Below are 57,671 nucleotides of genomic sequence, written 5' to 3'. Positions count from 1 at the left end.
AGCGCATTTATTCACCCAGGGTGACAGTGGAAATCACGCATTCATCGTATTCCGGTGATTAGCGTCACACGTTCGTACGCTTGCTTTGCGATCTCCTTCGCCTAGGTTAGTTAACCGACGCAGGAATATCGCGTCAGGGCCGGTCGGCGAGGGTGCCGACCGGAAGTGATCGGCGTAGGTGTTGCGGCCTTGAGCGTTTCTCGGCTGCCCACGCCGGTACGGGCGTTGCCTTTTTTCGCAGTGGCGACCCGACACGGCCACGAGACGAGCTCGGGGCACGGATTTGCGCGGCCCCGAGTTCTGCGGTGGCGCATGACCAACGTGAGTGGTGGGAGTGAAGAATGGCGAAGAGCGTGGACGATCTTGCTTCGAGTGAGCAGCCCGGATCTCAGGACACCGCTGGTCTGGTGGCGCGCGAGGAGCAGGTGTTCGGCGAGAACCCGTTGGAAGTGCGCGAATCTGACCACTACACGTACGAGTACGTCGGCGGTTTCGTCGAGAAGTGGGACGAGCTGATCGACTGGAAGAAGCGCTACCAGAGCGAGGGCTCGTTCTTCATCGACCAGCTCAAGGCCCGTGGCGTCCGCTCGGTGCTCGACGTCGCCACCGGCACCGGCTTCCACTCCGTGCGGCTGCTGGAGGAGGGCTTCGACGCGGTCAGCGCCGACGGCAGCCCGCAGATGCTGGCCAAGGCGTTCAGCAACGGACTGACCTACGGCGGCCACATCCTCCGCGTGGTGCACGCCGACTGGCGCTGGCTGAATCGTGACGTCCACGGCGAGTACGACGCGATCATCTGCCTCGGCAACTCCTTCACGCACCTGTTCTCCGAACGAGATCGGCGCAAAGCCCTCGCCGAGTTCTACGCGATGCTCAAGCACGACGGCGTGCTGATCATCGATCAACGAAATTACGACTCGATTCTGGACAACGGATTCTCGTCGAAGCACACCTACTACTACGCCGGCGAGGACGTTTCCGCGGAGCCCGATTACGTCGACGAGGGCCTGGCGCGCTTCAAGTACACGTTCCCGGACAAATCTGAATTCTTCTTGAACATGTACCCGCTGCGGAAGAACTACACGCGGCGGCTCATGCGCGAAGTCGGCTTCCAGCGGATCGACACCTACGGCGATTTCCAGGAGACCTACCACGACGCCGAACCCGACTTCTTCATCCACGTGGCGGAGAAGAAGTACCGGCCGGACGAAGAGCTCTCCGACGTGTACTCGACCGCGGTGCACACCGCGCGGGATTACTACAATTCCGAGGACGCGGACAACTTCTACTACCACGTCTGGGGCGGCAACGACATTCACGTCGGCATCTACCAGACCCCGGACGAGGACATCGACAGCGCCTCACGCCGCACCGTGGAGCGGATGGCCGACAAGGTCGAGATCACCCCGGACACCCGCATCCTGGACATCGGCTCCGGCTACGGCGGCGCGGCCCGCCACCTCGCCGAGACCTACGGCTGCAAGGTGTCCTGCCTGAACCTCAGCGAGGTCGAGAACGCCCGGAACCTCGAGTTCACCCGGGCCGCGGGGCTGGACGAGCTGATCGAGGTCAAGGACGGTTCCTTCGAGGACATCCCGTTCCAGGACAACGCCTTCGACATCGTCTGGTCGCAGGACGCGATCCTGCACAGCGGCGACCGGGAGCGGGTCCTGGAGGAGGTGTCCCGGGTGCTCAAGGGCGGCGGCTCCTTCATCTTCACCGACCCGATGGCCGCGGACGGCGCAAAGTCGAAGGACCTCGGGCCGATCCTGGACCGGCTGAACCTGGAGACGATGGGCTCGCCCGGCTTCTACCGCCGCGAGCTGGCCCGCCTCGGCCTGCAGAACTTCGACTTCGAGGACCTGACCGAGTTCCTAGCCGTGCACTATGGGCGCGTTCTAGACGTACTCGAGAGCCGGGAAGCGGAGCTGGCGGACCGGATCAGCGACGAATACCGCGCCAAGATGAAGACGGGTCTGAAGAACTGGGTCGCAGGTGGCAAGGCGGGCAACCTCTCCTGGGGCATCATCCACGCCCGCGCCTGAGAACGATGCCGGAGATGGGATTGGTCGTTGTCCTTGAAGCGGCGCAGCCGCTTAGCCCACGCACGCCACTGGCACCGCCGCGGGTTCTCAGACGTCGTCTGGCGAGGACAGCCCGGACGCCGTGTATTGGTCATACACAAGTCGGGGATCCCGGAGTCCAGGCGGCGTGTGAGGTTCCGCTACCGGCACCGCCACGCAAGACGAGTCTGGAAACAGTCAGCTGAGACCCCCTCTGGAAAACGTCACTACCGTACGCAAGGATCAGTGCTGCATCAGCTGTGAGGTGAGGAGCAGTCGTGAGTGAGATCAACCGCAGGTTGTTCACCAGTGAGTCGGTGACCGAGGGGCACCCGGACAAGATCTGCGATGCGATCAGCGACGCTGTGTTGGACGCGTTGTTGTCCCAGGACCCGCGGTCGCGGGTGGCGGTGGAGACGCTGGTGACCACCGGCCAGGTGCACGTGGCCGGTGAGGTGACCACCGACGCTTACGCGGACATCCCGACGATCGTGCGGGAGAAGATCCTGGAGATCGGCTACGACTCCTCCGCCAAGGGCTTCGACGGTGCCTCCTGCGGTGTGAACGTCGCCATCGGCTCCCAGTCGCCGGACATCGCGCAGGGCGTCGACGACGCGCACGAGTCCCGCGTCGAGGGCGTCATCGACGAGATCGCCAAGCAGGGCGCCGGCGACCAGGGCCTGATGTTCGGCTACGCCTGCACCGACACCGACGAGCTGATGCCGCTGCCGATCGCGCTGGCGCACCGGTTGTCGCGGCGGCTGACCCGGGTCCGCAAGGACGGGGTGTTGCCGTACCTGCGGCCGGACGGCAAGACGCAGGTGACCATCGAGTACGCCGGTGACCAGCCGGTGCGCCTGGACACCGTGGTGCTGTCCACGCAGCACGCCGCCGACATCGACCTCGAGGGCATGCTGGCGGGCGACATCAAGGCGAAGGTCATCGACCCGGAGATCGAGCGGGTCGGCCTGGACTCCGGCGACACCCGGCTGCTGGTGAACCCGACCGGCCGGTTCGTGGTGGGTGGCCCGATGGGCGACGCGGGCCTGACCGGCCGGAAGATCATCGTCGACACCTACGGCGGCATGGCCCGCCACGGCGGCGGCGCCTTCTCCGGCAAGGACCCGTCGAAGGTGGACCGCTCGGCTGCCTACGCGATGCGCTGGGTGGCCAAGAACGCCATCGCCGCGGGCCTGGCCAGCCGCATCGAGGTGCAGGTCGCCTACGCGATCGGCAAGGCCGCGCCGGTGGGCCTGTTCGTCGAGACCTTCGGCACCGAGAACGTCGACCCGGTGAAGATCCAGGCCGCGATCAACGAGGTCTTCGACCTGCGGCCCGCCGCCATCGTGCGTGACCTGGACCTCTTGCGGCCGATCTACGCCCAGACGGCAGCGTACGGTCACTTCGGGCGCAGTGACGTCGACCTGCCCTGGGAGCGCACCGACCGGGCTGAGGCGCTGAAGAGCGCCGCCGGTATCTGACGTCGACCTTCGAGAGTCGTGGCGGCAGACTGCGGGGCGCGCCGATCGCGCCCCGCGGTCCGGTGTGAGCGGCGACGGGGTCCAATGGAGCTTCAAAGGTCGGCGCCGCAGCGGCGGCCGGCCCTGGTGAAGGAGTAGAGCAGTGCGGATTGCGGTGACCGGTTCGATCGCCACCGACCACCTGATGTCCTATCCCGGTAGGTTCACCGATCAGCTCGTCGCGGATCGGCTCCACCAGGTGTCGTTGTCGTTCCTGGTCGACGACCTGGAGGTGCGGCGCGGCGGCATCGCGGCCAACATCACCTTCGGCCTCGGCCAGCTGGGCGTCGGCTCGGCCCTCGTCGGCGCCGTCGGCCAGGACTTCGACGAGTACCGCGGGTGGCTGGAGCGCCACGGGGTGGACACCTCGTCGGTGTACGTCTCCGACACCAAGCACACCGCGCGGTTCATCTGCACCACCGACACCGACCACAACCAGATCGCGTCCTTCTACGCCGGGGCGATGGCCGAGGCCCGCGAGATCGAGCTCAAGCCGGTCGCCGACCGGCTGGGCGGCCTCGACGTGGTGGTGATCTCGCCCAACGACCCGGCGGCGATGGTGCGGCACACCGAGGAGTGCCGGGACCGCGGCTACCGGTTCGTCGCCGACCCGGGCCAGCAGCTGGCCCGGATGGAGGGCGAGGAGATCCGCCGGCTCGTCGAGGGCGCGGAATACCTCTTCACCAACGAGTACGAGCACGGCCTGCTGCTGCAGAGCACCGGCTGGACGCACGCCGACGTGCTGGAACGCGTCGGCCTCTGGGCGACCTCGCTGGGCCCGAAGGGCGTGCAGGTGGAGTCCAAGTCGGAGCCGACCATCGAGGTCGCGCCGCCGAAGGAGAAGCAGAAGGGCGACCCGACCGGCGTCGGCGACGCGCTGCGCAGCGGGTTCCTCGCGGGGCTGTACCACGACCTCGACCTGGAGCGTTCGCTGCAGCTGGGCTGCACGTTGGCGACCGTCTCGCTGGAGACCGACGGTCCGCAGGAGTACCAGGTGGAGCGCGACTCGTTCGTCGCGCGCATCGCCGAGGCGTACGGTGACGCCGCCGCGGCCGAGGTCCAGTCGAAGCTCGGCTGAGAACGGGGAGTAGCAGGGGATGGCAGACCGGCAGAACGATCCGAGCGGGTTCCTGACCGCCCTCGGCGAGCGGGTCCTCGTCGCCGATGGCGGCATGGGTACCGCGCTGCAGGCGTTCGACCTGACGTTGGACGACTTCGCCAACCTGGAGGGCTGCAACGAGATCCTGAACGTCACGCGGCCCGACGTGGTGTCCTCGATCTACCGGGGCTACCTGGAGGCGGGCTCGGACGCGATCGAGACCAACACCTTCGGCGCGAACCTGGCGAACCTCGGCGAGTACGACATCCCGGAGCGGATCCGGGAGCTGGCGGAGACGGGCTCGGCGCTGGCCCGCGAAGCCGCCGACGAGTACTCGACGCCGGAACGGCCGCGGTTCGTGCTCGGTTCGGTCGGCCCGGGCACGAAGCTGCCGACGCTGGGCCACGCGCCTTACTCCGTGCTGCGCGACGCCTACGTCGAGCAGGTGCTGGGCATGCTCGACGGCGGCATCGACGTGGTGCTGGTGGAGACCTCCCAGGACCTGTTGCAGACCAAGGCCGCGATCGTGGCGGCGAAGCGGGCGATGGCCCAGACCGGCCGGTGGCTGCCGATCATCGCGCAGGTCACGGTGGAGACCACCGGCACGATGCTGGTCGGCTCGGAGATCGGCGCAGCGCTGACCGCGCTGGAGCCGCTGGGCATCGACCTGATCGGGATGAACTGCGCGACCGGCCCGGCGGAGATGAGCGAGCACCTGCGGGTGCTGGCGCAGAACTCCCGGATCCCGATCTCGGTGATGCCCAACGCTGGTCTGCCCCAGCTCGGCCCCAACGGCGCGGTGTACCCGCTGCAGCCCGACGAGCTGGCCGAGGCGCTGGTCGGGTTCGTCAACGACTTCGGCGCCCGGCTGGTCGGCGGCTGCTGCGGCACCACCACCGAGCACGTGCGCGCCGTGGCCGAGGCGGTCGCGCCGCTGGCGCCGAAGGTGCGCGAGCCGGAGCACATCCCGTCGATCTCGTCGGTGTACCAGGCGGTGCCGTTCGAACAGGACGCGTCGATCCTCAACATCGGCGAGCGCACGAACACCAACGGTTCCAAGGCGTTCCGCGAGGCGATGCTGGAAGGCCGTTACGACGACTGCGTGGAGATCGCCAAGTCCCAGACGCGCGAAGGCGCCCACATGCTGGACCTGTGCGTGGACTACGTCGGCCGCGACGGCACGGTCGACATGCGGGAGCTGGCGTCGCGCCTGGCCACCTCCTCGACCCTGCCGATCATGGTGGACTCCACGGAGCCGGACGTGATCGAGGCCGGCCTGGATCACCTGGGCGGCCGGTGCGCGGTCAACTCGGTGAACTACGAGGACGGTCACGAACCGGGCTCGCGGTACGAGCGCGTGATGAAGCTCGTCGTCGAACACGGTGCCACCGTGGTGGTGACCTGCATCGACGAGGAAGGCCAGGCGCGCACCGCCGAGTGGAAGCTGCGGGTCGCCGAACGGCTGATCGAGGACATGACCACCAACTGGGGTCTGGAGAAGTCCGCGATCATCATCGACTGCCTGGTCTTCCCGATCACCACCGGCCAGGAAGAGGTCCGCAAGGACGCCATCGAGACGATCAACGCGATCCGGGAGCTCAAGAAGCGCCATCCGGACGTCCAGACCACGCTCGGCCTGTCCAACGTCTCGTTCGGGCTCAACCCGGCGGCACGGCAGGTGCTGAACTCGGTGTTCCTCAACGAATGCCGGGAAGCGGGCCTGGACACCGCGATCCTGAACGCTTCGAAGATCCTGCCGATGAACAAGATCCAGGACGAGCAGCGGGAGGTCGCGCTCGACCTGGTCTACGACCGGCGCCGCGAGGGCTACGACCCGCTGCAGAAGCTGATGGAGCTCTTCGAAGGCAAGACCGCGAAGTCCAGCAGCGCTTCGCGTGCCGAGGAACTGGCGAAGCTGCCGCTGTTCGAGCGGCTGGAGCGGCGGATCGTCGATGGCGAGCGCAACGGCCTGGAGGCGGACCTCGACGAGGCGATGAAGGAGAAGAAGCCGCTCGACATCGTCAACGAGAACCTGCTGGCCGGCATGAAGGTCGTCGGTGAGCTGTTCGGCTCCGGGCAGATGCAGCTGCCGTTCGTGCTGCAGTCCGCCGAGGTCATGAAGGCCGCTGTCGCCTGCCTCGAACCGCACATGGAGAAGGACGACTCCGGCGGCAAGGGCAAGCTGCTGCTGGCCACGGTCAAGGGCGATGTGCACGACATCGGCAAGAACCTCGTCGACATCATCGTGTCCAACAACGGCTACGACGTGGTCAACATCGGCATCAAACAGCCGATCAACGCCATCCTGGACGCTGCCGAGGAGCACAAGGTCGACGCCATCGGCATGTCCGGCCTGCTGGTGAAGTCGACCGTGATCATGAAGGAGAACCTGGAGGAGCTCAACTCCAGGGGAATGTCCGAGAAGTACCCGGTGATGCTGGGTGGGGCGGCGCTCACCAGGTCCTATGTGGAGAACGACCTGGACGAGGTCTACCAGGGCGATGTGCGTTATGCGAAGGACGCCTTCGAAGGCCTGCACCTGATGGACCGCATCATGTCCGTCAAGCGCGGTGACGCGCCTGCCGAAGACGCGGCCGAGCAGGCGAAGAAAGCCGAGCGCAAGGCTCGCCGCGAGCGGTCGATGCGCATCGCCGAGAAGCGCAAGGCGGAGCAGGGACCCGAGCCGGAGTACACCGACACCACGCGGTCCGATGTGGACGCCGAAGCGCCGGTGCCGACGCCGCCGTTCTGGGGCTCGAAGGTGGTCAAGGGCGTCGCGGTCGCCGACTACCTGGCGCTGCTGGACGAGCGGGCCACGTTCTTCGGCCAGTGGGGCCTGCGCGGCGCGAAGAAGGGCGAGGGGCCGTCCTACGAGGAACTCGTCGAATCCGAGGGCCGGCCGCGGCTGCGCCACTGGATCGACGAGCTTTCCACCGCGGGCATCCTGCAGCACGCCGCCGTCGTCTACGGCTACTTCCCTTGCGTGACCGAGGGAAACCACCTCGTGGTGCTGGACAAGGACGAGCCGGACGCCCAGGAGCGGCACCGGTTCTTCTTCCCGCGGCAGAAGCGCGACCGGCGGCTGTGCCTGGCGGACTTCTTCCGGACGCGCGAGCAGGCCGAGAGGACCGGCCAGGTGGACGTGCTGCCGGTGCAGCTGGTCACCATGGGCCAGCCGATCGCCGACTACGCCAACGAGCTGTTCGCCAAGAACGCCTACCGGGACTACCTGGAGGTGCACGGCATGGGCGTGCAGCTCACCGAGGCGCTGGCCGAGTACTGGCACCGCCGCGTCCGGCGGGAGCTCCTCTGGGCCGCCGGCGGTTCGGTGGCCGAGGAGGACCCGGCCGACGTGCAGGAGTTCTTCAAGCTCGGCTACCGCGGCGCGCGGTACTCCTTCGGCTACGGCGCCTGCCCGGACATCGAGGACCGGGCCAAGATCGTCGACCTGCTGGAGGCCGAGCGCATCGGCGTGGTGCTCTCGGAGGAGTTCCAGCTGCACCCCGAGCAGTCCACCGACGCGATCATCGCCCACCACCCCGAGGCGAAGTACTTCAACACCTGATCCACCCGCAAGACACCGCAACCGCATGGGAAATCGAGAAGGGAAACCATGAGCGTCAAGTTGCAGAAGGCAGGCGGCCTTGAGTTCGCTGTCCGGGATTTGTCGTTGGCCGAGGCCGGGCGGCATCAGATCCGGTTGGCCGAGCACGAGATGCCGGGCCTGATGGCGACTCGCGAGGAGTACGCGGATTCGCAGCCGTTGAAGGGTGCGCGGGTTGCGGGTTCGTTGCACATGACGGTGCAGACGGCTGTGTTGATCGAGACCTTGGTCGCGTTGGGCGCGGAGGTCCGGTGGGTGTCGTGCAACATTTTCTCGACGCAGGATGAGGCTGCGGCGGCGGTCGTGGTGGGCCCGAACGGGACGCCGGAGGCGCCTGCGGGTGTGCCGGTGTTCGCGTGGAAGGGTGAGTCGCTGGAGGAGTACTGGTGGTGCACCGACCAGTTGTTCCAGTTCGGTGATGGCCAGGGTCCGAACATGATCCTCGACGATGGTGGCGACGCCACGTTGTTGGTGCACAAGGGCGTCGAGTTCGAGGCCGCGGGCGCGGTGCCGCAGCCGGGCGAGGACGACCCGGAGGAGTACAAGGTCATCCTGGAGACCCTGCGCGCCAGCATCGCCCGGAACGGCCAGCGGTTCACCAAGATCGCCGGTGAGATCAAGGGCGTCACCGAGGAGACCACCACCGGCGTGCACCGCCTGTACGAGCTGGCCAAGACCGGGGACCTGCTGTTCCCCGCGATCAACGTCAACGACTCGGTCACCAAGTCGAAGTTCGACAACAAGTACGGTTGCCGGCACTCGTTGATCGACGGCATCAACCGGGCCACCGACGTGCTCATCGGCGGCAAGGTCGCGGTCGTCTGCGGCTACGGCGACGTCGGCAAGGGCTCGGCGGAATCGCTGCGCGGCCAGGGCGCCCGGGTGATCGTCACCGAGGTCGACCCGATCTGCGCGCTGCAGGCGGCGATGGACGGCTACCAGGTCACCACCCTGGAAGACGTCGTGGAGACCGCGGACATCTTCGTCACCACCACCGGCAACTTCAACATCATCACCGCCGAGCACATGACGCGGATGAAGCACCAGGCGATCGTGGGCAACATCGGTCACTTCGACAACGAGATCGACATGGCGGGCCTGGAGAAGGTGCCGGGCGTCCGCAAGCAGGAGATCAAGCCGCAGGTCCACGAGTACGTGTTCGAGGATGGGCACTCGATCATCGTGCTGTCGGAGGGCCGTCTGCTGAACCTGGGCAACGCGACCGGGCACCCGAGCTTCGTGATGTCGAACTCCTTCACCAACCAGACGATCGCCCAGATCGAGCTGTTCACCAAGCCGGGCGAGTACGAGAAGCAGGTGTACGTGCTGCCGAAGCACCTGGACGAGAAGGTCGCGCGGCTGCACCTGGATGCGCTGGGCGTGAAGCTGACCAAGCTCACCAAGGAGCAGGCCGCCTACATCGGCGTCGACGTCAACGGCCCGTACAAGCCCGACCACTACCGCTACTGATCGATTTCTCGGCTGAGAAGGAGACCAGGCCATGACTCGGGTCATAGACCGGCTGCGCCCCGGCAAGACGGTGTTCTCGGTGGAGTTCTTCCCCGCGAAGACCGACGAGGAGGAACGCCAGCTGTGGCGGGCCATCCGGGAACTGGAGCCGCTGGACCCCGCGTACGTGTCGGTGACCTACGGGGCCGGCGGGTCCAGCCGGGACCGCACCGTGCGCACCACCGGCCGGATCGCGGGCGACACCACCCTGCTGCCGGTGGCGCACCTGACCGGCGTGAACCACTCGATCGCCGAACTGCGGCACGTCATCGGCTCGTACGCGGCCGAGGGCATCACCAACGTGCTGGCGATCCGCGGCGACCCGCCGGGCGACCCGATGGGCGAGTGGATCCCGCACCCGGAGGGCATCACCTACGCCGACGAGCTCGTGCGGCTGGTGCGCGAGTGCGGTGACTTCAGCGTGGGCGTCGCGGCGTTCCCGCACCTGCACCCGCGCTCGGTGGACCTGGAGTCCGACACCCGGCACATGGTCAACAAGCTGCGGGCCGGGGCGGACTTCTCGGTGGCGCAGATGTTCCTGGAGCCGGAGTACTTCCTGCGGCTGCGGGACCGGCTGGCGCAGCACGGCTGCGACCAGCCGCTGCTGCCGGGGATCATGCCGATCACCACGCCGCGGGTGCTGGGCATGACCACGCAGCTGAGCAACATGACGATCCCGGACGAGGTGTCGGCGGCGCTGGACCCGCTGCGCGACGACGCGGCCGGCTTCCGGGCGGCCGGGCTGGAGATCACCACCCGGCTGTGCGAGAAGCTGATCGCCGAAGGCGTGCCGGCGCTGCACTTCTACAGCCTCAACCGGGCCAAGGCCACCCGCGAGGTGGTGGCCAACCTCGGACTGGCCGACGGCGTGCTGAAAGCCGCCTGACGTCCGAGCCGTCGAAGCCCGCCGTCCCTCCGGGGCGGCGGGCTTCTGCTCGTCGGGGCGGGATTCCGGGTGAGGTCGGTCACGGCCCCGGGGTGCGAATCCGGGCCGACCCGGTGCGTGGTGTCATCGAAGCCCGTCGGACGGCCGTCGCGCGCGGTCGCCGTGGCCGCATTCGGGTGACCGGCGGCGGGTGCTCGGCACGCAGCGGAGCGATCAACGGTGGTGCGGGGGCACCGGACCCGGTGGTTTCCTTTTTGATCCGGTCCCGCGCTTCGCTAGAGTTGACGCATTCGCGGTCCGCTCGGCCGAATTCGGCCGCGACCGGAAATCGATCAGTCCAAATCGGGCAGAAGCGCAATGGTGCGCTGGAAGCGGTGTCCCGGAACTGGGTTCGGGAGCGGGGTTCGTCGAGTGCTGTCGCGGGGCGGGGAGGAGCAGGTCAGTGCCGTTGTCGCCGGTGTGCTCGCGTCGCGGTCCCGAACCGTTCGAGGGCGAATCTTCTCCGGGAATTCCGAAAGATCAATTGCCGCGGATCGGCCCGCCTAGTGGTTTCGCCGCCCGGTGTTTCGGGAACGGAAACGGTCCGGTAACCCGGCCGGTCGATTTGCCGAGTTCGAATGGTTCGCGGAAACGACTTCTCGAATTGCGCGGTGAGGTGCGGCGATGATGACGACGAGCGAGGTCAGCGCGCTGGACTGGGCGTTCCTCTGCCTGGAGCAGGAAACAACGCCGATGCACCTCGGCGCGGTCGCGGTGTTCCGGCCGCCGGAGCCGGCGGACCGGTTGCGCTTGCTGGCGCTGCTCGCGGAGCGGGCGCAGCGGATCGCGCGGCTGCGGCTGCGGATCGGCCAGTCCTGGCTGCCCGGCCAGGCCCACTGGGCGGAAGCCCCGGGGTTCGATGCGTCCGAACACGTGCACAGCCACCAGCTGCCCACCCCCGGCGGGCGGGCGGAGCTGGCCGGGCTGGCCGCGGAGCTCCTCGCGGATCCGCTGGACCGGCGCCGTCCGCTGTGGGAACTGCACTTGATCACCGGCCTGGACGGGGACCGGTTCGCGGTGCTGGTGAAGTTCCACCACGCTCTGGCCGATGGCCGCGAGGCCGTCGAAACGGGCCTGGCGCTGCTGGACGGCTTCGCGCCCGCCGAGCAGGAACCGGCCTGCCCCGGCGGCGGTCCGCTGCAGTTCCTCCGGCGCCCGGGGAAGCTGATCGGGGCGGTGCGCGGAACCCTGTCGAAATCCGGCGAGACGCTGGGCATCGCCTCGTCGGTGGTGCGCAACATGCGGATGCCGGTCCCGGATTCGCCGTTGCGCGCCTCGTCCTCGACGGCGCGGCGGGTGGCGCTGGTCCCGATCGACCTCGCCGACCTGCGGCGCATCCGCGCGAAGCACGGCGGCACCACCAACGACGTGGTGCTCGCGGTGCTCGCCGGGGCGTTCCGCCGGTGGCTGGCCACGCGCGGGCATCCGGTCGGTGAGCTGCCGGTGCGGGCGCTGATCCCGGTCTGCCGTCGGCGCGGCGACGACGTGAGCGGCAACAACCGGCTCTCCGGTTACCTGTGCGATCTGCCGGTGGACGAGCCGGATCCGGTGGCGAGGCTGCAGGCGATCCGGGCCGCGATGAGGCGCAACAAGAGCGCAGGTCCGCTGCGCGGGCCGGGCGCGTTCCCGGTGCTGGCCGGGCGGGTGCCGCAGATCGTGCACCAGGTGGCCGCCCCGCTGGCCGGGCAGAGCGCTGCGCTGCTGTTCGACACCGTGATCACCAACGTGCCGCTGCCCGACTTCCCGGCGACCCTGGGCGGGGCGGCGTTGGCGGAGCTGTACCCGGTGGCCCCGCTGGCGGCAGGGCAGGCGCTGGCCATCGCGGTTTCGCAGTACCGCGACACCGTGCACGTCGGCGTGCACGCCAACCGCGCCGCGCTGCCGGACCTGGAGAAGTTCAGCGGCGCGCTGCCGCTCGCGGTTGCCGAACTCGGCGACCTGTCGTGACCGATTCGCCCGCGCCGCCACGGTTTTCCTGGTTATATGGTGGTATGGATCTTGTGGTGCGGACCGAGCACGGAGCGGTGCGCGGCACCGTAAATGGTGAGATCAGCGCGTTCAAGGGAATCCCGTACGCGGCGCCGCTGGACGGCCCGCGCCGGTTCCAGGCCCCGGTCGCGCCCGAGCGCTGGGGCGGCGTGCGCGACGCCTCGGCGTTCAGCGCATCGGTGCCGCAGCCCGCGATCATGCCGGGCGTGCCACTGCTGTGGAATCCCGGCGACCGCACCGATTCCCTCAGCCTGAACGTCTGGACCCCGGACCTCGGCGGCGGGTTGCCGGTGATGGTCTGGATCCACGGCGGCGCGTTCCTGGGCGGCGCGACCGACAGCCCGGCGTACGACGCGGCGCGGCTGGCGAGCGACGGCGTGGTCGTGGTGACGGTGAACTACCGCGTGGGCTACGAGGGCTTCGGCTGGGTCGCTGATGCTCCCGCCAACCGCGGCATCCTGGACCAGCTCGCAGCACTGCGCTGGGTGCGGGAGAACATCGCGGCGTTCGGCGGCGATCCGGGCAACGTGACGATCTTCGGCGAGTCGGCCGGGGCGACCTCGGTGGCGGCGCTGATCGCCGGTTCGGCCGGGCAGGGCCTCTTTCACCGCGCCATCGCGCAGAGCCTGGGCAACCTCTACTCCGACGAGGACGAGGCCCGCAAGATCGGCGAGCTGATCGCCGGCCGGCTGGACGTGCCGGCCACCGCCGAGGCGCTGGGCTCGGTGCCGTCGGAGGCGATCCACGCGGCCCAGTCCCCGGTGATGCAGGAGATGAACGCCGACCGCGCGGCCTGGACGAACTCCACGGCGTACGCGGTGGTCCTGGACGGGGAGGTGCTGTCGGAGCTGCCGTGGGAGGCGCTGCGCTCCGGTGCGGCCCGCGGCGTGGACCTGATCAGCGGCTACAACACCGACGAGACCAAGATGTTCACGGTCGGGCTCCCCGCGGAGGCCAAGGACCCGGCCGCGATGGCGCAGGGCTTGCGGCTGGCGCCGTCGGTGGTCGACGAGTACCGCGCCGGGTACCCGGGCGTCGACGACGCGGAACTGTACACCGTGATGCTCAGCGACCAGCTGTTCCGCATGCCGTCGACGTGGCTCGCCGAGGGCCATGCCGCCGGTGGCGGGCGGAGCTACCTGTACGAGTTCTCCTGGCCCCTCCCGGGGCTCGGCGGTGCGCTCGGTGCCTGCCACGGGCTGGACGTGCCGTTCACCTTCGGCGTCTCGGAAAGCGAGCTCACCGCGGTGTGGTTCGAGGGCACGGTTCCGCCGGACTTCGAGGACCTCTCCGGAGAGCTGCGCGGGGCGTGGGTCTCCTTCGCCACCACCGGCGACCCGGGCTGGCCCGCCTACACCGCCGCGGACCGCTCGGCCCGGATCTGGAACGTGCCGCCGACGGTGGTGGCCGACCCGATCAAGCCGTCCCGCGAGATCTGGCGGCACCGCTTCCCGGCGTGATCGCCGCCGGCCGGGATGGCGACTTCCCGCCATTCCGGCCGACGGCGCAGCAGGCACGGGATTCTCTTGCGCATGCCCGGAAGATCGGCTCGTGCGGCAGCGGTTCTCACGATGGCGCTGGCCGTCGCGGTCCTACCGGCGACCGCGGCCGCTGCACCGTACTGCCAGAGCATCACGGAGACCTCGAACTCGGACTGGATGGCGGGCCTACCGGACGACGCCAGCCTCGCGAAGCTGTCGATCCCGGGCACCCACCAAACCCTGTCGCTGCACGGCGGTTCCTTGACGCAGACGCAGGAGAACCACGGCGACAGCGCGGAAACGCTGGGCGTGCAGCTGCAGTCGGGCATCCGGGCCATCGACATCCGGGTGCGGCGCTACGACGACCTTTTCACCCTGCACCACGGGCCGTTCTACCAGAACGCCAACTTCTCCGACGTGCTGCGCGAGGCGGGCGAGTTCCTGGCCGCGCACCCCGGCGAAGCGGTGCTCATGCGGCTGAAGGCCGAGTGCACCGGCGAGATGACCTCGTGCACCGACGAGAACAGCCAGCTCGACACCGCGCAGATCCTCGACTGGTACCGGGACAACGATCCCAACGGCGGGTACCTGCTCGACCCGGCGGGCGGTGACGTGCCGACTCTGGGGCAGGCGCGCGGCAAGATCGTGCTGGCCACCCTGCAGGGCGCGGGTGGCGGGCTCTACGAGGGGCGCGGGCTCGGCCAGTTCAACAACGACACCTGGGGCGAGTACGTCCAGGACGCCTACGACGTGCCGACGCTGTTCGACATCGACGACAAGTGGTTCAAGGTCCGCGACCACCTGGACAAGACGGCGGCCGCCGACGCCGGCCGGATGTTCCTGAACTTCTCCAGCGGTTCCAGCCCGGCGGCGTTCCCGGACGCGGTCGCCTGCGGCGCGTCCGGCTTCCGCGGAGTCAACGACTACGCCCTGGAGCACCTCAACGGCAACGACCTGCCGAGGACCGGGGTGGTCATGATGGACTTCCCGGGAGCGGACCTGGTGAACGCCATCATCGCGGCCAACCGCTGACCGGCCCGGAAGTTCGCGATTTCAGGCAAAATCGGAACCACCACACACACCGAACTACGCCCGCCTCGGAAAATCCCAATTTTAGGCAAAATTGGGAGTCCTCCTCTGCGGGAGCGCGGGCTCTGATGTGCCCAATTTTAGGCAAAATTGGGAGCTCTCCTCTGCGGGGCGTGGGGGCTCTGAGTGTTCCAATTTTAGGCAAAATTGGGCGTTCCCTCGGGTGCTTGGGCGTCATCGGGGCGGTTTTGGGCGGCGTTGGGGCGCATCGGTCGGGCGGAAGGGAGAATCGCGGCGGAAGACCTGTCCTCCGGGGCGGCGGAGACGCTCCGTCATCTGGGCAGGGGCGGCTTGTCGTCGGGGATCGTGGTGAGTTCGAGGTGAGTGGGAAGTTGGGACGCTGGATCGACGTCGCCGATGGCGTGCTGGTTCGTCGCTACGAGGAGCTGGACCTCTCGGTCGGCCTCGTCGTGGGCGGTGAGCGCTGTCTCGTCATCGATACCGGCGGCGATGCCGGGCAGGGTGCCGAGCTCGCCGCGGCGGTCCGCGAGGTCACGCCGCTGCCCTGGTCGGTGGTCCTGACCCACGCGCACTTCGACCACAGCTTCGGCACCGAGGCGTTCCTGCCGTGCCAGGTATGGGCGCACGACCGGTGCCGCGCCCAGCTCGTGGCCACGGGGGCGGATCAGCGCGAGAAGTGGGCTCGGCACTACCGGGAGCGGGGCGAGCACGAGGTCGCCGATCGCATCGAGGCGGTCCGGATCGCGTTGCCCGACAACCTGGTCGGCGACCGGCAGGTGCTCGACCTCGGCGGGCGCGACGTGGCGCTGCTCCACTTCGGACCGGCACACTCCGACCACGACCTGGTCGTGCACGTGCCGGATGCGGGTGTCGTGTTCGCCGGCGATCTGGTCGAGCAGGGTGCGCCGCCGCAGTTCGGTGACGCGTATCCGCAGGGGTGGCCCGCCGCGCTGGACGGCATCCTCGCGCTGGACGCGCCGGTGGTGCTGCCCGGGCACGGCGAGCCGGTGGACCGGGAGTTCGTGCGGCACCAGCGCGCCGAGCTGGCGACCGTGGCCGAGCTGTGCCGGGCGGTGGGGGCGGGGGAGCTCACCGCGGAGCAGGCGGTGGAGCGCTCGCCCTTCCCCGAGAAGTTCACCCTGGACGCCCTGGCGCGCTGACCTCACTGCGGGGGTTGATGCCCGCGTTGGTTAACGTGAGTAAGTATCGCGGCGGACGGAGGACGGCATGTCAGGCACGGCGGAGAAGGCGCTCGCGGCGCTGCGCGCGGACTGCGCGAGCCGGTGCTGCTGACCGACCCCGATTCCGTCGCCCGCTTCGCCCACGACGAGGCCGAGTGGGCCCCGCACGGCGAACCGCTGGCGGTGGTGCGCGCGACCAGCACCGATGACGTCGTCGCCGCGGTGCGGATCTGCGCCGAGCTGGGCGTTCCGGTGGTGCCACGAGGCGCCGGGACCGGCCTGTCGGGCGGCGCGAACGCCATCGACGGCTGCGTGCTGATCTCCTTCGAGGGCATGAACGAGATCCTGGAGATCAACCCGCGCGAGCAGCTCGCCGTGGTGCAGCCCGGCGTGGTCAACGACGATCTGCGCGCCGCCTGCCGCGAGCAGGGCGCCTGGTACCCGCCGGACCCGGCCAGCTCGCCGTGGTCGACCATCGGCGGCAACGTCGCCACCAACGCGGGCGGTGTGTGCTGCGTGAAGTACGGCGTGACCCGCGACTACGTGCTGGGCCTGGAAGCCGTCGTCGGCAACGGCGAGGTGGTGCGGCTGGGGCGGCGCACCGCCAAGGGCGTCGCCGGCTACGACCTGTGCGGGCTGTTCGTCGGCTCGGAAGGCACGCTCGGCGTGATCACCGAGATCACCGTCAAGCTGCTGCCCGGCCTGCGAGCCCCCGAGCGCACCGTCGTCGGGTACTTCGATTCCCTCGTGGCGGCGGGCGAAGCGGTGGCCGCGGTCGCCGCGGCCGGGATCGTGCCGTCGGCGCTGGAGCTGCTCGACCAGCACTGCCTGAAGGCCGTCGACGAGTGGAAGAACATGGGCCTCAGCGCCGAGGCGAACGTGCTGCTGCTCGGCCGTTCCGACACGCCGGGCGCGGCGGGGGAGCAGGAGGTCGACGGGCTGCTGCGCTGCTTCGACGAGGCCGGCGCGACCTGGAGTGCCCGTTCCACCGACGAGCACGAGGCGGACGCGTTGTTCGCCGCGCGCCGGCTGGCGTATCCGGCGCTGGAGCGGCTTGGCCCGGTGCTGACCGAGGACGTCTGCGTGCCGCGGGCGAAGGTGCCGGAGATGCTGGGCCGCATCGAGGCGGCGGCGCAGCGGCACGACACGCAGATCGCCAACATCGCGCACGCCGGCGACGGCAACCTGCACCCGCTGATCATCACGCCGCCCGGTGACGACGCGTCGCGGCTGCGCGCGCAGCGGGCCTTCGACGACATCGTCGCCGACGCCATCGCGATGGGCGGCACGGTGACCGGCGAGCACGGCGTGGGCCTGCTCAAGCGCAAGGGCCTGCACGCGGAGCTCAGCCCGGCGGTGATCGGGATGCACCACGCGGTCAAGAACGCCCTCGACCCGGCCGGGATCTTCAACCCAGGCAAGGTCTTCGGCGACCCGGACAGCTGAGATCCCGCACGTCGGGGACCACCCGGGTGAGGCCCGTTTCCCAATTGCTGCGGGAAAGCCGCGCTTGGAGGCTGCGCGAATCGGTGCCTCGCCTCGGCCCTGGGAAGCGGCGTTTTCGCGCGAAAACGGCGTTCGCAGGCGTGGCGAATGCCGTTTTCGCGCGAAAACGGCGTGCAGAGCAAGTTCCCGAGCAGCCTTGTCGCCGTCAATGCACCCATGGCCCGTGAGCGGCGGAGCGCCGTCAGCGCTTCGCGAGTTCCAGGGCCGCCGTTTCGGTGGTGTCCTCGTCGAGCAGGACGTGGTAGGCCGCCGCGCCGAGCGGGATGAAGCTGTCCTCGCTGGTGACCCGGGCGATCGGCCCGGCGAAGCCGCCGTCGACGAGCGCCGTCACCACCGGCTCGGAAACGCCGCCGCTGCGGCGGGTTTCGTCCACCACCAGCACCCGGCCGGTCGCGCGCGCCGCGGCCAGCAGGTCCTCGACCGGCAGCGGCGCCAGCCAGCGCAGGTCCAGCACTCGTGCCCCGAGGCCGCGCTCCCGCAACCGCTTCGCGACCCGCAGGCTCATCGGCACGCCGTTGCCGAAGCTGACCAGCGTCAGGTCGTCGCCGTCGCCGTACTCGCGGGCCCGCCCGATCGGCACGTGGTGCTCACCGGGCGCGGGATACCGCGCCAGCCACTCGCCGTCGCCGGGTTCGTGCAGGTCGCGCGTGTGGTAGAGCGCGATGGGCTCCAGGAACACGCACACCCGGCCGTCCTCGTGCGCGGCGGCGACGCAGGTGCGCAGCATCGCGGCGGCATCGTCGGGCCGCGACGGCGAGGCGACCACGACGCCCGGCAGGTCGCGCAGCGCGGCGACGCTGTCGTCGTTGTGGAAGTGGCCGCCGAACCCCTTCTGGTAACCGTAACCGGCGATGCGCACGACCATCGGATTCCGGTACTGGCCGTTGGAGAAGAAGCTCAGCGTGCTGCCCTCACCGCGCAACTGGTCAGCCGCGTTGTGCACGTACGCGAGGTACTGGATCTCGGGGATCGGCAGCAGCCCGGCGAGCCCCGCACCGAGCGCGGTGCCCAGGATGCTCTGCTCGTCCAGCAGTGTGTCGAACACCTTGGTGCCGCCGAACTTCTTGCGCAGCCCGCGCGTCACCCCGTACACGCCGCCCTTGCGCGCGACGTCCTCGCCGAAGACCACGACGCCCGGGTCGCGGCCCAGCTCCTCGGTCAGCGACCGGTTGATCGCCTGCGCCAGGGTCAGCGGCCCCTCGGCTTCGGGCAGCTGATCGGCGAAGACCTCCGCGCGTCGCGGCGGGACCTCGCCCGCCCGGCGCGCAACGGCGTCGGGCCGGTCCTGGTAGATCGACGCCATCACCTCGGCGGCGCTGTCCAGCTTGCGGCGGCCGAGCGCATCCTCCGCGATGCGCGCGACCTCGGCCCGTTTGTCCTCGTAACGCGCGAGCACCTCGCCTGGCTCCAGGATCCCGTTGTCCACCAGTGCTTTCGCCGTGCAGAGCAGCGGGTCGCGCTGGTAGTCGGTGGTGATCTCGGTGCGCGATCGGTATCCGGACTCCACGTCGGACCCGGCGTGACCCATCAACCGCACCGTCCGCAGGTGCAGGAACGCCGGGGCGCGGTGCTCGCGAACCCAGTCGGCGGCCTCCCGCGCGACCGCCAGGCACTGCACCGGGTCGGCGCCGTCGACCGTGAAGTACCGCAGGCCGGCGCGGTTGCCATAGGTGGACTCGATCCAGCCCTGCGGAGTGCGCACGCTGATCCCGATGCCGTTGTCCTCGCACACCAGCAGCAGCGGCATCGGAAGGCCCTGGAAGGCGCAGTGCAGCGCCGAGTTGATCGCGCCGGTCGCGGTCGAGTGGTTCGCCGAGGCGTCGCCGAAGCTGCACACCACCACCGAATCCGCCGGCCACGCGGTCGGGACGTCCAGTTTCGCCGCCCGTCCCAGGGAGAACGCCAGGCCGACCGCGCGGGGCAGGTGCGAGGCGATGGTCGAGGTCTGCGGGATGACGGACAGCTCGGCGTTGCCGAACACCTTGTGCCGCCCGCCGGAGATCGGTTCGTCGGCCGAGGCGACGATGCCCAGCAGCACGTCGCGCAGCGGTTGCTGCCCCGGCACCTGCCGGCCGCGGTGGACGTAGAAGCCACCGGAGCGGTAGTGCAGCAGCGCCGGATCGGTCGGCCGCAGCGCGGCGGCGACCGCGGCGTTGGACTCGTGCCCGGACGAGCCGATGCTGTAGAAGCCCTTGCCCTGCGAGCCCAGTTGCCGCGCCTGGAAGTCCAGGTGCCGGCTGCCGGCCTGCGAGTCGAACAGCGCCAGCAACTCGTCGCCCGGCCCCGACCCGGTCGACGGCCGTGCGGACCAACCGGCCACGGCGGCCCGGAAGAACTCGTCAACGGGCTCGGTCTTGTCGCTCATTGATCCTCCGTGTTGCAAGTGAGCGGGGGTCGTGAGTGCTTTGTGCCGCTACAGCGACACAAAGCACTCACGAGCCGATGCGGTCACGGCTCGCGCGGTTCCGCGTGCCAGCCGTTGGCCACCTGGGCGCAGGACTTGGCCAGGCACTCCAGCGCGATCGGCAGCAGCGGGTTGGTGTTCTGCTTCCGGTACAGGGCCTTCACCCTGCGGTGCGGCTGCCAGCCGGAGATCCGGGAGATCCGCACGTGGTCGTCGGGGATCGCCAGCCCGGGCAGCACCGCGACCCCGAGGTCGCGGGCCACCAGGTCCCGGATCACCGAGTAGTCGTTGCTGCGGAAGGTGATCCGTGGCACGAACCCGGCGGCGGCGGCCAGCCGCACCAGCGCCCGCGCGCCCGCGGTGTCCTGCCGGGTGCAGATCCAGGCGTCGTCGGCGAGCTCGCGCAGCTCCACCTCCGGGGCGCCGGCCAGCCGGTGCGTCTCGGGCAGTGCCAGCCGCAGCGGCTCGGCCATCAGCTCCTCCACGCACAGCTCGATCGGCCACTGCCGAGGATCGAGGTCGTACTCGAAGACGACCGCCGCGTCCAGGACGCCTTCGAGCACGTCGCCGAGCACCTCGTCCGGTTCGCCCTCGTCGAGCTGCACCTCGGCGCTGGGCCGCTCGGCGACCACGGCGGCCAGCACGTCGGGCAGCACCCGCGCGTTGGCGGTGGCGAAGCTGGCCAGCCGCAGGCTGCCTTCCTCGCCGGCGACCATCGCCCGCACCTCGCGTTCCAGCGAGTCGAGCGCGCCGAGCGCGTCGCGGCTGCGGTCGGCGAGCCGGACCGCCAGCGCGGTGCTGCGGGCGGAGCGGGCGGAGCGTTCGAACAGCGGCGCGCCGACCGCGCGTTCCAGCAGCACCATCTGCTGCGACACCGCCGATGCGGTGTAGCCGAGCACCCTGCCGGCCTCGGCGAACGAGCCGGTGCGGACGCATTCCTGCAGGGTTCTCAGGTGGATCGGGTTGAGCACGCCTGCCCCCTCAACTCTCGTCTTCCAGACCGCGCACCAGAGGCCGGCTCGCCCCGGGTGTCGACCGCAATTTCCATTGAAATCGAAGGTTCGATCTCAATGGAAATTGCGGAGCCACGCGATGTGGGTTCAGGTTCAAAGCGGCCCTCACACGGCGGCGGTGCTGGGCAACCGGCCGCGCAGCTGCATCGCCGTCCGCACCCGCTGCTTCGCCAGGTCCAGTGCCGCCTGGTGCGGCAGCACGCCGTCGGACTGCGCGGTGTCCAGCACCAGCACGGTGTTGCTGCGGGTCCGCTCCGCGACCGCCCGCAGGATCGCGGTCGGCTCCGGCCGGAAAGCGGAATACCGCGCATCCATCGCGAAACCGGCCGCGATGGCGCCGCCGGCGTTGGCGATGAAGTCCGGCACCACGGTGATCTCGCGGGTGGCCAGCAAGCGGCGGGCCTCCGGCGTGGTCGGCAGGTTCGCGCCCTCCACGACCAGCCCGGCCCGGATGCCGGCGGCGACGGCTTCGTCGATGACGTCCTGCCCGGCGGCCGGGATCAGCACGTCGCAGTCCACCAGCAGTTCCTCGCCGCGCGGAATCCGCTGCTGCGCCGAGGCCTTGGCCACGCACGCGTCGCCGAACTCGGCGCGGGCGTCCAGCCACTGCGGCACGTCGAGCCCGTCCGGGTCGTGCACCGATCCGTCGATCGTGGACAGCGCCACCAGTTGCGCGCCGAGCTCGTGCAGCCGCTTCGCCGCGGCCGCCCCGACGGCGCCGAAGCCCTGCAGGGCCACCCGCGCGCCGGCCACGCTGCGGCCCTGCCGGGCCAGCGCCGCGTCCACGGCCTCGGCGACGCCGTGGCCGGTCACGCCCAGCTGGTCGTAGGGCACGCCGCCCAGCGATTCGGGCACCCCGACGGCCGCGCCGCGATCGCCGAGCTCGTCCTGGATGATCGCCGCGTCGTGCTCGGTCATGCCCATGTCCAGCCCGGCGACGTAGCTGGCCGGGATCTGGTCGGCCAGCCGCCGCGCGAATGCCCGCACGATCCGCTCCTTGTCCGGCGAGTCCGGGTCGGCGAAGATGCCGGCCTTCGCGCCGCCGTGGAACAGGTCGACCGCGGCCCACTTCCAGGTCATCACGCGGGCCAGCCGGGCGACCTCGCCGACGGTGACGGTCGGGCTCATCCGGGTGCCGCCCTTGCCGGTGCCGCGGGCGGTGTTGTCGATGACCAGCACGCCCCGCATGCCGGTGCGCGCGTCGGAGACGCACACGACCTTCTCCGGGCCCCACTCGTCGATCTCCTGCAACAGATCACGCACGGTTCGCGCTCCTTCGTCGGCTGCGCCGCGCAGCCCGGTCGGGAAATCAGTTCTCGTTTTTGAAGCGGTGAAGCCGCTTAGCCCACCCTCGCAACCGGCACCGCCGCGGGTCCTCAGGCGTCGTCTCGGGAGGACAGCCCCAGCGCTGTGTATTGGACATGCATGAGTCGGGGATCCCGGACCGAGACGGCGCCTGAGGTTCCGCTACCCGCACAGCTACGCAGAAAGAGTCCAAAAACAGCCTTTCAGACGCAGTTGTGCTCGGGGCGGACATCGGCCCCGGCGAAGCGGCGGGCGTCGAGGCCGGAGACGTCGACGACCGGCCGGCGGCCGAGCACGAGGTCGCGCATCACCTCGCCGATCGCCGGCCCCTGCAGGAAGCCGTGGCCGGAGAAGCCGGTGGCGTACAGGAACCGGCTCGCTCCCGCCGCCTCGCCGATCAGCGCGTTGTGGTCGGGCGTCATCTCGTAGAGCCCGGCCCAGCCGTGCGCCACGCCGATGTCGGCCAGCCGCGGCGCGCGCCGCGCCACCGCGTCGGCGAGCCGCCCGAGCCAGCGGTCGTCGGTGTTGAGCCGGAAGCCGTACTCCTCGTCGGGGTCGGACATGCCGATGAGCAGGCCCGGACCCTCGTCGTGGAAGTAGAAGCTGGTGCCGAAGTCGATGGTGAACGGCAGCCGCGGCGGCAGGTCCGGCACCGGCTCGGTGACCAGGATCTGCCGGCGCAGCGGGCGAACGGGCAGCTCGACGCCGGCGAACTCGCCGACGGCCGCCGACCAGGCGCCCGCCGCGCAGACCACTGTGGACGTTTCGACGGAGCCGAAGTCGGTGTGCACCGCGGTTATCTCGCCGCGGCTGACCTCGATGCCGGTGACCGGGCAGTTCCGCCGCACCAGCGCGCCGTGGTGCCGGGCGCCCTGCGCGTACCCCTGCACCACCGCCTCGGGCGTGCAGTGCCCGTCGGTGGGGGAGAAGGCCGCCGCCCGCAGCCCGTCCGGCACGACGTACGGGGAGAGCTCGCAGGCCTCCCGGACGGTCAGCATCCGGCTGGGCACGCCGAACTCGTTCTGCAGCCGCACGCCGCGCTCGAAGGCCGCGACGTCCGCGTGATCGGACAGCAGGAACAGGTAGCCGTGCTGCTTGAGGTCGATCTCGCCGCCGGGCCGCCGTGCGAAGTCCTCGAACGCCCGCAGGCTGCGCTGCCCGAGCTCGATGTTGACCGGGTCGGAGAACTGCGCCCGCACGCCGCCGGCGGCCTTGCTGGTGCTACCCGCGCCGAGCTCGTCGCGCTCCAGCAGCAGCACGTCCACGCCGGCCTCGGCGAGGTGGAAGGCGGTGCTGACGCCCACCACCCCGCCGCCGATCACGACGACCTCGGCCCGGTGCGGCAGCATCACCGCGCACCGCCGAGTTCCGGTGGCAGCCGGAAGTCCAGCTCCGGCTCGACGGTGTCGACGTCCATCTGCGCCTTCTGCAACTTGCCGGAGAAGTCCCAGTTCAACGACTGCCAGCGGGTGAACTGGTCGAGCACCCAGACGCCGGACTGGCGGCTGCCGTTGCCGGACTTGCCGTTGCCGCCGAAGGGCAGGTGCGCCTCCGCGCCGGAGGTCGAGTTGTTCACGCTGACCATGCCCGCGCCGATGCCCTCCCGGAACCGGAACGCGGTGGCCGGGTTGGTGGTGTAGATCGCCGCGGACAGACCGTAGCCCGGGGCGTTGCCCAGCTCGATGGCCTCGTCCAGCGTGTCGTAGGTGGTGACGCCGACGATCGGGCCGAAGGTCTCGTTGCGGAACACGTGGTCGTCCGGCCGCAGCCCGTCCAGCAGCACCGGGTGGTAGTACAGCCCGGTCGACGGATCGCCCCGGAACCCCTTGCGCGGCGCCGAGTCGGTGATCCGGCCGACCGACTCCGAACCGAGCACGGTGTGGTGCTCGGCGATGTTGCCCAGGATGGACTCGAAGTTGTCGGCGAACTTCTGGTCCAGCAGCGGGCCGTAGAGCACGTCGCCCGCCGGGTCGCCGATGCTGGCCGCGCGCAGCGCCGCGTCCAGCCGCCCGACGAACTCGTCGTGCACGTCGCGGTGCACGATCAGGTTGCCCAGCGAGGTGCAGCGCTGCCCGGCGGTGCCCCACCCGGAGAACAACGCGCCCTCCACAGCCAGGTCGAGCTCCGCGTCCGGGGTGACGATCATCGGGTTCTTGCCGCCCAGCTCCAGGCACGGGCTCTGCAGGTAGCGGCCGCACAGCTCGCCGACCCGCGCGCCGACCGCGCTGGAACCGGTGAAGCCGACCTTGTTGACGGTGCCCGCCGCCAGCGCGGACTCCAGGCCCTTGAAGGTCGCCTCGCCGTCGGTGTAGACGAGGTTGAGCACGCCCTTGGGCACCCCGGCGCGCCAGGCCAGCTCGGCCAGCGCCCGCGCCGCGCCCGAGGCGTACTCGGCGGGCTTCCACACCACGGCGTTGCCGCACAGCAGCGCGGGAACCATGTACCAGGACGGCACCGCGACCGGGAAGTTGCCCGCGGTGATCACCACCGCGACGCCTACCGGCATGCGGAAGGTGAACAGCTGCTTGTCCGGCATCTCCGAGGGCACGGTCTGCCCGTAGAGCCTGCGGCCCTCGCCGAGGAAGAAGTCGCAGGTGTCGATGATCTCCTGCACCTCGCCGAGCGCCTCGGCGTAGGGCTTGCCGATCTCCCGGGTCACGAGCCGCGCCAGCGACTCCTTGTTCGCCTCGACCAGCCGGCCCAGCCCGGCCACCACCCGCCCGCGCACCGGCGCGGGCACCTGCGCCCACTCGCGCTGCGCCCGCTGCGCCTGTTCGGTCGCGGCCAGCAGCGTCTCGGGTCCGCCGAGGGAGACCTCGGCGACGACGTCCTCCAGGTTCGCCGGGTTGCGCGAGAGGTACTCGCCTCCGCCGTCGACCCGGGCGGGGGCGTCCGGACCGATCACGGAGCTCAACGTCGACTGCACCGACATGCACCTCTTCCAGCTCGTTGGGGTACTCGCGCGAAGGTGTGCCGCGGGACACCTCCGCCGTCGGGATCACCGTAAATCCCCGGAGGTGTCTTCGCGGAGAATCAGAAGAGTGATTTCTTCTCCCCCTGAGCGACAGCGCGGCTTCTGCTCGCGATGATCTCCACGCGCCGAGATGTCGATCTCTACCGCTGCGGCCGGAGGTGTGGCAGCGTGCCGCGCATGGACGTGTGGAGCGACGCCGACGTGGCCGCGGCGCTGGACCTGGACACCGCCATCGCCTCGCAGCGACTGGCGTTCGAATCGCTCGGCCGGGGCGAGGCGCAGCTCGCCGAGAAGGTCGCCATCCGAACGGGCGACGACACGACGCTGTGCTACCTCAGCCGCCTGTCGCCGAGGCACGGAGCCGTCAGCAAGCTGGTCGCGGTCCACCCCGGCAACGCCGACCGGGACCTGCCCGCGATCTCGGCGACGGTGCTGGTCCTGGACACGGCCACCGGCCGGCCGGTGGCGACCATGCAGGCCACCGCGCTCACCGAGATCCGCACGGCCGCGGGCAGCGCCGTCGCCGCCGACGCGCTCGCGGTGCCCGACGCCGACGAACTCGCGATCCTCGGCTCCGGAGTGCAGGCGAGGGCGCACGCCCGCGCGATCGCGCGCGTGCGTGAACTGCGCGAAATCCGGATCTACAGCCGCGACGCGGCGCGCCGCGAGGACGCGGCCGCGGAACTGGCCGGCGAGCTGGGTATCGCGGTGCGAGCCGTGGCGAGCGCCGGAGAAGCGGTCCGCGAAGCGTCGCTGATCGCGGCCTGCACCCTCAGCGCGGAACCCGTCGTCCCGACCGCCGCGGTCGCGGCGGGAGCGACGGTGATCAGCGTCGGAAGCTTCGAGCACCACCGGTGCGAGGTGGACGCGGAGCTGCTCCGGCGCGCCGGAGCGGTCGTGGTCGACGAAGTCGGCACGGCCGCGACGCACGCGGGACCGATCGTGCGCGCCTTGGAGCGCGGCGACATCGAGCGCGCGAAGCTGCGAGCGCTCGGCGCGGTGCTGCTGGGCGAAGCCCCGGGGCGCGTCAGCGCGGAGGAGGTGGTGTTCTACAACAGCGTCGGCCTGGGCGTGCAGGATGCCGCCGCGGCCCACGCCGTGCTCGGCTCCCTCTGAAGCGAATCCCGGTCCGTCGCGTGGAAAGGCGAAGGGCTGCTTGGGGTCAGGGGAAGGCATCCGCGTGCTTCGCCGTCTTTCCCGGATGGTCCCCATCGACGAACATCCCCGCATCGCGTGATCGCCAACCGGCGTTGCCAGCGGGGAGGTACTCGGTGCGAGATGAGACAGCCGCGACCGGTGGGTCGCTGTTCGGGACCGGGCCGAACGGGATCTTCCGCCGCACCGTGCCGAAACCCGAGGCGCAGGGCGACCGGCGGATGCTCCGCGTGCTCGGGTTGCCGCAGCTGACCATGATCGGCGTCGGCGCCATCATCGGCGCCGGGATCTTCAGCCTCGCCGGGGCCGTCGCCCGCGACGTCGCCGGTCCCGCCGTGCTGGTGTCGTTCCTCATCGCCGGCGCCGCTTCGCTGTGCGCCGCCTTCGCCTACGCCGAGTTCGCCGGGATGGTGCCGCGCGCCGGATCGTCCTACACCTACGCCGCCGCCGTCCTCGGCGAGGTCGTCGGCTGGATCATCGGCTGGGACCTGCTGCTGGAGTACACCGCGATCGTCGCGACCGTCTCCATCGGCATGTCCGGCTACGCCGGGTTCCTGCTGGACGCCATCGGCGTCGACCTACCCGCGTGGATGCTCGGCGCGCCCGGCACCGGCGAGGGGCACCGGGTGGACCTGATCGCGATGCTGATCTGCCTGGGCGTGGCCTGGCTGCTCAACCGCGGCACGAAGACCTCGGCGAAGGTCGACGTGACGCTCACCGTCGTGAAGATCGCCGTGGTGCTGCTCGTCGTGGTCGTCGGATTGTCCCAAGTGGACTTCGGGAACCTGACGCCGTTCGCGCCCTTCGGCTGGGGCGGCTCGGTCACCGGGGCGGCCACGGTGTTCTTCGCGGTCTTCGGCTACGACGCGCTGTCCACCGCCGCCGAGGAATCCGTGGAGGCCCGCAAGCTGATGCCGAAGGCGATGGTCTGGTCGCTGGCCATCTCGATGGTGCTCTACGTCGGCGCCTGCATCGTGCTCACCGGCATGGTGCCCTACCACGAGGTCAACCCGGACAGCGGTTTCTCCAGCGCGTTCGCCAGCGTCGGCATGTCGGGCGTGGCGACCGTGATCGCGGTCGGCGCGATCCTCGGCATCGTCACGGTGAGTTTCTCGTTCATGATGGGCGCCTCCCGGCTGTGGTACGCGCTCAGCCGCGACGGGCTGATGCCGAAGTGGTTCGGCGAACTGCACCCGGTGCGCCGGGTGCCGCACCGCGCGACGTGGATCCTCGGCATCGTCTCCGCGGTGCTGGCCGGTTTGCTGCCGGTGCAGGAGGCCGCGGAGCTGACCAACATCGGCGTGCTGTTCGCGTTCGTCCTGGTCTGCGCCGCGATCGTGGTGCTGCGCTACCGCAGGCCCGACCTGCCCCGCAGCTTCCGCTGCCCGGGCATGCCGGTGGTGCCGGTCCTCGGCGTGCTGTTCTCCGCCTGGCTGATGTCGTTCCTGGCCGGCGAGACCTGGCTGCGCTTCGCCGGCTGGCTGGTGGTCGGCCTGCTCGTCTACGGCCTCTACAGCTACCGGAACACGCGGCGGGTGATGCCGGGCGGCTCGGTCGACCTGAGCGCGCTGGACGAGGAGAAGCAGTGACCACCGCAGCGGTCTCGACCTGGAAACCACGCGCCGCCGCAGGCGTTTTCGGCGCCTCGATCGCCACCGGCGCGGCGGTCCTCGCCACCGGCGGGGCGGGCACCCTGTGGGGCCTGACGCCGATCGTGGTGTACGCGATCCTCGTCCTGCTCGACGTGGACGTCGTGCTCGCCACCCTCGCCGCGCTGGTCGTCGCGGCGCTGGAGACCGGCACGGCGCCGCTGGAGCTGGGCACGCTGATGGGCGAGTCGCTGGGCTCGTTCATCGCCGTGGTCGGCATGATCATCCTGCTCGGCGGCGGCCTCGGCCGGGTCGTCACCGAGACGGGCGCGGCCGCGACAATGGTGCGGATGGTGTTGCACGGCATCGGGATCAGCACCCGGCTGCGGTTCCGGATCGGCGTGATGCTGTCGGCGACGCTGCTGGGCGCGGCGCTGGGCACGCTGTCGGGCGCGAGCGCCCTGCTGGTGCCGATCGTGCTGCCGATCGCCGCCGCGATGCGGCTGACCCCGCCGTCGATGGCCGCGATGTTCCACGCGGGCACCGCCGCGGGCCTGGTCACCGGCCCGTTCACGCCGCCGGTGGTCACGATCATGGGCACCGCGCAGATCGGCTACGGCGAGTACCTGCTCAACGCCGGGATCCCGATGGCCGCCACCGTCTGGCTCACCGGGCTGGGCATGTCGCACTGGATCCAGCGCCGCACCGAGGGCACCGACTCCTATCCGGACGACGTCGCCGAGGAGGCCGAGCACGACCCGGCGACCGCCAGGCGGGCGACCATCGGCTTCCTCGGCAGCATGGTGGTCCTGGTGGCGCTGGGCATCGCGTTCCAGGCGAGCTACACCTACGTGCTGGTCGTGATGCCCGTCAGCGCCGCGGTCACCGCCCTGTGCGGCCGCATGTCGCCGACGGCGGCGCTGCACGCGATGTACCGGGGCGCGCAGCCGCTGCTGTGGTTGTTCCTGCTGTTCTGGCTGCTCAACCCGATGCTGGAGCTGCTGGAGCGCTCGGGCGCCTACGACGCGATGCAGCGGCTGGTGGCGCCGACGCTGGGCGATGTCGGGCCGTGGCTGTTCTGCATGATCGTGCTGGTCGTCGGCTGGCTCGGGGTCTCCGGCGCGGCGGTCGCGCAGGTGGTGCTGCTGCAGAAGCTGTTCGGCCCGGCGCTGGCCGGGCTGGGCATTCCGCCCGGCGCGTGGGCCGCGGTGCTGCTGGGCTCCTCGCAGATCGACTGGTTCGGGCCGTTCCCGGGGCCGGACATGATCGGGCAGATGGGCCTCGCGCGCTCCCGGAACTTGCGGATGATGATGTACAACGGCTGGGCCATCATGGTCGCCAACCTGGCCCTGTTCGCGGTCCTGTTCCTCGTCCTGATCTGACCCGGGCAGGGCCCGCCCGAGGAATCAGTTGGGGAGGCGCGTGGTGGGGTTTGCGGAGCGGTTGCGGGCCGAGGCGGCGTTCGGGGGCCTGCCCGGGCGGATTGGGTTCGCCGCCTGGGATCTCGACGAGCGGGAACCGGTGCTGGTCGACGCCGAGCGGGTCGTGCACGCCGCCAGCACGATCAAGGTCTTGATCATGATCACCGCGCTGCGCGCCGTGCACGAGGGTCGGCTCGGGCTGGACGCCGAGGTCGAGCTGCCCGCGGAGCGGGCCGGCGGTTTCGGGGTGCTGCGGGAACTTCCCAGCGTGACGGCGATCTCGCTGCGCGACCTGATCACGCTGATGATCGTGATCAGCGACAACGCCGCCACGAACGCGGTGATCGACGCGGTCGGGTTCGAGGCGATCCGGGCCTGCGCCGCCGACCTGGGCTGCACGGCGACCCGGGTCCAGCGGCGGCTGATGGACGTCAACGCCCCGGGCCGCAACGAGACCACGGCGCTGGACCAGGCGCGCGTGCTCGCCGCGCTGGCCGAGGGGTCGGCGCTGCCGCCGGAACTGACCGAGCACGCGCTCGACGTCCTGTCGCGGCAGCAGGTCCGGGACCGGCTGCCCGCGCTGCTGCCGGACGGCGCGCAGTGCTGGAACAAGACCGGCGAGCTGCTCGGGCTGCGCCACGACGTGGGGCTGATCGGCGACGCCCGGCCGCGCGCGGTGGTGGCGGTGCTGGTCGACGAGCTCACCGACGAGCGCTCCGCCGCCGGCTACCGCGGCGGGCCGGCCTGCGATGCGATCGCGAGCCTCGGGCGGTCCGTGCACCGCGCTCTCGGCTGAGCGCGGCCGACCCGGAGCGGCGGAACGACTGATCCTGCGACGAGATCTTCGCAGTTGCCGCTCGTCAGCGACTCCAGCCGGCCGGGTCGGTAACCGGGCGGGCGTCGGTTGGCGGGGGCTCGACCGGTCGCCCCTCGTACTGGGTGGACAGCACGACGTACGAGTGCATCTCGCCGTGCTCGCCGAGCCGCTCGAACAGGCCCTCCAAGTGCCGCATTGACGTCACCCGGACCTTGAGCATGCTGCACGAGCTGCCGCTGAGCTTGTGCACCTCGACCACTTCGGGAAGGTCGGCCGCGGTGGTGGTCTTCAACAGGCAGCGGCCGAGTTGGCAGCGCATCTGCACGAACGCAGTCAGCGGCAGGCCCGCCTTCGCCGGGTCCACCCGTGCCTGGTAGCCGGTGATCACCCCGGCTTCCTCCAGCCTGCGCACCCGTTCGGCCACTGCGGGCGATGACAGGTTGACCCGGCGGCCCAGCTGGTTGTACGACAGCCGACCGTTCTCCTGGAGTTCGGCGAGGATGCGCCAGTCGGTCTGATCGAGCGGCTTCTCCATTCGGAAAGTATCAGGGCATCGTCGCTTTGCGATCAACAACCGAGCGGCATCGATCACCGCTGTTCGAACATTCAAGTCGCCGAACCGGTTTTCTACTGTGATGACCATGCTTCGAGCTGGGACGATCGATCGGCGGCGACGCGCGACCCGAGCGCTGTGCGCGGGCACCGTGGTGATGAACGCGGCGATGGGCATCGCGAGCGCGGTGAGCACGATCATCGCCGGAGCTCAGCTGGGCACGGCGTGGGCCGCGGTGCCCAACACCGCCGGTGTCGTCGGCACCGGCCTGGGCGCATTGCTGCTCAGCCGTGGGATGAACCGGTGGGGCCGGCGGGCCGGGCTGCTGCTCGGTTACGGCTTTGCCACCGCGGGTGGTTCGGCCGCCACCCTGGCCGCGATCCATCAGGATGCGGTCGGACTGTGCGTGGGATTGCTGTTGCTCGGTATTGGCAACGCCGGCGCGCAGTTGTCCCGGTACGCGGCCGCGGAGATGTACCCGTCGCACCGGCGAGGGCAGGCGATCGGCGTGGTCGTCTGGGCGGCCACCCTCGGCGCCGTGGGCGGGCCGCTGCTGATCGCGCCCGCTGCGGCGCTTGGCGGGCTGCTCGGCTGGCCCGGGCCGGCCTGCGCCTTCCTCGCCGCTGCGACCTGTTGTGCGGTGGGTGTGGCCGCTGGGTTCGGCGCGCCTGCCGGAGCGGGCGCGGGGGGCGGGGTGCCGGGAGTGCGGCCCGGGCGTCTGCTGCGGGTGCCCGCGGCCCGCAGTGCGCTGCTGGTGATGGCGAGCGCGCAGGTGGTGATGGTCGGGATCATGACGGCGGCGCCGCTTGACATGCACCACCACGGTGCGGGGTTGGGCATGGTCGGTGCGGTGTTGTCAGCGCACACGCTCGGCATGTTCGTGCTCTCCCCGGTCACCGGGCGATTGGTGGACCGGTTCGGCACCCGGCCGGTGATGGCGTCCGGCCTGGCCACGCTCGTCCTGTCCAGTGCGGTCGCCGCGTTCGGCGAGGGCGATCCGCTGCGCATGGCGGCCCTGTTCCTGCTGGGCTACGGGTGGAACCTGTGCTTCGTCGGTGGCAGCGGACAGATCACCCGGCAGTTGCCGGCAGCGGACCGGATGCAGATCGAGGGTGCCGTGGACGCGGCGGTGTGGGGCGCGGCCGCGGCCGCAAGCCTCGCCTCCACGGCGATCCTCGCGGCAGGTGGATTCGCGGCGCTGGGGGTGGTGGGTGGAGTGCTGGCCCTGCTGCCGTTAGTGCTGCTGGTACGGCGGAGGTGATCGGTGGAGCCGCCGCATCCCGAGCACCGACGAGCCGGTTGGCGATGCCGGCGCACCACCCGGTGGTGCCGCCGGCATCGCGACTGGTCGGGCGTCGCGAACCCTCGAAAAGGTGACGAACAAATGTTCTAAAACCGGCGCCGGGGTGCTAGAATGATGTTGTCGGGCAGGGGGATTGGGCACATTTGGACCACTGTGGACCGTCACTTTCGGGGGCGGATCGCAGTGGCGCTGAATGCTGCCCTCGACCGCGGGAAGGGGCACTCGTGGACGGTGTGCAGATCAGTCTCGGTTCGTTCCTCGACTACATGCGCAGCACGCCGCGCGGTTGCGCGGGCATCGTGCGGGACCAGCGGGATATCTACCTCGATGAGACGAGCATGGCCTGGGCGTTCTACGGGCCGTTCCGGCTGGCGCTGCGGCGGGCGGTGACCTCGCCGGATGCGGTGGAGATCGTCGCGGCGGCGGTGCGGCAGGCGCGTCCGGTGCAGCAGCCCCACTTCCAGGAGCTGCACGCGGGATTCCAGCGCTGGTGGGGCAGGGCGAAGGCGGTCGGTGTGCCGATGACCTCCGCGCGGTGGAACATCGGCGGCCTCGCGGTCACCATCTCGGACCGGAGTTCGCTGGCGCTGCGGCGCCAGGACGGCCGCACCGAGGTCGTGCTGCCGTACCTGAAGGAACCCGAGCTGGGCACGGACTCCGCGAGCCTGGCGCTGCGGCTCCTGGAGCATGCGATGCCGGCCCTGCGGCCGGAGGCGACGCCGATGGTGCTCGACGTTCGCCGCGGAAAGCCGTTGCGGCTGCGCAAGAACGCCAACCGGGTGGAGCTGGACGCGTTGCTGGCGGCCGAGGCGGCCAAGTACCTCGCGCACTGGACCGCGGTGGTGGGAGCGTCGGCGCCGTCGACCGCGTCGAGCGAGGTGGGGGTCCGGCCGAGGCTGGTGCCGGAGATTCCGCTCCCACGGGTGGGCGGCATCTAGCGTCTACCGCTCGCTCGGCCGGGGCGCGACCCGGATTTCCAGGGTTGTGCCCCGGCTTCGCGCCGGTTCGCCGTTTCGGCGCGGTGAATCGGCGGGAACGGCGCGGTCCCCGGCTTCAGCCGCGCCGGGGCTGGCGGTGCATCAGCCCGAAGCGGGACCACTGGGTCTCGGCCGCTTCGATGGACTTGCGGGTTCGCTCGGGGTCCACTGTGGATAGCTGGGCGACGATGGCCTGCGCGACCGCCAGTCCTGGCGCGAGGGACGGGAAGAAGGCCACGCCTTCGGCGGGGATCAGCAGCACCTCCTCCGCCGCGGCGGCCAGGTCCGGGCTGGCCGCATCGGAGAGCACGAAGACCCGGGCGCCGCGGCTGTGCGCTTCCTCGGCCGCGGTCACGGTGTGCTGGTACAGCCGCCAGAAGCTGATCGCCACCAGCACGTCGCCGGGTTCGATCCGGGACACCGCGTTGGCCAGGTCGGCGTCGTACGTCAGGGTCGCGTCGTACCCGGCCAGCCGCACGTTGTGGCTCAGCGCCGCGCCGATCGAGGCGTAGCTGCCGTGGGCGACGATCAGCACTCGCCGCGCCTGCGCGATCGCCTCGGCGATGGTGCGGATCTGCTGCTCGTCGAACCGCCGGTCGAGCATGGCCAGCGACTCCAGGTCCCGGCGCAGCGACGCGGCACCGAGCTCGCCCTCGGTGTGCTGCGCCGCGGCGACCTCAGGGGCGCTCAGCGAGGACAGGAAACGCGCGCGCAACTCCTGCTGCAGGTCCGACCAGCCGCTGAAGCCTAGCGCCTGCGCGGTGCGGCTGACCGTCGCGACGTTGACGCCGGCCAGCTCGGCGGCCTCGGCGGCGGAGCTGTAGGACGCCCGCCGGGGCTGCGTGAGCAGCACCTCCAGCACCGACGCGCCCTTGCTGCGCAGTCCGCGCTCGGGCACGCGCCCGCGCAGCCAGGTCTCGAATCCGTCGGATTCCCCGGCCGCGCTGGTGGTGGCGCTGTCGGTGGTCATCGTGTTCCCCTCGTCGGCCGTTCGGTGTCGGCACCTCTCGAAGCACACTGTAACGAGCCGAAAACGCAACAGGTATTGCAAATCAAGATTACTGCACTATATGTTGCCAGTCACTTCGTCCGGTGCTGTGAAACTCCTGGAGGCACCCTTGTCCCTGCTAGCCCGGTTGGACCGGCTCCCGCTGAGCCGACCGCACTACTTCTTGTTGTTGATCGGCGGGCTCGGCTACACCTTCGACGGGATGGACGCGGCCGTCGTGGCCTTCCTGATGCCGAGCGTGCAGGACGTGTGGGGCCTGACCAACGCACAGCTCGGCCTCGTCGGCTCGGCCGCCCCGTTCGGCTTCCTGTTCGGCGCCACCTGCGCCGGGCTGCTCGGCGACCGCATCGGCCGCCGCAAGGTCATGATGTGGGCGCTGGCGGTCTACGCGGTGTTCTCCGTCGTCGCCGCGGTCGCCCCGAACTACGAGATCTTCCTCGTCGCCCGGGTGCTGGCCGGATTCGGGACGGGCGCGGAAAGCGCGATCATCGCGCCGTTCCTGTCCGAGTTCGTCCCGGCCGCGCGGCGCGGCTGGTTCGTCGGCGCGCTGGCCGGCTTCTTCTCCTTCGGCTTCGTCGGTGCCGCGCTGCTCGGCCGGTTCGTGGTGCAGCCGATGCCCGAGGGCTGGCGCTGGGCGCAGGTGATCACCGCACTGCCGATCCTGATGCTGCTGTGGTGGCGGCGTTCGCTGCCGGAATCGCCCCGCTACCTGCTGGCCAACGGCAGGACCGCCGAAGCCGAAGCGATCGTCGTCGACCTGGAGCGCAAGGTTCGCGCGGCGACCGGGGCCGAACTCCCGCCGGTGCCGGAGGTCGCGGTGGAAAAGCCCGCCGAGGCCCGCAAGGTCGGCCTGTTCTCCGCGCTGAAGTACCTGTGGAGCGGCCGGATGGCGCGGCGCACCGCGATCACCTGGCTGATCTGGTTCGTGATCACCTTCTCCTACTACGGCTTCTTCACCTGGATCCCGACGCTGCTGGTGAAGCAGGGCATCACCGTCACCAAGAGCTTCGAGTTCTCGATCATCATCTACCTCGCGCAGGTGCCGGGTTACTTCTCGGCGGCGTGGCTGGGCGAGTTCCTGGACCGCAAGAACACCATCGCGCTCTACCTGGCGGGCTCCGCGGCCAGCGCGTTCTGGATGTCGCAGATGACCGACCCGGTGATGATCACGGTTGCGGCGGCGGTGCTGTCGTTCTTCCTCAACGGCACCTACGCGGCGGTGTACTCCTACACCCCGGAGGTGTTCCCCACCTGGATCCGCGCGTCGGGCACCGGGCTGGCCAGCGCGTTCGGCCGCGTCGGCAGCATCATCGCACCGTCGGTGATCGGCGTGTTCGCCGCCTCGCTGGGCTTCGGGGGCGTGTTCGGCATGACCACCGCGGTGCTGGCGATCGGCGTGGTGTGCACGCTGCTGTTCGGCCTGTCCACCGCGGGCCGGTCCCTGGAAGACGTGGCAGAACCCGACGCCGAGAGGGCGGGCGTGCGATGAATTTGTCCACAGTGGAAGAAGAAATCCGGCGGGAGATCGGCGTCCGGCTGTTCACCGTGCTGGCCTGGCTGCCCGGCCGCCGCGTGCTGCACCGGGCGCACACCAGCCACCCCGAGCAGTACCCGGTGGGCGGCGAGAAGTCCGTCGAGGTCGCCGCAGACTGGCTGGACCGCTGCATCCGGCGGCAGAAGCCGTTCTTCGGGCCCGATGCGGAGTCGGTCCGCCAGGTCTTCGCCGACCACACGTTGATCGCGGAGCTCGGCTGCGGCTCGGTGATCAACGTGCCGGTCATCGGCACCGACGGCACCACCCTGGGCACCCTCGCCCTGCTCGACGCCGAGCACGCCTACGGCCAGGCCCAGGTGGACCGCGCCGCCGAGCTGGCGGCGCTGGCCGTTCCCGCGCTGGCCGAACTCGTCCAGCGCCTCGACAACACCACGGAGGAGTCGAACTCGTGACCGCCCTGCTGCTGCGTTCCGGCAAGCTGCTCGACGTCGAGACCGGCGAGTACGCCGAAGGCGACCTGCTGTGCGTCGACGGCCGGATCGCCGAGACCGGACCCGGCCTGACCGCGCCGGACGGCGCGCGGATCGTGGACCTGGCCGGCGCCACCGTCCTGCCCGGGCTGATCGACGCGCACGTGCACGTCACCGCCGCGACCGCCGATCTCGGTGCGCTGCCCACGTGGTCACCGTCCTACGCCACCGCGCACGCCGCGCAGATCATGGGGAAGATGCTCGACCGCGGCTTCACCACGGTCCGCGACGCCTCCGGCGCCGACTTCGGGCTGGCCGACGCGCAGGCCGAGGGGCTCATCCGCGGGCCGCGGCTGGGGTTCTGCGGCAAGGCGCTCAGCCAGACCGGCGGGCACGGGGACAGCCGTCCGCGCGGCACCCGGGTGCACGACGGGCACCAGTGCTGCGCCGGGCTCGGCCGGATCGCCGACGGCGTGGACGCGGTGCGCGCCGCGGCGCGCGACGAGCTCCGCAAGGGCGCGCACCACATCAAGGTGATGGCCGGCGGCGGCGTGGCCTCGCCGACCGACCGCATCGACTCCACCCAGTACTCGATGGAAGAGCTGCGGGCCATCGTCGAGGAGGCGGACGCCGCCAACCGCTACGTCGCCGCGCACGCCTACACGGCGCGCTCGGTCAGCCGGGCGCTGCGGGCGGGCATCCGGTCGATCGAGCACGGCAACCTCATCGACGAGTCCAACGTGGCCGAATTCCTCGAACACGACGCGTTCCTGGTGCCGACGCTGGTGACGTACTGGGCGCTGAAGACCGAGGGCCGCGAGTTCGGGCTGCCGGAGGACAGCTGGCGGAAGGTCGACGACGTGCTGGGCGCCGGGCTGGCGGCGCTGGAGATGGCGCACCGCGGCGGCGTCAAGATCGTCTACGGCAGCGACCTGCTCGGCGGCATGCACCGCCACCAGAACGAGGAGTTCCGGATCCGCGGCGAGGTCCTGCCGCCGCTGGAGGTCATCCGCTCGGCGACGACCACGGCGGCGGACCTGCTCGGAATGACCGGCGAGATCGGCACGCTGCGGGTGGGTGCCCTGGCGGACCTGGTGGTCCTCGACGGCGACCCGCTGGAGGACATTGCGAACCTCGCGAACCCCGAGCACATCCGCCACGTCGTCCAGCACGGCGCCCTGGTCTGAGGTGAACGGACCGTTCGCCTCGTCTATCGAGGTGAACGGTCCGTTCGCGCCGGCTTGGCGGTGAGGTGAATGGACCGTTCGTCCCGCCTATCGCGGTGAACGGTCCGTTCACCCCGGCTCAGCCGAGCACCGGGTCCCAGTCGGAGGACAGCCGGGCCAGGGACGTGCCGAGGCCGGTGGGGCCGGGGAGCACGCGCCTGGTCAGGCCGACCGGGATGTTGTGGCGCAGCTCCGAGTCGAAGTACCGGCGGCATTCCCGGTGCCAGTTCAGGATTCCGGCCATCCAGTCCTGCAGCTCCGAGGCGTAGCGGGTGAGCGTCGCCCGCGCCTCGGCGTCCAGTTCCCGCTCCTCGAACAGCGCCGGCAGCTCGACCTCCACGGTGTGCTCGAACTGCTTCATCCGCGCGGTCATCAGGTCGTGCACGATGTCGAAGGCCCGGTCCTGCCCGCAGTCCAGGAAGTTCTGCACGACCAGCACCGCGTTGTGCACCTCGCCCTCGTACTCGATCTCCTTGCGGTACGAGAAGACGTCGTTGACCATCGTCGCGTAGTCGATCGCCGAGTTCTCCATGTTGCGGATCGTGCGCGTCCTATAGATCTCCGGCGGCACCGACTGCCCGTGCGAGAAGCGGGACAGGCTCATGGTGAGGTCCGAACCGAACGTCCGGCGCCGCATCTCGACGTAGTCGATCGGGTCCGGGATGTGGTTCTGGTGCTGGTTGTCCAGTTCCCACAGCCAGCTGTCGATCATGACCTCCACGGACTTCCGGAAGGCCCGGCGGGCTTCGGGCGGCATCGGGCCGGTCGTGCGCTCCCACAGGTCGGCCAGACCGCGTTCCAGCATGTTCACCGGGACGACCGGACTCGCGCCGTCGAGGGGGAGCAGTTCCTTCAGGCGGGCGTTCTGCGCCTTCGCGCCAGCCATGTTCCGCCCGTGGCCGAAGACCGACGGGTAGTAGTCGTCGCCGTAGGTGCCCCACGTCAGCCACGCCGCCGACAGGTTGAGCTCCTCGACGGTCGCATCGGGGTCGAGCCCGGCGGAGCAGTGCGGGAGGTCGTTGTCCCGCAGCATCTGCTCGGTCCACACCTGCGGCACGTCGTCGAACATGCCCATGGCGCGGGCCCATTCGACGTTGTGCTCCCGCGAGACGTCGAGGTGCGGGGACATCGACACCTCGTAGGGCATGTAGATCTCCCGGCGCGAGATCTCGCCGACGGGCTGGAAGGGGACCCGGGTGAAGCTGCGCATCCGTTGCGGCGCCGTCGAAAGCAGCGACGAGACGATGTGCGCCGCCGCGGTCCCGAACCCGTTCGGCCCGGCCAGCACGGTCGGCGTGCTCGATCCGTCCGGGTAGCGGCCGGACTGCATGTGCCACTCGTGGCCGCCGGACTGCCAGTCCTGCAGGCCCTTCACGTAGCCGAGGACGGCCAGCCGGCCGACCGGGTCGATGCCGTGCTCGTCGAGCAGGCGCGGCACCTCCGTCAGCGCGGTGTGCTCGAACTGGTGCAACCGAGAAGTGAGCAGGTCGTTGACCGCGTTCGCGGCCTCCTGCGTCGTGCAGTCGAGGAACTTCTCGAAGACCAGCACGCCGTTGCTCAGCTCGCCCTCGTCCTGCACCTCGCGCTCGTAGGAGAACAGGTCGTTGCGCAGGTGCACGGCGTCGGAGAACGTGTCGCGCAGCACCTCCATCGGGCGGGTCGCCGCGATCTCGGCCGGCACCTCCGCGCCCACGGCGTGCTCCACCAGGTTCGCCGACCACGGCGCGCCGCCCACCTTGCGGCGCATCTCCACGTACTCGATGGGATTGGACAGCCGGTTCTCGGAGATGTTGGCCAGTTCCCACAGCGATTCGTCCAGCAGGTGCTTGGTGTTCTCGGCGAACCGCCGCCGCCAGTCCGCGCTCATGGCAGGCACCGTGCGGGTCCACAGGTCGGCCAGGCCGCGTTCCACCGGGTTCGCCGGCTCCGCCGTGATCGGGCCCTCCACCGGCATGAACGCGGCCAGCCCGTCGAGGTACTCGCGGGCCCCGGCGAGGTCCGGATTCCGCTTGTACAGCTCGACGAAGTGGTCGTCGAAGTAGAACACCCACACGTACCAGTCGGTGATCAGGTCCAGCTCCGGGCCGTCCGCGTCCGGGTGCGTGTAGGCGCACAGCAGCGCGTAGTCGTGCCGGTCGAGGTCCGCCTCGTCCCAGATCGGCACGCCGTCCTGCGGCACGTCGATCATGTCCATCCGGTAAGCCCATGCCTTGCTGTGCTCTCGTGCCCGCTCCAGGTTCGGGTTCAGCCGGGCCGGGTAGGACAGGTAGAAGTCCGGCAGTCGGAAGGGCTGCATGGTTTCGCGCACCTGACCTCTCTGCGATGGTCGTCGACCCTGCGCACGAAACCAGCGTTGGCGGTGGCCGCCAATGCCTTCGGTGGGGTTACACACGATCGAGAACCGGTGTCGCCCGACCAGCCCAGCACGACGCTGCGTTGGGTCACGCCTTCCGCTCGTGCACGACCACGCCGTCGACCATCGTGAGGTCCACCCGGCACTGCCCGATCTCCCCTGGTGGCAAGGAGAACGGGTCGCGGTCGAGCACGACGAGGTCCGCGGCCTTGCCGACCTCGATGGTGCCGGTTTCGCCGTCCACGTGGTTCACCCAGGCGCTGCCCGCGGTGTAGGCGGCGAACGCATCCACGAGATCGAGCGCTTGTTCCGGCAGGAACGGCGCGTCGTCGGTGTCCGGTTCGCGCCGGTTGACCGCCACGTGCACCGCCTGCACCGCATCGGCGTCGGACACCGGCCAGTCGCTGCCCGCGGCCAGCACCGCGCCCGCGGCGCGCAGCGACCGGAACGGGTACTGCCAGCCGGCGCGCCGATGTCCCAGGTGCGGCACGGTCAACTCGGTCATCGCGGCGTCGTTGACCGCCCACCGGGGCTGGATCGTCGCGACGACACCGAGTTCGTGGAACCGCGGGATGTCGCTGGGGTGCACGACCTGCACGTGGGCGATCTGGTGACGCAGGTGCCGCCCGGGGGCGGCGGCGAGCGCGTCCAGCACGTCGCGCACCGCGCGGTCGCCGATCGCGTGGAAGTGCAGCTGGAACCCGTCGGCGGCGAGCTCGGGAACCACCTTGGCGAGGACGTCGCGATCCACGAAGGACATTCCGCGGCCGTGGCCGCCCAGGTACGGGAGTTGCAGCGCGGCGGTGAAGTTCTCGCACACGCCGTCCTGCATGATCTTCACCGCGTCGGCGCGGAACCGCCGCCCCCGCGCCCGCTCGCGCCGCTGCCGCAGCTCCTCGATCTGCTCCCGCCCGCGCCCGCGGTCCCACCACAGCGCGCCCCGGGCCTTACCGGTCAGCAAGCCCTGCCGGTCGGCCGCCAGGTAGGTCTCCAGCGTGTCGTCGTAGCCGAGGTACGGGCCGATGATCGCGTCGTGCCAGGACGTCACGCCGCACGAGTGCAGGTGGCGCTGGCCCTCCAGCAAGCCCGCGAGGTACTCCTGCGCGTTGGTCGGCGGCAGCACCCGCTCGACCAGGCGGGTGGCGCCCTCGTGCAAGGTCCCGGCCGGTTCGCCGTCGGCGTCACGCTCGATCCGGCCGTCCGGCGGGTCCGGGGTGTCGCGGTCGACGCCCGCCAGCTGCAGCGCCGCGGAGTTCACCCACGCGCCGTGGTGATCGCGGTTGAGCAGGTACGCCGGCCGGCCGCCGGTCACCGAGTCCAAGGCAGCGCGGTCGGGCGTGCCGCCCGGGAACTGGCCCATGTCCCAGCCGCCGCCGAGCACCCAGCCCGCCTCCGGCCGGAACTCGGCGATGAGCCGCAGGCATTCGGCCGCATCGAGGCAGTCGGAGAGGTCGCAGCGAAGCCGTTCGATGCCGCCGTACACCGGGTGCACGTGCGCGTCGTGGAAGCCGGGCAGCAGCAACCGGCCGTCGAGGTCGATCACCTCGGTCGCCGGGGTCAGCCGGGCGCGCACGGCCGCGTCGCCGACGGCCGCGATCCGGCCGTCGCGCACGGCGACGGCATCGGTGAACGAGCGGGCGGCGTCCATTGTGGCCACCGGCCCGCCCGCGAAGACGACTTCGCGCATGCCCGGATTGTCGCAGGACCGCGCCCCGGGGCGGCCGAAGCGGGCGGAGGAGGTCGTGAGTGGTTTTGGCCGCCATGGCGACTGTTGCCACTCACGACCGTCGTCAGATGCGCTGTTCTCCGGTGATGACCGCGACCGCCTGCTCGCGGACGGGCTCGCCGACGTCCGGGACCTGGAAGCCACGGCTGCGGATGTGCGCCACCAGCTCCGACTCGGGGGCGACGCCGTGCTGGCGGAGGTAGTAGCCGACCGCGCCGGGCCAGATCCAGCTGCCGTCGGTGTGGAAGGTCATCGGCACCGCCGGGCTGCGGTGCGGGTCCAGCCGGTCGGTGTCGTAGCTGCGCGCGGCCAGCACGATCGGCGCCCCCTCCAGGTATTCGGCCACCTGGTCGCGCTCCGCCGGGTCCAGCTCCGGCCGCTCGGTGATCGGCCGCCCGCCGTCGTCGAAGACCTCGGCGGTGCGCAGGCCGGCCGGCCCGGTGCTCGGCGGGGCCAGCCAGTCCGGCGTGGCGGCGGCGGGCCGCGGGTAGCGGCGAAGCTCCTCGGCGAAGGCCTCCGGCGGGGGAGCGTTGCGCCAGCTGGGCTGGTAGTCGCCGTTGAAGTCGACGGTGTAGCTGCCGGGCCGCTGCAGCCGGTAGAGCGCGCTGACCCAGGTGCCGCGGTCGGGCTGGTACATGCCGTTGCGCAGCCGCAGGAACAGCTCGGCGACGTCGATGGGGACGGCGAGCGGGACGGCCGTGCCGTTGGGGGCGAGCAGCTGCGCGACGAGTTCGCGGTGGTCGCCGAGTTCGCGGTATTCGACGGTGGCTTCCTGCCAGCCCGGAGGCAGGGCGCGCACGACAACCCGGCCGATCTCCTGGATCAGCTGCTGCTGCGCGACCTCGTCCAGCGATCCCGGTCGGTCATGGGGTCCCGGTTGGCTCATTCCTGCATCCTCCCAGTCGCGCGGGAACCGTGGGAGTCGTTTCGGCCAAGATCGCACACCGGTTCGCGCGACGCAGTCGTACGTCGTGCCCGGAAGCTTAGAACCCCACCGGGTGGGCGGTCGCGGCCGAGTTGATCACGTTTCCGCACCTCATGGAGCCGCCCCGAACCCGCAGGTAACCGGGAGATACGCACCCGTTCCGGCGACGTAACCGCAGATTGTTGACAATCCGACGACGTGGCGTTTAATTTCGAGCCATTCCGGCCGTATGTGGGAGGTGGGCTATGCGAACCGAGTCCTTCCGCAACCCCCGCCCGGCCCGATGGTTGTCTTCTTCCTCGCTCTGGCTGCGACATCACTGACCGACTCCTTCGGCAGTGGCCGGTGACCGTCGCGGGTGCCCCGCGGGTCGCCTGAACATCGTTTCCCGATGAAATCCGGGCGTGCGCGCCCGCGTCAGGTATGCGCTCTGAGAGGAGGTTCGGCCCGTGGTATTCGTCGACCGCGACCCGCTGATGAGGGTGATCTGGACGGACTCGGTAACCGGCTGCAACGGTTACCTGGTCGTGCACAGCCTCGTGTCCGGTCTCGCCACCGGCGGGACTCGGATGCGTGCCGGTTGCACGCTGTCCGAGGTGGAGGCGTTGGCCCGTGGCATGGCGCGCAAGACAGCCGTGTTCGACCTGCCGGTCGGCGGCGCCAAGGGCGGGATCGACTGCGATCCGAAGGATCCCGCCGCCCGCGGCGTGCTGAGCCGCTTCCTGCAGGCGATGCGGCCGTGGGTGGACGCGCACTGGGTGACGGCCGAGGACCTCGGGGTGCCGCAGCACCTGATCGACGATGTGTTCGCCGAGCTCGGGCTGCACCAGTCGTACCACGCGGCGATCCGCCGGTCGCCCGACGCGGAGCGCACGCTGCGCCGCGTCCGCGCCGGGCTCAACGCGCCGGTGCCGGGCGGCCTTCTGCTCGGCGACGTGGTCGGCGGCTACGGCGTCGCGCAGAGCTGCCTGGGTGTCGTGCACGCCCGCGGCTGGGCGGAGGCGGAGACCACTGTGGCCGTGCAGGGCGTCGGCACGATGGGCGGCGGCGCGGCCTACTACCTGCACGAGGCAGGGCTGAAGGTCGTCGCGCTGGCCGACGCGGCGGGCACGCTGTGGCACCCGGACGGGCTCGATGTCCCGGCATTGCTGGAAACCCGCGACCGATTCGGCGAGATCGACCGGGCCCAGGTGCCCCCGGACGTCGAGCAGCTGCCACGCGAAGCCGTCCTCTCCGCCGAGGTCGACGTGCTGATCCCGGCGGCGGTCTCGTTCACCATCAAGGCGCCGCAGGTGCCGGAGGTCAACGCGAAGGTGATCATCGAGGCGGCGAACACCCCGGTCACCGAGGACGCCGAGGAAATGCTCGCTACGCGCGGGATTCCGGTGATCCCGGACTTCGTGGCCAACGCCGGCGCCGTGGCCTGGGCGTGGTGGCTGCTGCTCGGCCGAGTCGACGCCGACCCGGTGCTGTCCTTCCAGGTGTTGCGCGAGGAGATGCTGGCCAAGATCCCGCCGCTGCTGGCGGCTTGGGAGACCGAAGGCCTCACGCCGCGCGCCGCGGCGCTGCGGCTCGCGGAGCTCCGCAGCGAGCAGAACCGCGCCGCCGAGGAGAGCGGGCAGGGTTTGCTCAGCATCCCCTGACACCTGCGGTTTTCGACCCGCAGCGGCTGCGGGTTGCACACGTCGTTCACGCACTGCGATCGATGTGTGACAACCCGCAGTCCGAGTGCTAGCGTTTGCGATGGTTGCAGTTTTGGTCCTAGCAGTACTGGAAAAGTGCCTGCCAGAACGCAGGCGCTTTTTTTGTGCCGTGGTGTTCCGGCCGCGCCGGGCACCGGGTGATCAGCTCGGCGACCGGGGGTCTGCGAAGTGTGGACCCTGGCCAGCAGAATCAGGAGAAACAGGGAATGGCTACCGGTACGGTGAAGTGGTTCAACGCGGAGAAGGGCTACGGGTTCATCACCCCCGACGGCGGTGGCGCTGACGTCTTCGCCCACTACTCCGCGATCCAGTCCACCGGTTTCCGCACGCTGGAGGAACAGCAGCGGGTGGAGTTCGAGATCGCTCAGGGGCCGAAGGGGCCGCAGGCCGCGGACATCCGCGCGGTCTGAACGGGATCGTGCCCTACGGGCATGACGACGCATCGGAGATAGCTCTGATGCCGCCTCCGATGGGGCGGCAGTACCGGGCCGCCTGCGGTGCCGGTCTGCCGCCGAGGAGGACGGCCTTTTCACCCGTTGAGGGGTACGTCGCCGGGGTAGGCTTCCAGCCCGCTGACGTTTAACCCGGTGCGAGGTCGATGTGCCCCTGCGTGTGGTTGTCGCCGGTGCGACCGGCGTTGTCGGGAGAACCCTGCTGCCGTTGTTGCGGGATCGCGGTCATCATGTGACCGCGCTAGTCCGGCACGCGGACCGACTTGATGGTGCGGTTGCGGTCGACGACGTCGCCGTCGCCGATGTGCTGGATCCGCCGCAATTGCGCCGGGAGCTGGCCCGCGTGGAGCCGGAAGTGGTCATCGACCAGACGTCCGGTTTCGGTGGTGCGGACCCGGATGAGGGCCTGCGCCGGACCGCGCTGCTGCGCGAGAACGGATCGAGGAACCTGGTCGACGCCGCCGTGGCGGTCGGTGCGCGGCGCATCATAGGGCAGAGCATGACCGCCGCCTATCGTCCGCACGGGCACGACGTGCTGGACGAAGAATCTCCACTGTGGACGGAAGCACCGGGCTGCTGGGGTGACGCGGTGCGCGCCTTTGCGGCGATGGAAGAAGCGGTGCTGACCCGCCCGGACATCGAGGGCGTCGCGCTGCGCTACGGCGCGCTCTACGGCCCGGACACCCAGTACGCGCCGGGCGGCGCGATCCACGCGCGGGTGTGCGGCAGCGAACTGCCGCTGGTGGACGACGGCGTGGGCCTGACGTCGTTCACCCACGTCGACGACGCGGCCGGGGCGGTGCTCGAACTGCTCACCAAGGGCGAGCCCGGCACCTACAACGTGGTGGACAACGAGCCGGCCGAATCGGCGGAATGGCTCCCGGCCTACGCGCGGATGGCCGGCGGCCCGGCCCCGGTGTCGCTGACCATGGATCAGGCTCGGACCCAGCTGGACTGGCTGACCGTGCACCAGCTGACCGAGCAGCGCGGCGCCACCAACTTCCGGTTGCGCGAGACGCTGGGCTGGCGGCCGGCGTGGCCGAGCTGGCGGGAGGGCTTCGCCTCGTTGTTCGGCCTCTGGGCGGGCTGAGACTGGGATCCCCGACTCATGTGCGTCGCGGGGCTGGGAGATCCGGGGTGGCACGGGTTAGGTTCAGAGGTAAGACCATGCCCCCCGAGGTCGGAGACGAGAGCAACCGATGACCGCCACTGACGTGCACCCGCTGCGAGAACTGCTGCCCGACGGCAGCGTTTTCGACGACGCCGACGTGCTGGAGGCCCACCGCAGGGACCGGGCCACCTTCTGCCCGGCCGGGACGCCGTCGGTGCTGGTCCGCGCCCGGTCCACTGAGGACGTTGCGACGACCTTGAGGTGGGCGCACGAGAACCGGGTCCCGGTGGTGCCGCAGGGCGCCCGCTCCGGGCTCTCCGGCGCGGCCAACGCCATCGACGGCTGCATCCTGCTGTCGCTGGAGAAGATGGACGCCATCCTCGAGATCGACACCGGGGAGCAGATCGCGGTCGTGCAGCCCGGCGTGGTCAACGGCGTGTTCGCGGCGAAGGCGGCCGAGCACGGGCTGTTCTACCCGCCCGACCCCGGCTCCCGCAGCATCTCGACCATCGGCGGCAACGTGGCCACCAACGCCGGCGGCATGTGCTGCGTGAAGTACGGCGTGACCGGCGACTTCGTGCGCGGCCTGGAGGTGGTGCTCGCCGACGGCCGGGTGATGCGCACCGGCCGCCGCACCGCCAAGGGCGTCGCCGGCTACGACCTGACGCGGCTGCTCGTCGGCTCCGAGGGAACCCTCGGCGTGGTCACCGAGATCACCGTCGCGCTGCGGCCCGCCACCGCGCAACCGCTGACCGCGGTCGCGTTCTTCCCGACCATCGCCGACGCGGCACGCACCGTGGCCGGGTACCTCGGGGAGGGCTACCGGCCGTCGGTGCTGGAGTTCATGGACGCCCCGACGGTGCACGCGGTGCAGCGCATCGCCGACCTCGGCTTCCCCGACGGCGTGGCGGGGATGCTGCTCGTGCAGTCAGATCGCGGCGACGCCGCGCCTGGCGACCTGGCGGCCTTCGAGCGGGTGGCCCGGTCCTTCGCCGCCACCGAGGTGGTCGTCGCCGATGACCCGGCCGAGGGCGAACTGCTGATGCAGGCCCGGCGGCTGGTCGGGGACGCGCACGAGAAGCTCGGCCTGGCGACGCTGGTCGACGACGTGTGCGTGCCCCGGCGGCGCCTGGTGGACCTGGTCGAGGGGCTGACCCCGATCGCCGAGCGGTACCGGGTGCAGGTGCTGTGCGCCGGGCACGCGGGGGACGGCAACATGCATCCGGTGGTGGCCTTCGACTCCAGCGACCCGGAGGAGTCGGCCCGCGCCCAGCAGGCGTTCGACGCGATCATGGCCCTGGGCCTGGAGCTCGGCGGCACCATCACCGGCGAGCACGGCGTCGGCCACCTGAAGCGGCGCTGGCTGGGCGAGGAACTCGACGAGGCGGGCCTGTGGACCCAGCAGGCGATCAAGAACGCCCTGGACCCCCGCCACATCCTCAACCCCGGCCGGGTCCTCCCCGACGCGGGGTGACCGCCGTTTTCGCGCGAAACCGCCATTCGGCAGGCGTGGCTGCGACGGTTTCGCGCGAAAACGGCGCATCTCCGGCCCGACGCGAAGCGCACGCCTCCTGCTGGGAGACGTCACTCGCGTCTCGGCCGGACGGAGGTCAGTCGTGGTCGTACGCGTCGTCGACCGGGACCGGGCGGTGCTGGTCGGCGAGGTCGGCCGGGTCGGCGTCGAGCGGAACCTCCAACTGCTCCGGCTCCTCCTCTTCGGGGATCTCCTCGGCCTGCCGGGCCTGCTCGGCGGCGTCGGCTTCCGGGGTTTCCGCGTTCATCGAGTCCTCCCGTCGATAGCTGGTCGGATCAACCGCCACGGTAACGAGCCCGGCCGCGCGGCGCGCGGCTCACGCCGACAACCGGGCCAGCCGGTCGCCCAGGTCGTGCAGCCGGGTGAGCCCCTCGATCCGGCGCAGCCACGATTGTGGCCACCCGGCGGCGCCGCGCAGCGCCCCGGCGAGCGCCGCCGCCATGCTGGCGATGGTGTCGGTGTCACCGCCCGCGCGGATGCACTGCCGCACGACGTCGACCGGGGCTTCGGCATGGGCTAGGAACGCCCACAGCGCCAGCGGCACCGAGTGCGTCGCCCGCACGTCGTTGCCGAGTTCGTCGGCGGCGCGGTGCGGGTCCCGGTGCCCGAGTTGCGCGGCGACGGAATGCAGCCGCCGCACCCATTCCGGTTCGTGGATCACGTGGGCCAGCTTCTCCAGGAACGATTCCGGGTCGAGCGGCCCGTGGTGGTGCAGGGCCAGGTACGCGCTGCACGCCTGCATCGCCGCTCCTTCCTGACCGTCCGGGTGGGCGTGGGTCACCGACGCCGCGCGCCGGCCCAGTTCCGCGGCTTGGTGGGCGCTTTGCGAGGCCAGCGCCACCGGAGCGCTGCGCATCGCCGCGCCGTTGCCGAAGGAACCCTGCCCGTGGCACACCGACACTGCCGCGTCCCGCCACGGCATGCCGGAGTCGAGCCGCTCGAACATCGCCGCCGCCGAGTCGGCGAACCCGCGCCACGGCTCGCGGGTCCAGGCGCAGGCCAGGGCGGCGGCCAGCTCGCCCTCGTCGAGCAGGTGCCCGCCTCGGCGGGCGCGTTCCAGCAGGTGTTCGGCCACGGCGATGGTCAGCGCGGTGTCGTCGGTGTAGCGCAGCTGGTGGGGGGCGCGTTCGAACTCCAGCAGCGCCAGCTCGGTGACCGACGGTTGGCCTTCGAACGCGGCCCCCATCGCGTCGCCGAGCCCGACTCCCGTGAACAGCCCGCGGGCGCGGTCGTGCGCCGGCGGGGGACCGGTCGAGTTCACCCGGGGCCTCCCGAGAACACAGGCGGTTGGTGTCAACGGTACGCCCGGAGCGGGTCGGCGAACGTGGTCAACTTCGCCCGCCGACCGGCGGCCGCCGGATAGTCTCTGCCGCGAAAGCGCTTTTCAACCCGGGAGTTCATGGTGGCGGTCGTCCTCGGCGCCTTGATCGTCTTGTCCGCGGTGGTCGCCCTGGTCGGCTGGCGGTGGCCGCGACGGCAACGCGACTCGCACCCAACCCTGTTGCGGCACCCCGGTTTCTGGCTGCTGGTGGTCACCGGCGCGATCTACCTGAACCAGGTGTTGTGCACGATCTACCTGATGCGCGTGTGGCACGGCGACCCGGAGTTCATCGCGCGCTACCTGCCGGCCGGCTGGTTCGCGCTGGCCGACGACAACCCGGTGCTCGCCTGGCTGGCCGGGGTGTGGCCGCGCCCGGAACTGCTGTCGTGGAGCCTGTTGCGGGTGCCGGCGCTGCTGGAACTGCCGTTCGTGCTGCTGGCGTACCTGACGATCTGCCGGTGGTTCGGGGCCGAGGTGTTCCGGCGGGTTCTGGTGTGGCCGGTGGCGGCGTCCTACACCGCGACGTTCTGCTTGATCGAGTGGTCGCTGGCCAACCCCTACACGGCCGAGGACATCGCGCTCCGCGTCGTGTCCGGGCTGGTGGCGCCGTGGCTCCTGGCGAGGTTGACCGCGGGTCGCCGGGAGCGGGTCGGCTCGGTGGCGGAGCTGGTCGCGTTCGTGGTTTCGGCTGCGGCGCTGGGCGTCCTGGTGCTGGCCGTTTACGACACCGCGTTGCTCTACAACCTCGGGCACCTCGCGGCAGCAGCGCCGGTGATGGCTGCGGCGGCCGGCGTGCTCGTCGTGGCGCGGCTGGTCGCGCGCCGGTTGCCGACCGCGCAGGCCGGGCCGGGCATCACGGCGGTCAGCGCGTCGCTCGGCTGGTTCCTGGTGTTCTTCTTCGCGCCCGCACTGCCGATCCGCTACGGGATCTCCTTCGGCACTCCGATGTTGTCGGCGACGGTCGGCTTGATCACCATCGCCGCCGCGGTGGTCTGCGGCGTGCACGAAGCGGCTCGCGGCTCGGCGATGTCGTGGCGGGTCCGGGCCGTCGAGCTGGTCTTGGCGGCGGCGGTGGGCGCGGCGGCGGCGTGCGCCGGATTCCTCGCCACGGGCGGATATCCCGAGGCCCGGCTGCTCGCCGCCGCCGGCGCGTTCTTCGTCGTGGCCATCGCGGTGTGCGCGGCGCTGGACCGGGTCGTCGCCGCCAGGTGAGCGGGACTCCGGGGAGTCCCGCTCACGCTCAACCGATGGACCGCCCCGCGTACTCCGGAGGCTGCTCGGTCAGCGCGGCGAACCGCTCGGCGATCGCCGCTGGGAACGGCGTGGTGCCGCCCTGCCCGCCGTCGACGTGCAGCGCCATGATCTCCTCGGTCGCCACCACCGTGCCGCCGACCGCCATCTCGTGACAGATGCGCACCTTCTTCGCGCCGGTGCCCACGATGCGGCTGGTGACCACGAGTTCCGAATCGGGCCCGACCTCGCGCAGGTAGCGCACGTGCGCCTCGACCGTGTACAGCGAGCACCCGGTGTCGGCGCGGTACGCCGCGTCGAGCCCGACCTGGTCCATGACCGCGTCGGTGGCGAAGCCGAACACCAGCACGTAGTACGCCTCGCTGAGGTGACCGTTGTAGTCGATCCACTCTGGACGGACGCGCTCCCGGTGCTCCCGAAGCCCGGTCACGGCTTGCCGTTCCGCACGCCGTCGATCGCGCGCATCACCGCGATCACCGCCCGGTCGCGGTCGGCGACGAGCTCGGCGATGCTGCGGCCGTCGGCGGCTTCTTCGCAGCCCTGGACCATGGCGTCGCGCAGCTCGTCGGTGAGCTCCGGTGCCTCCAGCCGGGTCCACGGCGACTTCAGCGACGGGCCGAAGTGGTCGAGCATGTGCGCCATGCCGCCTTCGCCGCCGGCGAGGTGGAAGGTCAGGCACGGACCGAGCAGCGGCCAGCGCAGGCCGGGCCCCTCGGTGATCGACGCGTCGATCTGCGCGGGCGTGGCCTCGCCGTTGGCGACCATGTGCAGCGCCTCGCGCCAGATCGCCTCCTGCAGCCGGTTGGCGATGAAGCCCGGCACCTCGCGGTCCATGGTGATCACGGACTTGCCTGCGACCTCGAAGAACTCAGCGGCCCACTGCACCGCCCACGGCTCGGTCCGCTCGCCGCCGACGACCTCGACCAGCGGGATGAGGTAGGGCGGGTTGAACGGGTGCCCGACCACGAGCCGCTGCGGCGTCGGGCAGTCCACCTGCATCTCGGTCATGCCGTAGCCGGAGGTGGACGACGAGATCACGACGCCCGCCGGGGTCGCGGCGTCGATGCGGGCCAGCAGATCCCGTTTGAGGGCAAGGTCTTCCGGCGCGCTCTCCTGCACGAACTCGGCCTCGGCGACGGCGTCTTCCAGCGTCGGGGCGATGACGAGGTTGTCGCGGGAGGCGCGGTCGGCGAGCCCGAGCTCCATGAGGGCGGGCCACGCGGCGTCGACCAGGCGGCGCAGCTTGGCCTCGAAGCCGGACGCGGGATCCCACGCGGTCACCTGGTAGCCGCGCGCCAGGAAGTGCGCGACCCAACCGCCGCCGATGACACCGGCACCGATGCACGCGACCCGCCGCACCGCCGCGGGGGAGGGGGTGTTCTCGTTCAACTTGGGGAGTTCCTTTTCGAGGTCGTCTTCGATGCGCGGCTGCAGCCGCTCACGTCGTGGAACGGGCGATTTCGAGCGAAATCGCCAGGCCCTACGGAACGTTCGACGTCAACGCTTCTGGAGGCCGAGCTGCTCTCGGGCCTGGTCCGGGGTGGCGACCTTCATGCCCATGCCTTCGACGATCGTCACCGCGCGCTCGACCAGCTGTCCGTTGGTGGCCTTCACACCCCGGCTCAGGTAGAGGTTGTCCTCCAGGCCGACTCGGACGTTGCCGCCCAGCGCGGCGGTGAGGCCGACCCAGCGCAGCTGGTCGCGGCCGATGGCGAAGCTCGCCCAGTTCGCGCCGGCGGGCAGCATGTTCACCATCGCCTGCAGCAGGCCCGGGTCCGGCGGGGCACCCCACGGGATGCCCGCGCACAGCTGGAACAGCGGCGGGGCGTCGATCAGCCCTTCCTCGATCAGCTTGGTGGCGAACCACAGGTTGCCGGTGTCGAAGATCTCCAGCTCAGGCTTGACGCCCAGCTCCTGGATCCGCTTGGCGCCGGCGCGCAGCATGTCCGGGGTGGAGATGTAGAGCTGGCTGCCCTCGCCGAAGTTCAGCGAACCGCAGTCCAGCGTGCAGATGTCCGGCAGCAGCTCCTCGACGTGCGGCAGCCGCTCCAGGCCGTTGACCAGGTCGGTGCCGTCCACCGGCTTGAGCGGGTCGTCGGCGTCGATGACCAGGTCGCCGCCCATCCCGGCGGTCAGGTTGATGACCACGTCGATGCCGGTTTCCTTGATCCGCTCCACCACCTCGCGGTAGAGCGAGACGTCGCGGGAGCCCTGCCCGGTCTCGATGTTGCGGACGTGGATGTGCACCACGGCCGCGCCGGCCTCGGCGGCCTCGACCGCGGACTTCGCGATCTGCTCCGGGGTGACCGGGACGAACTCGCTCTTGCCGGTGGTGTCACCGGCGCCGGTGAGCGCGGCGGTGATGATCACTTCGTTGCCCATCGGGCTCTCCCTTCCATGGGTGCGGCTGATCGCCCGGGCACGCCGTGATCCGCGCCCGGGTGGGTTCTTCGGGTGTCAGTGGCGGACGATCTCGCGCTCGACGAACTCGCGCAGCACGCGGCGCATCCGCTCCACCGACCGGCCGGGCCGCCCCGCGAGGACCTGGATGCCCAGCCCGTCGATGAGCGCGGTGAGCGTCACGGTGAGCTCTTCGGCGTCGGTGTCGGTGAACACGCCCTGCTGCTGGCCCTGTCGGATGGTGCGGGCGATCGTGTCGTGCCAGCGGGTGTAGGAATCGTTGTGCAGCACCTGGAGATCCGGGTTCAGGGCGCTCTCGGTCCACACCTGGAGCCAGATCGACCACTCCGCGCGCAGCAGGCCCGGGGTGGGCAGCTGGAGTTCGACCAGCCGCAGCAGGCGTTCGTGCGCGTCCTCGATGCTGTGCAGCTCGGCGACCTGCCGGTCGAAGGCCAGTCGCACCGAGTACCGCAGGGTCTCGGTGAGCAGGTCGTTGCGGCCGGGGAAGTAGTAGTGGATCGTCGCGGCGCTGGTGCCGCAGGCCTTGGCGACATCCGCGATCCGCACCGAGTGGTAGCCGCGCTCGGCGACCAGCGTCCAGGCGGCGTCGAGGATCTGCTGGTACCGGCCCGCCTCGCGGAGGTCGCCGGGTTCGCGCTCGGGCCGCGCGGTGCGCTGCGGCGCGGCGGCCACCGCCTCGACGTCGGCGCCGCCGTAGATCAGCCAGTTCACCGTGACGCCGGTGAGCTCGGCGATGCGGGTGAGCTCGATCGGCGTGAACCGGCGGGTGCCGGTCAGCGACTTGGACAGCTTGGTCGGGTCGAGCCCGATCTGCTCGGCGAAGGCACGCTGGCTCCCCGGGTACTTGCGCAACGCATCGCGCACTCGCTGGCGCAACGCCGCAGTCGTGTCCTGCACGGGACGGAACGCTAACAGTCCATTGCGAGAATCGCAATTAGTCGGTGGTGTTGCGATCCGGTCGGGCTGCCGCCGATCGGGCCAACGTGCCTAGCCAATCGCCTGAATCGGGATCCCGGCGACGACCGGCGGGGAGTCGGACTGTGATTGATACGTCAGTAGGTCGCAATGTCGGGCCGGGCCGGATGGTGCGAGGGTAGTACGAACGTGCTGAGCTGGACCCGTGAACCACATCGAGCCGGCGACGACGACGGAGCGGCGGGAGAGCGCGCGGCGCTGGCGGGTGCTGGCCATCTGCCTGGTCGCCGGGTTCATGACCCTGCTCGACGTCAGCATCGTCAACGTCGCCTTGCCGTCGATCCAGCAGGGCCTGGACGCGCCGGCGGCGGCGCTGTCGTGGGTGGTCTCCGGCTACGCCCTGACCTTCGGGCTGGTCCTGGTGCCCGCCGGGAGGCTCGGCGACGACCGGGGCCGCAGCCGGATGTTCCTGCTGGGGCTGGGTGCGTTCACGGTGGCCAGCGCGCTGGCCGGGTTCGCCATGACGCCGCTGTGGCTGGTCATTGCCCGGTTGCTGCAGGGCGTCGCGGGCGGACTGCTCAACCCGCAGGTGCTCGGCCTGATGCAGCAGCTGTTCCACGGCCGCGAGCGCGGCAAGGCGTTCGGCCTGTTCGGCGCGGTGGTGGGCATTTCGACGGCGATCGGCCCGCTGCTGGGCGGCCTGATCATCCAGCTCGCGGGGCAGGAGAACGGCTGGCGCTGGGTGTTCTTCGTGAACCTGCCGATCGGTGTCGCGGCGGTGCTCTACGGGCTGAAGGTGCTGCCTCGCGACGGCGCGCGCGAGCAGTCCCGCAGCCTCGACCTCGTGGGGGTGCTGCTGCTCGGCGGTGGCCTGCTGTGCCTGCTGCTGCCGCTGGTCGAGCAGGAGGGCGGTGCGCCGTGGTTCCTGCTGATCGTCGCCGTCGTGCTGCTGGCGCTGTTCGTGGCATGGGAGCACTGGTACCGGGTGCGGGGTCACTCGCCGCTGGTGAACCTGCGGCTGCTGAAGATTCGCAGCTACTCGTTCGGCGCGACGCTGGGCCTGCTGTACTTCGCGGGGTTCACCAGCATCTTCTTCGTGCTGGCGGTGTACTTCCAGCGCGGGCTGGGCTACTCGGCGCTGCAAGTGGGACTCGCGCTGACGCCGTTCGCAGTGGGGTCGGCGGTGGCGTCGGCGCTCGGCGGCCGGATCGTATACCGGATGGGCCGCCGCCTGGTGATCATCGGCCTGGCAGCGGCGCTGCTCGGCCTGCTGGCGACGGATCTGTTGCTGGCCATGCACCCGGGTGAGGCGGCGGGGCTGGTGACGGCGCTGCCGCTGCTGGTCGCCGGAATCGGGAGCGGCCTGGTGATCTCGCCGAACCAGACGGTGACGCTCAGCGAAATCGACGCGGCGCACGGCGGAACGGCGGCAGGCGTCCAGCAGACGGGCCAGCGCATCGGCTCGGCGGTGGGCACGGCGGCGGCCTCCGGCCTGTTCTTCGGGACGCTGACGACCAGTGGCTTCGACGCGGCGATCTCGGACGGCCTGATCGTCTCGGTCGGCTTCGTCACGGCCGCCCTGGTCGTGGCCCTGGCCGAGGTCTTCCTGTTGCGCCGCCCCGCTGATCCGTCGGCCGGGGGCTGACGCCGAGAGCGGCCGATCCCCGGGCGAGCGTGCCAGAATCGCGGGATGCGGTGGGCGCCGGATCGAGAAGCGCTGCGCGGGCGCGTCGCTCTCGTCGCGGGGGCGACCCGGGGTGCCGGGCGGGGTATCGCGGCTGCGCTGGGGGAAGCCGGTGCGACCGTCATCTGCACCGGGCGCAGCAGCTCGACCGGCCGTGGCGGGTCGGACTACGACCGGGCCGAGACGATCGAGGAGACCGCCGAGGTCGTAACCCGCCTCGGCGGGGCCGGGATCGCGATGCAGGTCGATCATCTCGACGCGGAGCAGGTGCGCCGCCTGGGCGGACGCGTCCGGGCCGAGCACGGCCACCTCGACGTGCTGGTCAACGACATCTGGGGCGCGGAGCGGCTCAAAGGCGGGCCCGCCGACTGGAACACCCCGATCTGGGAGCACGATCTGGCGGCCGGCCTGCGCATCCTCCAGCTCGGCGTCGAGACGCACCTGATCACCTCGCACCACCTGTTGCCGCTGCTGATCACCAAGCCCGGCGGCCTGCTCGTCGAAGTCACCGACGGCACCGCCGCCTACAACGCTTCGAGGTACCGCATTTCGGTGTTCTACGACCTGGCCAAGGTCGCGGTGAACCGCCTGGCGTTCTCCCAGGGCCACGAACTCGCGCCGCACGGCGCAACGGCCGTCGCGATCACGCCGGGCTGGCTGCGCTCGGAGATGATGCTCGACAACTACGGGGTCACCGAAGCGAACTGGCGCGCCGCATTGGAACCCGACCGCGCAGATGGACGCCCGACTGCTCCGGATGGATTCGCCTCGTCGGAATCACCGCGCTACGTCGGCCGGGCGGTCGCGGCACTGGCCGCAGACCCGAACCGAGCGAGGTGGAACCAAAGCTCGGTCACCTCCGCCGAACTCGCCAGGGAGTACGGCTTCACCGACACCGACGGAACCCAACCGGACAGCTGGACCCAGCAGTACAGGACATGATCGCCATTTCAGCTGCTGGAGACCCGTGTGCACGTTGTGCTGCTATGACGACTGCTGCTATGACGACCAAAAGTACACACGGCCCGTGACCAGCTGAAACGCTACGCCTTTAAGGACGCCAGGAAAGTGCGCCAAGCGGCGGAGCCGAAGCTCAGCACGCCGTCCTCGGGAGCCTTTGAGTCCCGAACCCGCACGGAGCCGGCGAGCAACCGGACTTCGACGCAGTTGTCACTTGCTGCGGCGCTCCTCGAGCTCTTGAACCAACCGGTGTCCCGCGCAAGCCGTGGCATGGTCAGCCATCCTTCATGATTCTGTCGATCAGTTGTCGCGACTCCTGCGGACTCAAGGCGAGCTCGTGGAGCCGCTGGAAGACACGAAACATCGTCGCAGTATCGGCTTCGTCGTGGAAGTAGGTGGAGGGCCCGTAAACCACGTTCGCGAACGCCACCGGAGAGCCCTGACCGGCGAACTCGAACAGCGTGAAACCGCCTCCGCGAGCCGGATTCAGATAGCTTTCGGGAGACAGGATTTGGATGGTCAAGTCGTCGCGTTCGTCAATCAGGGCGAGCAGGTGTGCTAGCTGCTCGCGCATGACCCCCGGGTCTCCGACCCGTGCTCGAAGTGACTCTTCGGTGAGTATGAAAGCCATCTTCTTGCCCGTTGACGTGCTCAGCGTTCGTTGCTGACGATCAAGGCGGAACGCTACGCGTTGCTCGAGTTCGGCTTCTGATGAATCCCACCAGATCCCGTCGCCTTCGTTGATCAGGGCTCGGACGTACCGGGGTGTTTGCAACAGCCCTGGCACCATTCCGCACTCGTAGCTGCTGATCTCGGTGGCGCTGGCTTCGAGGTCGGCGAAGCGTTGGAAGGCTCCGGGGAGCAAGTCCGTGTAGGTGCGGCCCCGTTGGCGCTTGCGTGCCTGCGCGCCGAGGGCGAGCACCGTTTCGCGCTCGTCTCCGGATATGCCGTAGAAGTCCAGGAGGTCGACAAGATCTTCTCGGCTCAGCGTGCCCTTGCCGTCTTCCAACTCGACGATGCGGGAGCGGACTCGGCCGATCGCTTCGGCCGCCGCTTGCTGGGTCTTGCCGGATTCTTCGCGGATTCGGCGTAGTGCCAGGCCGAGTTGCCGTCGCTCCAGGGTTTGGCGGGCTCGCGCCATCGACGACCTCCACGATCTCGAAATACCCGATCAGGGACATGACCTAAACGCGACAGTCGCCCTAACCTTAAACGCGACGGTCGCGCTTGGCGACGGTCTGGTTGCAAGCAGTCACCCTAGTCGTCCACTGAGGAAGGTCGGGAGCATGGCCCTGTTGCACTACTCCGGGATATCCATCGACTCGTTCGTGGAGATGGAGGACGAGGTGCCGATGCGGTATGAGATCGATCGGCTCAACGACCTCGTGGTCCTCTACTGTGGACGGAACAGCGAGTACGTCCTCAGCATCGGCCGGGAGAACCTCGCCGCGCTGATCTCCCTCGGCGCGAAGGCGATCGAGGAGCTCACCGCGGCCTGAAGCGCCATTCGAAGTGGTGAAGGGCATCTTGGCCGGCTTCTCCGGTCGAAGGCGCCCTTCACTTCGAAGGGGACGGGTTGGCCAGGCGGGCGTGGCGGTGGCCGTAGAGGAAGTAGATCGCCAGGCCGAGGACCAGCCAGGCGCCGAAGCGGATCCAGGTGATGACGTCCAGGTTGGA

47 protein-coding genes are annotated in these 57,671 nt (G+C 70.4%); 28 read left to right on the top strand and 19 right to left on the bottom strand.

Annotated features, from left to right (window positions below):
• The first annotated feature begins 341 nt into the window (after positions 1–341).
• The 11 genes from E1288_RS18665 (at position 342) to E1288_RS18615 (ending at position 17,867) form a co-directional block, all read left to right on the top strand.
• Entirely contained in the window at positions 342–2,045 is a 1,704-nt protein-coding gene (locus E1288_RS18665) for a glycine/sarcosine N-methyltransferase (protein WP_132486772.1), read from the top strand.
• A gap of 296 nt (positions 2,046–2,341) precedes the next feature.
• Entirely contained in the window at positions 2,342–3,544 is a 1,203-nt protein-coding gene (gene metK / locus E1288_RS18660) for a methionine adenosyltransferase (protein ID WP_132486770.1), read from the top strand.
• 142 nt (positions 3,545–3,686) lie between these two features.
• The gene (locus tag E1288_RS18655) at positions 3,687–4,661 is read left to right on the top strand and encodes a carbohydrate kinase family protein (protein WP_132486768.1); all 975 of its coding nucleotides are present in this window, start codon (positions 3,687–3,689) and stop codon (positions 4,659–4,661) included.
• Between the two features lie 19 nt (positions 4,662–4,680).
• Positions 4,681–8,247 (top strand): methionine synthase, encoded by a 3,567-nt coding sequence (metH, locus tag E1288_RS18650; protein WP_132486766.1) that lies wholly within the window; start codon positions 4,681–4,683, stop codon positions 8,245–8,247.
• 48 nt (positions 8,248–8,295) lie between these two features.
• Entirely contained in the window at positions 8,296–9,756 is a 1,461-nt protein-coding gene (ahcY, locus tag E1288_RS18645; protein WP_132486764.1) for an adenosylhomocysteinase, read from the top strand.
• Between the two features lie 31 nt (positions 9,757–9,787).
• Complete coding sequence (locus tag E1288_RS18640) at positions 9,788–10,681, top strand: methylenetetrahydrofolate reductase (protein ID WP_132486762.1); 894 nt, start codon at positions 9,788–9,790, stop codon at positions 10,679–10,681.
• 663 nt (positions 10,682–11,344) lie between these two features.
• A complete protein-coding gene (locus E1288_RS18635; RefSeq protein ID WP_235883647.1) occupies positions 11,345–12,667 on the top strand; it encodes a wax ester/triacylglycerol synthase family O-acyltransferase in 1,323 nt (440 codons plus the stop codon).
• Positions 12,668–12,711: 44 nt separating this feature from the next.
• Positions 12,712–14,169 carry a carboxylesterase/lipase family protein gene (locus E1288_RS18630; RefSeq protein WP_132486760.1) on the top strand — a complete coding sequence of 486 codons (1,458 nt, stop codon included), beginning with the start codon at positions 12,712–12,714 and terminating at the stop codon, positions 14,167–14,169.
• Between the two features lie 72 nt (positions 14,170–14,241).
• Positions 14,242–15,222 carry a phosphatidylinositol-specific phospholipase C gene (locus tag E1288_RS18625; RefSeq protein ID WP_132486758.1) on the top strand — a complete coding sequence of 327 codons (981 nt, stop codon included), beginning with the start codon at positions 14,242–14,244 and terminating at the stop codon, positions 15,220–15,222.
• A gap of 377 nt (positions 15,223–15,599) precedes the next feature.
• Positions 15,600–16,400, top strand: a complete 801-nt coding sequence (locus tag E1288_RS18620) for an MBL fold metallo-hydrolase (protein ID WP_235883646.1) — start codon at positions 15,600–15,602, stop codon at positions 16,398–16,400.
• Between the two features lie 123 nt (positions 16,401–16,523).
• Positions 16,524–17,867, top strand: a complete 1,344-nt coding sequence (locus E1288_RS18615; RefSeq protein ID WP_235883645.1) for an FAD-binding oxidoreductase — start codon at positions 16,524–16,526, stop codon at positions 17,865–17,867.
• A 241-nt stretch (positions 17,868–18,108) separates the two neighbouring features.
• On the opposite strand, the gene E1288_RS18610 is transcribed toward E1288_RS18615, so the two are convergent.
• The 5 genes from E1288_RS18610 to E1288_RS18590 form a co-directional block, all read right to left on the bottom strand.
• Entirely contained in the window at positions 18,109–20,292 is a 2,184-nt protein-coding gene (locus tag E1288_RS18610; protein WP_132486754.1) for a thiamine pyrophosphate-dependent enzyme, read from the bottom strand.
• An 83-nt stretch (positions 20,293–20,375) separates the two neighbouring features.
• Positions 20,376–21,302: a LysR family transcriptional regulator gene (locus tag E1288_RS18605; protein ID WP_132486752.1), complete on the bottom strand. Its 927-nt coding sequence runs from the start codon at positions 21,300–21,302 to the stop codon at positions 20,376–20,378.
• 147 nt (positions 21,303–21,449) lie between these two features.
• Entirely contained in the window at positions 21,450–22,607 is a 1,158-nt protein-coding gene (locus E1288_RS18600; protein ID WP_132486750.1) for a Glu/Leu/Phe/Val family dehydrogenase, read from the bottom strand.
• A 245-nt stretch (positions 22,608–22,852) separates the two neighbouring features.
• Positions 22,853–23,998, bottom strand: coding sequence for an NAD(P)/FAD-dependent oxidoreductase (locus E1288_RS18595; protein ID WP_132486748.1), 1,146 nt, complete (start codon positions 23,996–23,998; stop codon positions 22,853–22,855).
• Positions 23,998–25,581: an aldehyde dehydrogenase family protein gene (locus E1288_RS18590; RefSeq protein WP_132486746.1), complete on the bottom strand. Its 1,584-nt coding sequence runs from the start codon at positions 25,579–25,581 to the stop codon at positions 23,998–24,000. The genes E1288_RS18595 and E1288_RS18590 overlap by 1 nt, the downstream gene beginning before the upstream one ends.
• A 219-nt stretch (positions 25,582–25,800) precedes the next feature.
• On the opposite strand from E1288_RS18590, the gene E1288_RS18585 reads away from it, so the two are divergent.
• From E1288_RS18585 to E1288_RS18570, 4 genes are all read left to right on the top strand, one after another.
• Positions 25,801–26,739 (top strand): ornithine cyclodeaminase family protein, encoded by a 939-nt coding sequence (locus E1288_RS18585; RefSeq protein WP_132486869.1) that lies wholly within the window; start codon positions 25,801–25,803, stop codon positions 26,737–26,739.
• Positions 26,740–26,894: 155 nt separating this feature from the next.
• Positions 26,895–28,367 carry an amino acid permease gene (locus E1288_RS18580; RefSeq protein WP_132486744.1) on the top strand — a complete coding sequence of 491 codons (1,473 nt, stop codon included), beginning with the start codon at positions 26,895–26,897 and terminating at the stop codon, positions 28,365–28,367.
• Positions 28,364–29,749 (top strand): GntT/GntP/DsdX family permease, encoded by a 1,386-nt coding sequence (locus tag E1288_RS18575; protein WP_165968168.1) that lies wholly within the window; start codon positions 28,364–28,366, stop codon positions 29,747–29,749. Before E1288_RS18580 ends, E1288_RS18575 begins: the two co-directional genes overlap by 4 nt.
• 43 nt (positions 29,750–29,792) lie before the next feature.
• Positions 29,793–30,584, top strand: coding sequence for a serine hydrolase (locus E1288_RS18570; protein WP_235883644.1), 792 nt, complete (start codon positions 29,793–29,795; stop codon positions 30,582–30,584).
• Between the two features lie 64 nt (positions 30,585–30,648).
• On the opposite strand, the gene E1288_RS18565 is transcribed toward E1288_RS18570, so the two are convergent.
• Positions 30,649–31,140, bottom strand: coding sequence for an Lrp/AsnC family transcriptional regulator (locus tag E1288_RS18565; protein WP_132486738.1), 492 nt, complete (start codon positions 31,138–31,140; stop codon positions 30,649–30,651).
• A gap of 106 nt (positions 31,141–31,246) precedes the next feature.
• Here E1288_RS18565 and E1288_RS18560 point away from each other — a divergent pair, with 106 nt between their 5' ends.
• A complete protein-coding gene (locus tag E1288_RS18560; RefSeq protein WP_132486736.1) occupies positions 31,247–32,419 on the top strand; it encodes an MFS transporter in 1,173 nt (390 codons plus the stop codon).
• A gap of 266 nt (positions 32,420–32,685) precedes the next feature.
• Positions 32,686–33,399 carry a hypothetical protein gene (locus E1288_RS18555; protein ID WP_132486734.1) on the top strand — a complete coding sequence of 238 codons (714 nt, stop codon included), beginning with the start codon at positions 32,686–32,688 and terminating at the stop codon, positions 33,397–33,399.
• A gap of 115 nt (positions 33,400–33,514) precedes the next feature.
• Here E1288_RS18555 and E1288_RS18550 read toward each other — a convergent pair whose 3' ends face one another.
• Positions 33,515–34,408 carry a MurR/RpiR family transcriptional regulator gene (locus E1288_RS18550; protein WP_132486732.1) on the bottom strand — a complete coding sequence of 298 codons (894 nt, stop codon included), beginning with the start codon at positions 34,406–34,408 and terminating at the stop codon, positions 33,515–33,517.
• Between the two features lie 148 nt (positions 34,409–34,556).
• Between E1288_RS18550 and E1288_RS18545 the strand changes: the two genes are divergently transcribed.
• From E1288_RS18545 to E1288_RS18535, 3 genes are read left to right on the top strand one after another with little or no spacing between them, the layout of a single operon-like run.
• The gene (locus E1288_RS18545) at positions 34,557–35,936 is read left to right on the top strand and encodes an MFS transporter (RefSeq protein ID WP_132486730.1); all 1,380 of its coding nucleotides are present in this window, start codon (positions 34,557–34,559) and stop codon (positions 35,934–35,936) included.
• The gene (locus E1288_RS18540; protein WP_132486728.1) at positions 35,933–36,394 is read left to right on the top strand and encodes a GAF domain-containing protein; all 462 of its coding nucleotides are present in this window, start codon (positions 35,933–35,935) and stop codon (positions 36,392–36,394) included. The genes E1288_RS18545 and E1288_RS18540 overlap by 4 nt, the downstream gene beginning before the upstream one ends.
• The gene (locus E1288_RS18535) at positions 36,391–37,599 is read left to right on the top strand and encodes a metal-dependent hydrolase family protein (protein WP_132486726.1); all 1,209 of its coding nucleotides are present in this window, start codon (positions 36,391–36,393) and stop codon (positions 37,597–37,599) included. The genes E1288_RS18540 and E1288_RS18535 overlap by 4 nt, the downstream gene beginning before the upstream one ends.
• A 118-nt stretch (positions 37,600–37,717) precedes the next feature.
• On the opposite strand, the gene E1288_RS18530 is transcribed toward E1288_RS18535, so the two are convergent.
• From E1288_RS18530 to E1288_RS18520, 3 genes are all read right to left on the bottom strand, one after another.
• Positions 37,718–39,934 carry a terpene synthase family protein gene (locus E1288_RS18530; RefSeq protein ID WP_132486724.1) on the bottom strand — a complete coding sequence of 739 codons (2,217 nt, stop codon included), beginning with the start codon at positions 39,932–39,934 and terminating at the stop codon, positions 37,718–37,720.
• Positions 39,935–40,079: 145 nt separating this feature from the next.
• Positions 40,080–41,678: an amidohydrolase gene (locus E1288_RS18525; protein WP_132486722.1), complete on the bottom strand. Its 1,599-nt coding sequence runs from the start codon at positions 41,676–41,678 to the stop codon at positions 40,080–40,082.
• A gap of 103 nt (positions 41,679–41,781) precedes the next feature.
• On the bottom strand, positions 41,782–42,603 hold the full coding sequence (locus E1288_RS18520; RefSeq protein WP_132486720.1) for a hypothetical protein: 822 nt from the start codon (positions 42,601–42,603) through the stop codon (positions 41,782–41,784).
• Positions 42,604–43,118: 515 nt separating this feature from the next.
• On the opposite strand from E1288_RS18520, the gene E1288_RS18515 reads away from it, so the two are divergent.
• From E1288_RS18515 to E1288_RS18500, 4 genes are all read left to right on the top strand, one after another.
• Positions 43,119–44,285: a Glu/Leu/Phe/Val dehydrogenase dimerization domain-containing protein gene (locus E1288_RS18515; protein WP_132486867.1), complete on the top strand. Its 1,167-nt coding sequence runs from the start codon at positions 43,119–43,121 to the stop codon at positions 44,283–44,285.
• A 266-nt stretch (positions 44,286–44,551) separates the two neighbouring features.
• Complete coding sequence (locus tag E1288_RS18510) at positions 44,552–44,755, top strand: cold-shock protein (protein WP_093271248.1); 204 nt, start codon at positions 44,552–44,554, stop codon at positions 44,753–44,755.
• A gap of 190 nt (positions 44,756–44,945) precedes the next feature.
• Complete coding sequence (locus E1288_RS18505) at positions 44,946–45,887, top strand: NAD-dependent epimerase/dehydratase family protein (RefSeq protein ID WP_235883643.1); 942 nt, start codon at positions 44,946–44,948, stop codon at positions 45,885–45,887.
• A gap of 109 nt (positions 45,888–45,996) precedes the next feature.
• On the top strand, positions 45,997–47,382 hold the full coding sequence (locus E1288_RS18500; protein ID WP_132486718.1) for an FAD-binding oxidoreductase: 1,386 nt from the start codon (positions 45,997–45,999) through the stop codon (positions 47,380–47,382).
• 136 nt (positions 47,383–47,518) lie between these two features.
• On the opposite strand, the gene E1288_RS47005 is transcribed toward E1288_RS18500, so the two are convergent.
• Together E1288_RS47005 and E1288_RS18495 are read right to left on the bottom strand one after the other, a co-directional pair.
• Entirely contained in the window at positions 47,519–47,689 is a 171-nt protein-coding gene (locus E1288_RS47005) for a hypothetical protein (RefSeq protein WP_165968166.1), read from the bottom strand.
• Between the two features lie 69 nt (positions 47,690–47,758).
• Complete coding sequence (locus tag E1288_RS18495; RefSeq protein ID WP_207954426.1) at positions 47,759–48,703, bottom strand: ADP-ribosylglycohydrolase family protein; 945 nt, start codon at positions 48,701–48,703, stop codon at positions 47,759–47,761.
• A gap of 138 nt (positions 48,704–48,841) precedes the next feature.
• Here E1288_RS18495 and E1288_RS47000 point away from each other — a divergent pair, with 138 nt between their 5' ends.
• Positions 48,842–49,975 carry a hypothetical protein gene (locus E1288_RS47000; RefSeq protein ID WP_165968165.1) on the top strand — a complete coding sequence of 378 codons (1,134 nt, stop codon included), beginning with the start codon at positions 48,842–48,844 and terminating at the stop codon, positions 49,973–49,975.
• 28 nt (positions 49,976–50,003) lie between these two features.
• On the opposite strand, the gene E1288_RS18485 is transcribed toward E1288_RS47000, so the two are convergent.
• The 4 genes from E1288_RS18485 to E1288_RS18470 form a co-directional block, all read right to left on the bottom strand.
• The gene (locus tag E1288_RS18485) at positions 50,004–50,444 is read right to left on the bottom strand and encodes a thioesterase family protein (RefSeq protein WP_132486716.1); all 441 of its coding nucleotides are present in this window, start codon (positions 50,442–50,444) and stop codon (positions 50,004–50,006) included.
• Entirely contained in the window at positions 50,441–51,403 is a 963-nt protein-coding gene (locus E1288_RS18480; RefSeq protein WP_132486714.1) for a 3-hydroxyacyl-CoA dehydrogenase NAD-binding domain-containing protein, read from the bottom strand. The genes E1288_RS18485 and E1288_RS18480 overlap by 4 nt, the downstream gene beginning before the upstream one ends.
• 108 nt (positions 51,404–51,511) lie before the next feature.
• On the bottom strand, positions 51,512–52,396 hold the full coding sequence (locus E1288_RS18475; protein ID WP_132486712.1) for a BKACE family enzyme: 885 nt from the start codon (positions 52,394–52,396) through the stop codon (positions 51,512–51,514).
• A 75-nt stretch (positions 52,397–52,471) separates the two neighbouring features.
• Positions 52,472–53,332 carry a TetR/AcrR family transcriptional regulator gene (locus E1288_RS18470; RefSeq protein WP_132486710.1) on the bottom strand — a complete coding sequence of 287 codons (861 nt, stop codon included), beginning with the start codon at positions 53,330–53,332 and terminating at the stop codon, positions 52,472–52,474.
• 223 nt (positions 53,333–53,555) lie between these two features.
• On the opposite strand from E1288_RS18470, the gene E1288_RS18465 reads away from it, so the two are divergent.
• The gene (locus E1288_RS18465; RefSeq protein WP_235883642.1) at positions 53,556–54,995 is read left to right on the top strand and encodes an MFS transporter; all 1,440 of its coding nucleotides are present in this window, start codon (positions 53,556–53,558) and stop codon (positions 54,993–54,995) included.
• 45 nt (positions 54,996–55,040) lie between these two features.
• A complete protein-coding gene (locus tag E1288_RS18460; protein ID WP_132486708.1) occupies positions 55,041–55,976 on the top strand; it encodes an SDR family oxidoreductase in 936 nt (311 codons plus the stop codon).
• Positions 55,977–56,077: 101 nt separating this feature from the next.
• On the opposite strand, the gene E1288_RS18455 is transcribed toward E1288_RS18460, so the two are convergent.
• The gene (locus E1288_RS18455) at positions 56,078–56,266 is read right to left on the bottom strand and encodes a DUF397 domain-containing protein (RefSeq protein WP_132486706.1); all 189 of its coding nucleotides are present in this window, start codon (positions 56,264–56,266) and stop codon (positions 56,078–56,080) included.
• A 2-nt stretch (positions 56,267–56,268) separates the two neighbouring features.
• Positions 56,269–57,135, bottom strand: a complete 867-nt coding sequence (locus E1288_RS18450; protein WP_132486704.1) for a helix-turn-helix domain-containing protein — start codon at positions 57,133–57,135, stop codon at positions 56,269–56,271.
• A gap of 145 nt (positions 57,136–57,280) precedes the next feature.
• Between E1288_RS18450 and E1288_RS18445 the strand changes: the two genes are divergently transcribed.
• Entirely contained in the window at positions 57,281–57,493 is a 213-nt protein-coding gene (locus E1288_RS18445) for a hypothetical protein (protein WP_132486702.1), read from the top strand.
• 58 nt (positions 57,494–57,551) lie between these two features.
• On the opposite strand, the gene E1288_RS18440 is transcribed toward E1288_RS18445, so the two are convergent.
• Positions 57,552–57,656: an amino acid permease C-terminal domain-containing protein gene (locus E1288_RS18440; protein ID WP_408013569.1), complete on the bottom strand. Its 105-nt coding sequence runs from the start codon at positions 57,654–57,656 to the stop codon at positions 57,552–57,554.
• Positions 57,657–57,671: the final 15 nt, after the last annotated feature.

The sequence above is a fragment of the Saccharopolyspora elongata genome (assembly GCF_004348985.1).
Taxonomy (GTDB): domain Bacteria; phylum Actinomycetota; class Actinomycetes; order Mycobacteriales; family Pseudonocardiaceae; genus Saccharopolyspora; species Saccharopolyspora elongata.
This window is presented reverse-complemented; position numbering and strand designations above follow the sequence as displayed.

What these genes read in the sequence shown, in the direction of transcription:
- E1288_RS18500 (WP_132486718.1), top strand. Translation starts at nt 45,997, where the DNA reads ATGACCGCCACTGACGTGCACCCGCTGCGAGAACTGCTGCCCGACGGC.
- E1288_RS18665 (WP_132486772.1), top strand. Translation starts at nt 342, where the DNA reads ATGGCGAAGAGCGTGGACGATCTTGCTTCGAGTGAGCAGCCCGGATCT.
- E1288_RS18530 (WP_132486724.1), bottom strand. Translation starts at nt 39,934, where the DNA reads ATGCAGCCCTTCCGACTGCCGGACTTCTACCTGTCCTACCCGGCCCGG.
- E1288_RS18565 (WP_132486738.1), bottom strand. Translation starts at nt 31,140, where the DNA reads ATGGAGAAGCCGCTCGATCAGACCGACTGGCGCATCCTCGCCGAACTC.
- E1288_RS18475 (WP_132486712.1), bottom strand. Translation starts at nt 52,396, where the DNA reads ATGGGCAACGAAGTGATCATCACCGCCGCGCTCACCGGCGCCGGTGAC.
- E1288_RS18560 (WP_132486736.1), top strand. Translation starts at nt 31,247, where the DNA reads ATGCTTCGAGCTGGGACGATCGATCGGCGGCGACGCGCGACCCGAGCG.
- E1288_RS18515 (WP_132486867.1), top strand. Translation starts at nt 43,119, where the DNA reads ATGAGGGTGATCTGGACGGACTCGGTAACCGGCTGCAACGGTTACCTG.
- E1288_RS18540 (WP_132486728.1), top strand. Translation starts at nt 35,933, where the DNA reads ATGAATTTGTCCACAGTGGAAGAAGAAATCCGGCGGGAGATCGGCGTC.
- E1288_RS18445 (WP_132486702.1), top strand. Translation starts at nt 57,281, where the DNA reads ATGGCCCTGTTGCACTACTCCGGGATATCCATCGACTCGTTCGTGGAG.
- E1288_RS18525 (WP_132486722.1), bottom strand. Translation starts at nt 41,678, where the DNA reads ATGCGCGAAGTCGTCTTCGCGGGCGGGCCGGTGGCCACAATGGACGCC.
- E1288_RS18635 (WP_235883647.1), top strand. Translation starts at nt 11,345, where the DNA reads ATGATGACGACGAGCGAGGTCAGCGCGCTGGACTGGGCGTTCCTCTGC.
- E1288_RS47005 (WP_165968166.1), bottom strand. Translation starts at nt 47,689, where the DNA reads ATGAACGCGGAAACCCCGGAAGCCGACGCCGCCGAGCAGGCCCGGCAG.
- E1288_RS18625 (WP_132486758.1), top strand. Translation starts at nt 14,242, where the DNA reads ATGCCCGGAAGATCGGCTCGTGCGGCAGCGGTTCTCACGATGGCGCTG.
- E1288_RS18510 (WP_093271248.1), top strand. Translation starts at nt 44,552, where the DNA reads ATGGCTACCGGTACGGTGAAGTGGTTCAACGCGGAGAAGGGCTACGGG.
- metH (WP_132486766.1), top strand. Translation starts at nt 4,681, where the DNA reads ATGGCAGACCGGCAGAACGATCCGAGCGGGTTCCTGACCGCCCTCGGC.
- E1288_RS18460 (WP_132486708.1), top strand. Translation starts at nt 55,041, where the DNA reads ATGCGGTGGGCGCCGGATCGAGAAGCGCTGCGCGGGCGCGTCGCTCTC.
- E1288_RS18610 (WP_132486754.1), bottom strand. Translation starts at nt 20,292, where the DNA reads ATGAGCGACAAGACCGAGCCCGTTGACGAGTTCTTCCGGGCCGCCGTG.
- E1288_RS18630 (WP_132486760.1), top strand. Translation starts at nt 12,712, where the DNA reads ATGGATCTTGTGGTGCGGACCGAGCACGGAGCGGTGCGCGGCACCGTA.
- E1288_RS18550 (WP_132486732.1), bottom strand. Translation starts at nt 34,408, where the DNA reads ATGACCACCGACAGCGCCACCACCAGCGCGGCCGGGGAATCCGACGGA.
- E1288_RS18640 (WP_132486762.1), top strand. Translation starts at nt 9,788, where the DNA reads ATGACTCGGGTCATAGACCGGCTGCGCCCCGGCAAGACGGTGTTCTCG.
- E1288_RS18595 (WP_132486748.1), bottom strand. Translation starts at nt 23,998, where the DNA reads ATGCTGCCGCACCGGGCCGAGGTCGTCGTGATCGGCGGCGGGGTGGTG.
- E1288_RS18520 (WP_132486720.1), bottom strand. Translation starts at nt 42,603, where the DNA reads ATGAGCCAACCGGGACCCCATGACCGACCGGGATCGCTGGACGAGGTC.
- E1288_RS47000 (WP_165968165.1), top strand. Translation starts at nt 48,842, where the DNA reads ATGGTGGCGGTCGTCCTCGGCGCCTTGATCGTCTTGTCCGCGGTGGTC.
- E1288_RS18590 (WP_132486746.1), bottom strand. Translation starts at nt 25,581, where the DNA reads ATGTCGGTGCAGTCGACGTTGAGCTCCGTGATCGGTCCGGACGCCCCC.
- ahcY (WP_132486764.1), top strand. Translation starts at nt 8,296, where the DNA reads ATGAGCGTCAAGTTGCAGAAGGCAGGCGGCCTTGAGTTCGCTGTCCGG.
- E1288_RS18455 (WP_132486706.1), bottom strand. Translation starts at nt 56,266, where the DNA reads ATGCCACGGCTTGCGCGGGACACCGGTTGGTTCAAGAGCTCGAGGAGC.
- E1288_RS18585 (WP_132486869.1), top strand. Translation starts at nt 25,801, where the DNA reads ATGGACGTGTGGAGCGACGCCGACGTGGCCGCGGCGCTGGACCTGGAC.
- E1288_RS18450 (WP_132486704.1), bottom strand. Translation starts at nt 57,135, where the DNA reads ATGGCGCGAGCCCGCCAAACCCTGGAGCGACGGCAACTCGGCCTGGCA.